This window comes from Uliginosibacterium sp. sgz301328 (assembly GCF_041807905.1).
Classification (GTDB): domain Bacteria; phylum Pseudomonadota; class Gammaproteobacteria; order Burkholderiales; family Rhodocyclaceae; genus JBGVSA01.
This window is the reverse complement of the sequence record NZ_JBGVSA010000003.1, coordinates 1-56,462: the sequence shown is the minus strand read 5'-3', so window position 1 is coordinate 56,462 and position 56,462 is coordinate 1. Positions and strand designations below refer to the sequence as shown.

Annotated in this window: 54 protein-coding genes and 1 tRNA gene; 26 read left to right on the top strand and 29 right to left on the bottom strand. The window is 63.6% G+C overall.

Going from position 1 to position 56,462, the window contains the following annotated elements:
• Positions 1-172: 172 nt before the first annotated feature.
• A complete protein-coding gene (locus tag ACDA63_RS03000; protein ID WP_373661689.1) occupies positions 173-1,213 on the top strand; it encodes a LacI family DNA-binding transcriptional regulator in 1,041 nt (346 codons plus the stop codon).
• Between the two features lie 163 nt (positions 1,214-1,376).
• On the opposite strand, the gene ACDA63_RS02995 is transcribed toward ACDA63_RS03000, so the two are convergent.
• From ACDA63_RS02995 to ACDA63_RS02985, 3 genes are all read right to left on the bottom strand, one after another.
• A complete protein-coding gene (locus ACDA63_RS02995; protein WP_373661688.1) occupies positions 1,377-3,146 on the bottom strand; it encodes an ABC transporter ATP-binding protein in 1,770 nt (589 codons plus the stop codon).
• Positions 3,147-3,320: 174 nt separating this feature from the next.
• A complete protein-coding gene (locus ACDA63_RS02990) occupies positions 3,321-4,433 on the bottom strand; it encodes an AI-2E family transporter (protein ID WP_373661687.1) in 1,113 nt (370 codons plus the stop codon).
• 129 nt (positions 4,434-4,562) lie between these two features.
• Positions 4,563-6,467 carry an ATP-binding cassette domain-containing protein gene (locus ACDA63_RS02985; protein ID WP_373661686.1) on the bottom strand — a complete coding sequence of 635 codons (1,905 nt, stop codon included), beginning with the start codon at positions 6,465-6,467 and terminating at the stop codon, positions 4,563-4,565.
• A gap of 136 nt (positions 6,468-6,603) precedes the next feature.
• Here ACDA63_RS02985 and ACDA63_RS02980 point away from each other — a divergent pair, with 136 nt between their 5' ends.
• The 4 genes from ACDA63_RS02980 to ACDA63_RS02965 all read left to right on the top strand — a co-directional run bounded on the left by ACDA63_RS02980 (position 6,604) and on the right by ACDA63_RS02965 (position 8,310).
• Positions 6,604-6,942 (top strand): hypothetical protein, encoded by a 339-nt coding sequence (locus tag ACDA63_RS02980; protein WP_373661685.1) that lies wholly within the window; start codon positions 6,604-6,606, stop codon positions 6,940-6,942.
• A gap of 165 nt (positions 6,943-7,107) precedes the next feature.
• Positions 7,108-7,440 carry a hypothetical protein gene (locus tag ACDA63_RS02975; RefSeq protein ID WP_373661684.1) on the top strand — a complete coding sequence of 111 codons (333 nt, stop codon included), beginning with the start codon at positions 7,108-7,110 and terminating at the stop codon, positions 7,438-7,440.
• Between the two features lie 80 nt (positions 7,441-7,520).
• Positions 7,521-7,865 (top strand): hypothetical protein, encoded by a 345-nt coding sequence (locus ACDA63_RS02970; RefSeq protein ID WP_373661683.1) that lies wholly within the window; start codon positions 7,521-7,523, stop codon positions 7,863-7,865.
• Between the two features lie 160 nt (positions 7,866-8,025).
• Entirely contained in the window at positions 8,026-8,310 is a 285-nt protein-coding gene (locus ACDA63_RS02965) for an HU family DNA-binding protein (protein WP_373661682.1), read from the top strand.
• A gap of 395 nt (positions 8,311-8,705) precedes the next feature.
• Here the strand turns inward: ACDA63_RS02965 and ACDA63_RS02960 are convergent, their stop codons facing one another.
• The 5 genes from ACDA63_RS02960 to ACDA63_RS02940 form a co-directional block, all read right to left on the bottom strand.
• Positions 8,706-9,767 carry an AbrB family transcriptional regulator gene (locus ACDA63_RS02960; RefSeq protein WP_373661681.1) on the bottom strand — a complete coding sequence of 354 codons (1,062 nt, stop codon included), beginning with the start codon at positions 9,765-9,767 and terminating at the stop codon, positions 8,706-8,708.
• 165 nt (positions 9,768-9,932) lie between these two features.
• Positions 9,933-10,976 (bottom strand): glycine betaine/L-proline ABC transporter substrate-binding protein ProX, encoded by a 1,044-nt coding sequence (gene proX / locus ACDA63_RS02955; RefSeq protein ID WP_373661680.1) that lies wholly within the window; start codon positions 10,974-10,976, stop codon positions 9,933-9,935.
• 32 nt (positions 10,977-11,008) lie between these two features.
• A complete protein-coding gene (gene proW, locus ACDA63_RS02950; RefSeq protein ID WP_373661679.1) occupies positions 11,009-12,184 on the bottom strand; it encodes a glycine betaine/L-proline ABC transporter permease ProW in 1,176 nt (391 codons plus the stop codon).
• A gap of 74 nt (positions 12,185-12,258) precedes the next feature.
• Positions 12,259-13,461: a glycine betaine/L-proline ABC transporter ATP-binding protein ProV gene (gene proV / locus ACDA63_RS02945; protein WP_373661678.1), complete on the bottom strand. Its 1,203-nt coding sequence runs from the start codon at positions 13,459-13,461 to the stop codon at positions 12,259-12,261.
• A gap of 482 nt (positions 13,462-13,943) precedes the next feature.
• Positions 13,944-15,341 carry an alginate lyase family protein gene (locus ACDA63_RS02940; protein WP_373661677.1) on the bottom strand — a complete coding sequence of 466 codons (1,398 nt, stop codon included), beginning with the start codon at positions 15,339-15,341 and terminating at the stop codon, positions 13,944-13,946.
• A 451-nt stretch (positions 15,342-15,792) separates the two neighbouring features.
• On the opposite strand from ACDA63_RS02940, the gene ACDA63_RS02935 reads away from it, so the two are divergent.
• Positions 15,793-16,776, top strand: coding sequence for a LysR family transcriptional regulator (locus tag ACDA63_RS02935; protein WP_373661676.1), 984 nt, complete (start codon positions 15,793-15,795; stop codon positions 16,774-16,776).
• Positions 16,777-16,786: 10 nt separating this feature from the next.
• Here ACDA63_RS02935 and ACDA63_RS02930 read toward each other — a convergent pair whose 3' ends face one another.
• From ACDA63_RS02930 to ACDA63_RS02900, 7 genes are all read right to left on the bottom strand, one after another.
• Complete coding sequence (locus tag ACDA63_RS02930) at positions 16,787-17,587, bottom strand: amino acid ABC transporter ATP-binding protein (protein ID WP_373661675.1); 801 nt, start codon at positions 17,585-17,587, stop codon at positions 16,787-16,789.
• Positions 17,571-18,224, bottom strand: a complete 654-nt coding sequence (locus ACDA63_RS02925; RefSeq protein ID WP_373661674.1) for an amino acid ABC transporter permease — start codon at positions 18,222-18,224, stop codon at positions 17,571-17,573. Before ACDA63_RS02925 ends, ACDA63_RS02930 begins: the two co-directional genes overlap by 17 nt.
• A 10-nt stretch (positions 18,225-18,234) precedes the next feature.
• Positions 18,235-18,897, bottom strand: a complete 663-nt coding sequence (locus ACDA63_RS02920; RefSeq protein WP_373661673.1) for an amino acid ABC transporter permease — start codon at positions 18,895-18,897, stop codon at positions 18,235-18,237.
• 79 nt (positions 18,898-18,976) lie between these two features.
• Positions 18,977-19,771 (bottom strand): transporter substrate-binding domain-containing protein, encoded by a 795-nt coding sequence (locus tag ACDA63_RS02915; RefSeq protein ID WP_373661671.1) that lies wholly within the window; start codon positions 19,769-19,771, stop codon positions 18,977-18,979.
• Positions 19,772-19,931: 160 nt separating this feature from the next.
• Entirely contained in the window at positions 19,932-21,197 is a 1,266-nt protein-coding gene (locus ACDA63_RS02910) for a hydantoinase/carbamoylase family amidase (protein ID WP_373661670.1), read from the bottom strand.
• Positions 21,194-21,871, bottom strand: coding sequence for an orotate phosphoribosyltransferase (locus ACDA63_RS02905; protein WP_373661668.1), 678 nt, complete (start codon positions 21,869-21,871; stop codon positions 21,194-21,196). Before ACDA63_RS02905 ends, ACDA63_RS02910 begins: the two co-directional genes overlap by 4 nt.
• A 29-nt stretch (positions 21,872-21,900) precedes the next feature.
• Positions 21,901-23,103, bottom strand: coding sequence for a M20 aminoacylase family protein (locus ACDA63_RS02900; protein WP_373661667.1), 1,203 nt, complete (start codon positions 23,101-23,103; stop codon positions 21,901-21,903).
• 469 nt (positions 23,104-23,572) lie between these two features.
• On the opposite strand from ACDA63_RS02900, the gene ACDA63_RS02895 reads away from it, so the two are divergent.
• Positions 23,573-23,797 (top strand): hypothetical protein, encoded by a 225-nt coding sequence (locus ACDA63_RS02895; RefSeq protein ID WP_373661665.1) that lies wholly within the window; start codon positions 23,573-23,575, stop codon positions 23,795-23,797.
• 16 nt (positions 23,798-23,813) lie between these two features.
• Here ACDA63_RS02895 and ACDA63_RS02890 read toward each other — a convergent pair whose 3' ends face one another.
• The 4 genes from ACDA63_RS02890 to ACDA63_RS02875 all read right to left on the bottom strand — a co-directional run bounded on the left by ACDA63_RS02890 (position 23,814) and on the right by ACDA63_RS02875 (position 27,719).
• A complete protein-coding gene (locus ACDA63_RS02890) occupies positions 23,814-24,899 on the bottom strand; it encodes an MBL fold metallo-hydrolase (protein ID WP_373661664.1) in 1,086 nt (361 codons plus the stop codon).
• A gap of 113 nt (positions 24,900-25,012) precedes the next feature.
• Positions 25,013-26,650: a Na+/H+ antiporter gene (locus tag ACDA63_RS02885; RefSeq protein ID WP_373661663.1), complete on the bottom strand. Its 1,638-nt coding sequence runs from the start codon at positions 26,648-26,650 to the stop codon at positions 25,013-25,015.
• Positions 26,651-26,769: 119 nt separating this feature from the next.
• Positions 26,770-26,844: transfer RNA gene (locus ACDA63_RS02880), tRNA-Arg, on the bottom strand.
• A gap of 431 nt (positions 26,845-27,275) precedes the next feature.
• The gene (locus tag ACDA63_RS02875; protein WP_373661662.1) at positions 27,276-27,719 is read right to left on the bottom strand and encodes a glycine zipper 2TM domain-containing protein; all 444 of its coding nucleotides are present in this window, start codon (positions 27,717-27,719) and stop codon (positions 27,276-27,278) included.
• A 719-nt stretch (positions 27,720-28,438) separates the two neighbouring features.
• On the opposite strand from ACDA63_RS02875, the gene surE reads away from it, so the two are divergent.
• From surE to rpoS, 4 genes are read left to right on the top strand one after another with little or no spacing between them, the layout of a single operon-like run.
• Positions 28,439-29,182, top strand: coding sequence for a 5'/3'-nucleotidase SurE (gene surE / locus ACDA63_RS02870; RefSeq protein ID WP_373661661.1), 744 nt, complete (start codon positions 28,439-28,441; stop codon positions 29,180-29,182).
• The gene (locus ACDA63_RS02865; protein WP_373661660.1) at positions 29,179-29,841 is read left to right on the top strand and encodes a protein-L-isoaspartate(D-aspartate) O-methyltransferase; all 663 of its coding nucleotides are present in this window, start codon (positions 29,179-29,181) and stop codon (positions 29,839-29,841) included. Before surE ends, ACDA63_RS02865 begins: the two co-directional genes overlap by 4 nt.
• Before the next feature lie 10 nt (positions 29,842-29,851).
• Positions 29,852-30,868, top strand: a complete 1,017-nt coding sequence (locus tag ACDA63_RS02860; protein WP_373661659.1) for a peptidoglycan DD-metalloendopeptidase family protein — start codon at positions 29,852-29,854, stop codon at positions 30,866-30,868.
• An 8-nt stretch (positions 30,869-30,876) separates the two neighbouring features.
• Complete coding sequence (gene rpoS, locus ACDA63_RS02855) at positions 30,877-31,812, top strand: RNA polymerase sigma factor RpoS (protein ID WP_373661658.1); 936 nt, start codon at positions 30,877-30,879, stop codon at positions 31,810-31,812.
• Positions 31,813-31,901: 89 nt separating this feature from the next.
• Here the strand turns inward: rpoS and ACDA63_RS02850 are convergent, their stop codons facing one another.
• Positions 31,902-32,912, bottom strand: a complete 1,011-nt coding sequence (locus ACDA63_RS02850) for an ExeA family protein (RefSeq protein WP_373661657.1) — start codon at positions 32,910-32,912, stop codon at positions 31,902-31,904.
• A gap of 287 nt (positions 32,913-33,199) precedes the next feature.
• Between ACDA63_RS02850 and ACDA63_RS02845 the strand changes: the two genes are divergently transcribed.
• Genes ACDA63_RS02845 through hisD form a run of 12 tightly spaced genes read left to right on the top strand, consistent with a single transcriptional unit; the run spans position 33,200 to position 42,216 of the window.
• The gene (locus tag ACDA63_RS02845; RefSeq protein WP_373661656.1) at positions 33,200-33,997 is read left to right on the top strand and encodes an ABC transporter ATP-binding protein; all 798 of its coding nucleotides are present in this window, start codon (positions 33,200-33,202) and stop codon (positions 33,995-33,997) included.
• Positions 33,990-34,781, top strand: coding sequence for a lipid asymmetry maintenance ABC transporter permease subunit MlaE (gene mlaE / locus ACDA63_RS02840; protein ID WP_373661655.1), 792 nt, complete (start codon positions 33,990-33,992; stop codon positions 34,779-34,781). Before ACDA63_RS02845 ends, mlaE begins: the two co-directional genes overlap by 8 nt.
• A gap of 4 nt (positions 34,782-34,785) precedes the next feature.
• Positions 34,786-35,253, top strand: coding sequence for an outer membrane lipid asymmetry maintenance protein MlaD (mlaD, locus tag ACDA63_RS02835; RefSeq protein ID WP_373661654.1), 468 nt, complete (start codon positions 34,786-34,788; stop codon positions 35,251-35,253).
• A gap of 24 nt (positions 35,254-35,277) precedes the next feature.
• A complete protein-coding gene (locus ACDA63_RS02830) occupies positions 35,278-36,081 on the top strand; it encodes a VacJ family lipoprotein (RefSeq protein ID WP_373661653.1) in 804 nt (267 codons plus the stop codon).
• A 25-nt stretch (positions 36,082-36,106) separates the two neighbouring features.
• Complete coding sequence (locus ACDA63_RS02825) at positions 36,107-36,736, top strand: phospholipid-binding protein MlaC (RefSeq protein ID WP_373661652.1); 630 nt, start codon at positions 36,107-36,109, stop codon at positions 36,734-36,736.
• Positions 36,737-36,742: 6 nt separating this feature from the next.
• A complete protein-coding gene (locus tag ACDA63_RS02820; RefSeq protein ID WP_373661651.1) occupies positions 36,743-37,060 on the top strand; it encodes a lipid asymmetry maintenance protein MlaB in 318 nt (105 codons plus the stop codon).
• Positions 37,050-37,967, top strand: a complete 918-nt coding sequence (locus ACDA63_RS02815; protein WP_373661650.1) for an ABC transporter ATP-binding protein — start codon at positions 37,050-37,052, stop codon at positions 37,965-37,967. Before ACDA63_RS02820 ends, ACDA63_RS02815 begins: the two co-directional genes overlap by 11 nt.
• 1 nt (position 37,968) lies before the next feature.
• Positions 37,969-38,724, top strand: coding sequence for an ABC transporter permease (locus ACDA63_RS02810; protein ID WP_373661649.1), 756 nt, complete (start codon positions 37,969-37,971; stop codon positions 38,722-38,724).
• Between the two features lie 27 nt (positions 38,725-38,751).
• Positions 38,752-39,003: a BolA family protein gene (locus tag ACDA63_RS02805; RefSeq protein ID WP_373661648.1), complete on the top strand. Its 252-nt coding sequence runs from the start codon at positions 38,752-38,754 to the stop codon at positions 39,001-39,003.
• 6 nt (positions 39,004-39,009) lie between these two features.
• Positions 39,010-40,266, top strand: coding sequence for a UDP-N-acetylglucosamine 1-carboxyvinyltransferase (gene murA, locus ACDA63_RS02800; RefSeq protein ID WP_373661647.1), 1,257 nt, complete (start codon positions 39,010-39,012; stop codon positions 40,264-40,266).
• Between the two features lie 19 nt (positions 40,267-40,285).
• On the top strand, positions 40,286-40,930 hold the full coding sequence (gene hisG, locus ACDA63_RS02795) for an ATP phosphoribosyltransferase (RefSeq protein ID WP_373661877.1): 645 nt from the start codon (positions 40,286-40,288) through the stop codon (positions 40,928-40,930).
• Entirely contained in the window at positions 40,927-42,216 is a 1,290-nt protein-coding gene (hisD, locus tag ACDA63_RS02790; RefSeq protein WP_373661646.1) for a histidinol dehydrogenase, read from the top strand. Before hisG ends, hisD begins: the two co-directional genes overlap by 4 nt.
• A gap of 72 nt (positions 42,217-42,288) precedes the next feature.
• Here hisD and ACDA63_RS02785 read toward each other — a convergent pair whose 3' ends face one another.
• The 6 genes from ACDA63_RS02785 to ACDA63_RS02760 form a co-directional block, all read right to left on the bottom strand.
• A complete protein-coding gene (locus ACDA63_RS02785) occupies positions 42,289-44,148 on the bottom strand; it encodes a CocE/NonD family hydrolase (protein ID WP_373661645.1) in 1,860 nt (619 codons plus the stop codon).
• A gap of 85 nt (positions 44,149-44,233) precedes the next feature.
• Complete coding sequence (locus ACDA63_RS02780) at positions 44,234-45,799, bottom strand: ABC transporter substrate-binding protein (RefSeq protein ID WP_373661643.1); 1,566 nt, start codon at positions 45,797-45,799, stop codon at positions 44,234-44,236.
• Between the two features lie 28 nt (positions 45,800-45,827).
• Positions 45,828-46,835, bottom strand: a complete 1,008-nt coding sequence (locus ACDA63_RS02775; protein ID WP_373661642.1) for an ABC transporter ATP-binding protein — start codon at positions 46,833-46,835, stop codon at positions 45,828-45,830.
• On the bottom strand, positions 46,832-47,803 hold the full coding sequence (locus tag ACDA63_RS02770; RefSeq protein ID WP_373661641.1) for an ABC transporter ATP-binding protein: 972 nt from the start codon (positions 47,801-47,803) through the stop codon (positions 46,832-46,834). The genes ACDA63_RS02775 and ACDA63_RS02770 overlap by 4 nt, the downstream gene beginning before the upstream one ends.
• 5 nt (positions 47,804-47,808) lie before the next feature.
• Positions 47,809-48,693: an ABC transporter permease gene (locus tag ACDA63_RS02765; RefSeq protein WP_373661639.1), complete on the bottom strand. Its 885-nt coding sequence runs from the start codon at positions 48,691-48,693 to the stop codon at positions 47,809-47,811.
• Positions 48,690-49,667, bottom strand: coding sequence for an ABC transporter permease (locus ACDA63_RS02760; protein ID WP_373661638.1), 978 nt, complete (start codon positions 49,665-49,667; stop codon positions 48,690-48,692). Before ACDA63_RS02760 ends, ACDA63_RS02765 begins: the two co-directional genes overlap by 4 nt.
• Before the next feature lie 146 nt (positions 49,668-49,813).
• Between ACDA63_RS02760 and ACDA63_RS02755 the strand changes: the two genes are divergently transcribed.
• The gene (locus tag ACDA63_RS02755; RefSeq protein WP_373661637.1) at positions 49,814-50,719 is read left to right on the top strand and encodes a LysR family transcriptional regulator; all 906 of its coding nucleotides are present in this window, start codon (positions 49,814-49,816) and stop codon (positions 50,717-50,719) included.
• Between the two features lie 52 nt (positions 50,720-50,771).
• Here ACDA63_RS02755 and leuA read toward each other — a convergent pair whose 3' ends face one another.
• A complete protein-coding gene (gene leuA, locus ACDA63_RS02750) occupies positions 50,772-52,448 on the bottom strand; it encodes a 2-isopropylmalate synthase (RefSeq protein WP_373661636.1) in 1,677 nt (558 codons plus the stop codon).
• A gap of 501 nt (positions 52,449-52,949) precedes the next feature.
• Here leuA and ACDA63_RS02745 point away from each other — a divergent pair.
• Positions 52,950-54,116, top strand: a complete 1,167-nt coding sequence (locus ACDA63_RS02745; protein WP_373661876.1) for a fatty acid desaturase — start codon at positions 52,950-52,952, stop codon at positions 54,114-54,116.
• Between the two features lie 66 nt (positions 54,117-54,182).
• Here the strand turns inward: ACDA63_RS02745 and sugE are convergent, their stop codons facing one another.
• Positions 54,183-54,503: a quaternary ammonium compound efflux SMR transporter SugE gene (sugE, locus tag ACDA63_RS02740; RefSeq protein ID WP_373661635.1), complete on the bottom strand. Its 321-nt coding sequence runs from the start codon at positions 54,501-54,503 to the stop codon at positions 54,183-54,185.
• Positions 54,504-54,621: 118 nt separating this feature from the next.
• Positions 54,622-55,368: a rhodoquinone biosynthesis methyltransferase RquA gene (gene rquA, locus ACDA63_RS02735; RefSeq protein ID WP_373661634.1), complete on the bottom strand. Its 747-nt coding sequence runs from the start codon at positions 55,366-55,368 to the stop codon at positions 54,622-54,624.
• A 194-nt stretch (positions 55,369-55,562) separates the two neighbouring features.
• Here rquA and ACDA63_RS02730 point away from each other — a divergent pair, with 194 nt between their 5' ends.
• Positions 55,563-56,339: a ferredoxin--NADP reductase gene (locus ACDA63_RS02730; RefSeq protein ID WP_373661633.1), complete on the top strand. Its 777-nt coding sequence runs from the start codon at positions 55,563-55,565 to the stop codon at positions 56,337-56,339.
• Positions 56,340-56,462 lie beyond the last annotated feature (123 nt).

Here is a 56,462-nt window from a genome sequence, read left to right as displayed (position 1 = left end):
CGACGGAAGATCGTAGAATGAATCCACGCGCCACGCTCTTCTAGCGCTTCGCTTCGGCTGTCCGAGCAAAAACCGCAGGCGGCTGCCAGAACAGACGTGGGCGTCATCGCGTTTCGCTAATGAAGCGCACCCAAACACCGCCCAATCGGCATGGGCAATCCTAAAGAAAACGATGACGAAAATTCAGGATGTCGCGCGCCGTGCGGCAGTATCTGTGACCAGCGTTTCCAATGCCATCAATGGCCGTACCGACCAGATGCGCAAGGAGACGCTGGAGCGCATTGAGGCCGCGATCGCGGAACTCGGCTTTCGACCCAGCCATGCGGCCCGCCAGCTCAAGACCGGACATACGGCGATGCTGGGCTTGCTTGTCCCCTCGATCGCCAACCCAAGCTTTGCCGCCCTGGCGCGGGCTGTCGACGTGGCGGCGCAGAAAAGCTATGGCTACCGCGTCTTCCTCGGCAACACCTACAGGCAGTTGGAAAACGAGAAGAGCTTCATCGACGATTTGCTCGCCCAAGGGGTGCGCGGCGTAATCGTGGTGTCGGCTCAGGTGGAGCAGGAGCACTTCAGGGAGGCGCTGCGCAAAGGCGTGGCAATGGTCAACTACGACGGCCGCAGCACCTTGCGCTCATCCCCGAGCGAACTGGCCATGGACAGTGTCTCCATGAACAATGTGGAGGCCGGCCGCCTGGCGGCACAACACCTTATCGACAGAGGTTGCCGCAACATCGCCTTCGTCACGGAATCCGCCCGTACCAATTCGCGTACCGACAAGATCGAAGGGTTCTTCTCGGCCGTGGCCGACGCAGAGGGCGTGACGAGCGCCATCATCGAAGACAGAGCGCTCGCCGAATACGGCGATTCCGAAATGGCGGAGTTGGGCCGTTCTTTGGCCGAACGCATCAGCAGCATGTCCCAAAGCCCTGATGGAATCGTTGCCGTCAACGACATGCTGGCCATTGGCATGCTTGCAGGTTTTCGCAGTTGCGGCGTACGCGTGCCGGAGGACATTTCCATTGTCGGCATCGACGACATACTGCTGTCCTCACTGGTTGCGCCAGCGATCTCGTCAGTCTCTCCGCCGCTACCGAAAATGGCACAACTGATGGTGGATCGGCTGATCTCGCGTATCGCCGATCCGTCCATTCCTGCGCGGGAGTTTCTGCTCCCGCCCAAGCTGATCGTGCGGGACTCCGTCATCGCCCGATAGCCAGCCGGTCTTGGATCGGTTTTGAGAGGTTCGTCCCGAGGGGCGCGGCAAGAGGCGAGGGGACACATGGGGCGCCCGGACGCCCTTTGTCATGGGCGAAATCGCGGGACATTCCTGCCCCGCGTTCGCACCGGCCGCACGGTGTTACCCATGTTCTCGCACGCTATGCCTGCTGAATGGCGTACATCCCCCCGAACCGTGTGCTCGCATCATGCGAAAGTCCGTGGAAGGAACCTTCCTCCACCAACTGCCCACGTTCAAACACGAGGATCTTGTCCGCTTCCTTCAGCGTACTGATCCGATGCGCGACGATGATCATCGTCTGATCCTCGCCGCGATGGCGCAGCAGACCATCCATCACGCGTTGCTCGGTCGCAGAATCGAGCGCCGAGGTTGCTTCATCCAGCAGCAGGATCGGCGCGTTGCGGCATACCGCGCGGGCGATGCCCACGCGCTGGCGCTCCCCGCCCGACAGCGAATAGCCGCGTTCGCCGACGACCGTGTCGAGCCCTTCTGGCAGGCGCGCGATGAGGTCTTGCAGGCAGGCGATGTGGCAGGCGCGCTCGACCACTTCGGCGGGCACGTCGCGCATCATCGTCAGGTTTTCGCGCAGGGTGAAGTTGAACAGTTCGGTCTCTTGCAGCACCACGGCCACGTGCGAGGTGAGTTCTTCGTGGCGGATGTCGGGGATCGATTCTTCGCCGATGCGGATGCTGCCCGATTCAAGGTGATACAGCCCCAGCAGCAGTTTGATGAGCGTCGATTTGCCGGAACCGGAGTGACCTGCCACGCCGATGATCTCGCCGCGCTGAATGGTCACGGTCAGCGGGCCGATCGCAGGCTTGTCGCCATAGCGGAATACGGCCTTGTCGATGCTGATGCGCTGCCAGTTCGCGGGGAACTTGCGTTCGCCCTTGCTCAGGCTGTGGTTGCCCCAGAAGATCGGCATCATGCGGCCGAGGTTGGACTTGCGTTCGATCATCGTCTGGATGCGGTCGGCAAAATCGGTGGAGGCGTCGCGCAGCTTGTCGAAGTAGGCCGCATACGTGACGAAGAAACCCGCCGCCAGGTGTCCCTTCATGACCATGAAGCCCACGATGATCAGGTAGCCCGCCCAGCACATGCTGTTGTGGATCTGGTAGCACATCCACTTGGTGTTCGACAGGCGCAGGCGTTCATACGACAGCTTGCGCGCCAGCTCTTCGCGTTGCGCGACGTTGCCCGTCATGCCATCGGCGGCCCCCATCGCTTTCACGGCCAGGATGTTGGCGGCGCTTTCCACGAAGCTGCCGCTGGCGTTTTCGATCGACCGGTTGATACGGTCGGACAGGCGCGAGATGCGGTAGTCGAAGTAGCGCTCGATGCCGAACAGCACGCCGAGGTAGTACAGAAAGAAAAAGCCGAACCACGGGCTCAGCAGCAAGCCCGCGACGAGCGAGCCGATGACGACCACGAGTGCGGTCGAGGCTTGCGTGATGATGTCGCTGGTCCATTCGCGGATCGCTTCGGAGCCGGTGATGATCCGCTGCGCCTTGTTGCCGGTGGATTCCTGTTGGTGCCACGACAGCGAAAAATCGAGCAGCCGCTCAAAGCCCTGCACCTTGGCGCGGTAGCGCGCGTTCAGGCTCATGCGGCCCAGCATGCGTTTGCTCGACAGCCGTACCAGCGCCACGATGGCGTTGGCCACCGCCAGCATGCCCACGAACCAGAAGAGCGGCGCGATGCTGGGCTTGTCGCCGACGTGGCCGATGTAATCGATCAGGAAGTTGGCGATCAGGCCGATGAAGTAGGGCGGCACCATGTTGAAGCACAGCACCAGGAGCAGCACGCCCCAGAAGAACAGGTACTTCTTGCGTTCTTCACCAAGGAAATACCAGATGGCGCGCGGCAGGTCGAGCGCACGGAATTCGTCTTCGCCTGAGACAGTCTTCATGTTCTTTCGCCGCGAGCGCGGTGACCGGAAGGGGATACGAGGGGGCAGACAGAACAATCGCCGGCCCTGTGCAGGCCAGCGATCGATAGGGCGTGATTATACGCTTACCCTCGAGTTCCCACGGTGCCCGCCCGGGCGGGATTCGTAACAGAGTTTTCGTCCGGGCGCGCGCGCTCAGGTCGGGTCTTCGGGCTCGCCAGAGGTGAGCGCCGCTTCGGACGGCGGCAGATCGCGCGCCGGCACGATCAATTCGCCGCGCATGCGCGTCCATTCCTGCAGCAGCCGGTAGACCACGGCCAGCAACGTCGGCCCGAGGAAGATGCCGATGAAGCCGAAAGCGATCACGCCGCCCATCACCCCCATCAGCACGAGCACGAACGGCATCGCCGAACCGCGGCTGATCAGCAGCGGTTTGAGGAAGTTGTCCACGCTGCCGACCAGCACCGCGCCCCAGACGACCATGAAGACCGTCCAACCCACGCCGTCGTTCACGTACAGCCAGATGGCGGCGGGAATCCAGATGATGGGCGGGCCGATAGGCACGACCGCTACGAAGAAAGTGATCAGCCCGAGCAGTGCGGAGCCCGGCACGCCGGCGATGGCCAGCCCGATGCCGGTCAGCAGGGCCTGGATCGCGGCCGTGCCCATGATTCCGTACACCACGCCCGAGATGGTGGTGCCGGCCAGTTCGGTCAGCCGCACGCCGGCTTCTCCGCCCAGCCGCCAGAACACTGCCCGCAGGCGGCCGGCAAGGTGTTCTCCATGCAGGAACATGAAGAACGCAATGAAGATGCTCAGCGCCATCTCAAGCATGCCGGTGCCCAGCACGCTGGCCACCCGCAGCAGGAAATGCCCGACCGGTGCACGAATGCCTTCGAGCTGGGCCATGAACCATGACCGGTCCTGCAGCGCGTGCAGCCAGGCCTCCTGCAGGCGCGCGCCAACGATCGGCACATTCACGAGCCAGCTCGGCGGCTGGTTCAGGTTGGAACGAAGCTGCGCCCACATGGCGCCGAGTTCTTCCCAGTTGCTGGTGAGGTTGGCGACGACGATCGTCAATGGCGCGAGCATCACCACCACGATCAACAGCGTGAGCAGCGTGGTGGCCAGGCCGCGGCGGCCACCCGTGCGGCTCTCGATCCACTGCAGCAGGGGCCAGCCGGCCTGCGTGAGGATGGCCGCCCAGATGATGGAAGTCAGGAATGGCAGCAGCACCATGATGCTGCCGGCCGCAAGGGCGACCAGCGCGATGGCGGCGATCCAGCGATCGGCTCTTTTGGCGAACATGATGGCCTCGTTCTTTGGTGGGGCGACGGCGCGCGACGGGCGCGCCCCGCGCATCCTCGCACAAACACGCGGGGATGACAGCGTGCTGCCCGGGAGACCGCCGCTCCGCAGCGGTGCCGCGTTGCCGGATCAGCCCTGCGATTTGGTTTCGAGCTGCTCCCAGCGTTCGAGCATTTCGAGCAACTGTTCTTCGATGGTGTCCAGCCGCGTCTTGAGGGCGGTGACCTCCTGCGGCGCATCGCGATAAAGCGCAGGGTCGGCCATGCGGGCCTGGATCGATGCCTGCTCGGCTTCGAGCGCCGCGATCTTGCCCGGCAGTTGATCCAGCTCGCGTTTTTCGTTGAACGACAGCTTGACCGTGCGCGCCGTTGTGCGGCGATCGGCCTCCGCCGAGCGTGCGGCGGTTTCCTTGGGGACTGCCTTGGCAGTCTGCGCGGCTTCGTCTTTCTTGACGCGCAGCCAGTCGGCATAACCGCCCGCATATTCGCCCCAGCGGCCGTCGCCTTCGGAAGCGATGGTCTGCGTCACGACGTTGTCGAGGAATGTCCGGTCGTGGCTGACGAGGAACACCGTTCCGTCATAATCCTGCAGCAGGTTTTCGAGCAATTCGAGTGTTTCGATGTCCAGGTCGTTGGTCGGCTCGTCGAGCACCAGGATGTTGGCCGGGCGCGCGAACAGACGCGCCAGCAGCAGTCGGTTGCGTTCGCCGCCCGACAGCGACTTCACCGGCGAGCGGGCGCGCTGCGGCGAGAACAGAAAGTCGCCCAGGTAGCCGATGACGTGCTTGCGCGTGCCGCCGATTTCCACGAAGTCCGATCCCGGGCTGATGACGTCGGTCAGCACCGCCTCGGGGTCGAGCACGCTGCGGAACTGGTCGAAGTACGCAACCTGCTGGCGCGTGCCGCGACGTACGTTGCCTTCGTCCGCTTCGAGTTCGCCCAGGATGAGCCGCAGCAGCGTGGTCTTGCCGGCGCCGTTGGGGCCGATCAGGCCGATGCGGTCGCCGCGCAGGATGCGCGACGAGAAATGCCGCACCACCCAGCGTTCGCCGAAACGTTTGCCGACGTCATGCAGCTCGGCAATCATCTGGCCGGAAGACTCGCCTCGTTCAAGCTGGAAACTCACGTTGCCGACGCGATCGCGGCGCGCGGCACGCTGGCGGCGCAGGTCTTCCAGCCGCTTGACGCGACCTTCGTTGCGCGTGCGGCGCGCTTCCACGCCCTTGCGGATCCAGACTTCTTCCTGTGCCAGGAATTTGTCGAACTCGGCGTTGCTCTTCGATTCCATCGCCAGCATGTCGGCCTTGCGCGACTGGTATTGCGAAAAGCTGCCGGGAAAGCTCGCCAGGTTGCCGCGGTCAAGTTCGCAGATGCGCGTGGCGACGTTGTCCATGAAGGCGCGGTCGTGGGTGATGACCACCACGCTGCCGCGGAACGCGCGGATGAGCTCTTCCAGCCAGCCGATGGCGTCAATGTCGAGGTGATTGGTAGGTTCATCGAGCAGCAGCAGATCGGGTTCGCCCGCCAGCGCACGCGCCAGCGCCACGCGCTTGATGCCGCCACCCGATAGCGATGCGACCTTCGCCGAGCCGTCGAGCTTGAGGCGGTCGAGGACCTGTTCGACCTTGTGATGCAGCGCCCAGCCGTTGTTGGCTTCGAGCTGATGCTGGAGCGATTCGAGCTGCGCCAGCGCGACCGAATCGCCCTGTGCCACGGATTGTGCCGCGCGGTGATAATCGGCGATCAGGCGCGCGGCTTCGCCAATGCCATCGGCGACGGTCGAGAACACGTCGCGGTCCAGGTCGAAGTCGGGTTCCTGCGCAACGTAGGCCGCTCGCAGGCCGGGTTGGCGCCACACCGTGCCGTCGTCGAGCTTCGCCACGCCGGCCAGCACCTTCAGCAGGCTCGACTTGCCTGCGCCGTTGCGCCCGATGAGCGCGACTTTCTCGCCCGGTTCGAGGACCAGTTCGGCGCGGTCGAGCAGAGCCACGTCGCCAAAGGCGAGCGAAGCGTTTTCGAGGGTCAGCAAAGGCATGGCAGATACGGCACGGGCGACTCAAAAGGGCCACAATTCTACCGCCTCGCGCCAGCAAGGTCCGCTCCGGCGCGCCATACTGCAATCGGCGACCGTCGCAATGGACGGCGCAGCCATCCGGTGAGGAGATTGAACCATGAAGAAACGTGATGCCATTGCCGTCCTGGCGGGCGTGTCGCTGGCCACCGCGGCGTTGCTGTTCTCGGGGGGGGCGCTAGCCAAGCGCGTGTCGGAAGCCGCACGCGATGAAATCAAGCCCGGCCAGACCATGGCCGAAGTCGTCGCACGATTCGGCGAACCCAACCGCTTGGTGCAATGGCGCACCGGCGTGCGCACCATGTTTTACGACACCGACACATCCCCCGGCTACACCGACGCCACGCTGCACGTCGATATCGGCCCGGACGACAAGGTGATCGGGACCGACGTGCAGCAGAGCGGGCCGGATTCGAACTGGAGCGACAACGGCAGATGAGCGGCGTGCAGATACATTTGCTGCGGTAACAGAAGTGTTATGCGCGCTCGCATGTCCACACAATTTCACTGAAACGCGGCGGGTTTCTTGCAGGTCTAGAAGGGCATCGGCGTTGCGTCCCCGCGTGGCGCCGACATCCCCCAGACCTTTCGCAGGAGATCCGCCATGAAAAAGACCCAAGCGATGCAACTGGCTGCCGGCGCTGCGCTGGCATTCTCGGCCCTCGTCGGTGCTTCGACCGCCTCGGCCGCGATGTCATCCGGATACGTCAGCACGGACGCCTTCAACAAGATCCAGCCCGGCGAAAGCCGCGATCAGGTCGTCGCACAGATCGGCCAACCCGAACGCACCGTGACCTGGCCGCTGACGCATACCCAGACGATGTACTACACGACCGACGACACGGGCGACTTTTCGAATGCCGTCGCGCATGTCGATCTGGATGCCAGCGGCAAGGTGATCGGCGCCGACATCTCGGCCGACGACGCCCAGGAATGACCTGGCGTTTCAGCGTGCCCACTTGAGGGCGGGCAAAAATATCGCATTTACCCGCCTGTTAGTATCGATGGATGTCGCCCTTGATCCGTTCGAAGCGTCTCATCCGGCTGCTGGCCCTGCCGCTGTTCATTGCATGCGCAACGGCAGTTGCCCAGCAGACTGAGTCCATCAAAGCGCCTCCCAGCACCGATGTGCCGCTCAATCATGAGTGGCGCAACGGCCCGGCCGGCATGCCGTCCGTCACCGATGATCGCTTGGTCACGGTCGCCTCTGCCCCGACTGTCAGTGGCAACGCCTACCCGTGCTCGCTGGGAAAGGCGACTGTTGCCGTGGTGGCGATGCTGGCCTGCGGCTTCAGCGGTCGCTGCGCGCAGACCGGTCCGATGGCGTGCGACGCTCCCGAGGCGTGGCGCAGATATCGCTAATAAGAAGTTGCTGACACGCCTGTGTCGGATGTTGGATATCGGTCACCCCTATCGCTTGCGGGGCCTTGCGCCAAGGCATTTTCGGGTAAGCTCTCGCGTTGAGCGTTTTGACTCATGCTTTTGGTGCGCTGCACCGCAATTCAAACGATAAGGGAAACTCATGAACAAGACCGACCTGCTGGCCGCGATTGCCGCCAAGACCAACCAATCCAAGGCCGCCACGGGTGAATTCCTGGACGCCGCCATTGCCGTGATCGAAGAGGCCGTTGCTTCCGGCGACGCCGTGACGCTGGTCGGCTTCGGCACCTTCAAGGCCGCCGAGCGCGCTGCTCGCGAAGGCAAGAACCCGAAGACCGGCGAAAAGATCAAGATCGCCGCTGCCGTCGTGCCGCGTTTCTCCGCTGGCGCCGGTTTCAAGGCCAAGGTTGCCGCTGGCAAGAAGTAATCTCGCTCTCTTGCAGCGAATCGAAAAACGGGCGCTTCGGCGCCCGTTTTCATTTCCCGCCCGCTATTCACCAATGCGCCAGCCGACCTGCACTCCGCCAGAAAATCCCCCGCCTGGCGTGCCATGACCTGTTTCGTTTCTGTTGTCTGTTGCATTCGCGCAACATTTTCTGCCGCTTTCGATGTCCCGTCATCCGTCCCTCAGCGCGGCTTTCGTCAATGACCGCCTGCCTGCATGGAGCGCCGGTCCGGGCGTCCCGACTCTCTGCTTCGTCTTGCACCGGGAGCGCATCCAAAGCTCGCCGCCGATCGGGCTTCACGAAGGTTGGTCGGCGTTCTGATTGCAAGCGGCATCCTGCGCCCGTGCCGTCGTCGGACCCCGAACGCGCGCGAATGTCAGATCCGTCCCTTGTCGGTCAGCCCGTAGGTCCACAGCGGGCTGGCAAGCATCAGCAACAGCAGGCGTATGACGTGATGCGTGCTCACGTACGAGGGATCGAGGTTCAGCGCGAAAGCCATGATGGTCATCACCTCGACGCCGCCCGGCGCGTAGGCCAGCCAGATTTCCGCGAAGGGCAGGTCGAGCACGATCCGGCACAGCGCTGCAAATACGGCTGCGATTGCGATGGCCACAAAGATGCTGCCCAGCGCAGGTCGAATGGTTGCCAACAGCAGTTCGATACGCGTGCCTGCGAAACGGCTGCCGATGGCGGCCCCCGTGCACACGAACGCCGCGGTGAGCAGCATCGGATCGAGCCGACCGTTCACCCAACCGGCCGCATGCAGCAGCGCGCTCACCAGCATTGCACCGACGAGCATCGCGCCCGGCACGCGTAGTCGCGCCAGCAATATCGAGCCTGCGGCTCCGCACATCAACATGATGGCCGCATCGATCAATGTCGCGGCCGGCATCACAACGGGTTTGAGTTTCTCTCCGCTGCCGAACATCAAGACCAACGGCACCAGCGAAACGAGCACGAATTGGCGCAACGTCTGCGACAACGCCACCGTCGGCAGATTGGCGGTGGTGCCGCTGGCCAGCGCGAGCACCGCCGAGAGTGCACCCGGCACGGCCGAGAGTTGCGCCGTCGCACGATCCCAGCCATGTCGACGGCGCAGGTATTGGGCACCGATGAACATGCTGGCGGCCACCGAGCACAGGAGGATGGCGATGCTCACAGGCCACAACAGGATGTCATGCAGGGTATCGGGCGTGATCGAACTGCCCATCGACGTTCCGAGCACGATGAAGGTCGCGTCACGCAATGCATGCGGCACGCGGGTGGGCAAGCCGCCAAGCGATACGGCCGCCACCGCCAGCATGGCGCCGCACAGCCAGCCAGCCGGCATGCCCAGGAGGTTGAGCAGCGCGCCACCGCCCGCGCCGGTGAAGAGAGTGAACAGCGTGATGGCGGGCTTGCCGGCGTGCCACGCGTCTTTGTTGTTGAGGAATCGCATCAGCGTGCCGCCACCTCGTCGGACATGGCAGCACGGGCGAGCCTCGATGATGGATCGCTGTCCATGTGTGGGCTGAGGGTGTTGGCGCACACACATCGTAGAGGCGCGCCGCGTTTTGTGCCACAGCGACGCAGGGGCCCACCCACTGGGCGGGCGACACTCCGACTAGTTGGCGGCCGCCTTCTGCGCCTCGGCAATCCAGCCGTCGAACAGCTTCTGGTGCGCCTTGATCCAGCCGTCGACGTGGCGTTCGATGTCGGCCTGCTTGTTCTCACCGCTACGCATGCGCAGGTTCTGTGCGTTCACATCTGCCACCGGCAACTGCATGACGGCGAAGAGACGCGCCGCTGCCGGGTTCTTGTCTGTAAACGTCTTGTTCGCGACGATGTGCTGCGTGTTGATGGGAAAGCCGAAATCACGTCCATCGGGCAGTCGCGTCGACACCTTGGCCTGTTCGCCGGGCAGCGAAGAAAACGGCACCTGCAGCCAAACGACGTCCTTGCCGGGTTGGAGTTCGGCGCTCACCCAGTACGGCGTCCACGTGTAGTAGAGCACCGGCTTGCCTTGTTTGAAGCGCGCGATGGTGTCAGCGATCAGCGCCGAATAGCTGCCCTGGTTGTGCGTGACGGTGGCGCGCAGGCCATAGGCGTCGAGCTGGTGTTCGATGGCCTGCTCGCAGCCCCAGCCAGGGTTGCAGCCGGTCAGGTCCGCCTTGCCGTCGCCGTTGGTGTCGAACAGCGCGGCAATCTTCGGGTCCTTCAGTTGCGCAATCGAGGTGATCTTGTAGCGCTCGGCCGTCTTGCGGTCGATGAGGTAGCCCTGCAACGACTGGCCGATGTACGTGCCTTCGCGGCTCAGCCTGGCGGGGCCGCCGGCGTTCTTGTAGAAATCATCGTGCAGTGGTTTCCAGCTGACCGCCATGAAGGTGGCATCGCCGTTGGCGAGCGCCAGATAGCCGGTGGCGTATTCGATTTCCTTGATCGGCTGCACGTCGTAACCCAAGCGTTGAAGCGCGCGCGAGACGAGCAGCGTCTGGAAGGTTTCCTCGGCGATCGAACTCTTGATCGGTTGCACGCGCACGCCCTTGCCGGGTAGCGATTGGGCATGGGCGGGCAGGGCGATCGCCAGCGCGAGGATGGTCGCGCCCGCACCTAGCACGGTGCGCAGGCGGCCGAAGAAAGACGACCAAATCGTATGGGTGACTGTCATGCAAGTCCTCCTGTTGAATGTTGAAACGTGATTCAGTGAGCGCGTGCCGGTGCGGTGGCCTCTTGCACGTCTGCCGCGCCGCGCAGGCGGACGAACGTGCCGGTGACGAGGCCGGCCGGGCCGCGCTGCCACCAATGACGACCGTTGCGGCGCGAGCGGCCCAGCGCCTGCGTGAGCCGGTCCAGCGTGATGGCCAGCAGGACGATGCCGACGCCGCCGATGGTGGCCAGCCCCATGTCGAGGCGACCGATCCCGCGCAGCACCATCTGCCCCAGACCGCCGACGGCGATCATCGACGCGATGACGACCATCGACAGCGACAGCATCAGCGCCTGGTTGATGCCGGCCATGATCGATGGCATGGCCAGCGGCAGTTGCACCTTGACGAGCATCTGCCACGGCGACGCGCCGTAGGCGCGCGAGGCTTCGATGAGGTCCGGGCGCACCTGGCGGATGCCCAGATCGGTGAGGCGGATCAGCGGCGGCAGGGCAAAGACGATGGTGACGATGACGCCGGGCACGTTGCCGATGCCGAACAGCATCACCACCGGCACGAGGTAGACGAAGGCGGGCGTGGTCTGCATGGCGTCGAGCAGCGGGCGCGCGATATTGCGCAGGCGGTCGCTGGCCGCGAGCGCGATGCCCAGCGGCAAGCCGAGCACGACGCAGAACACCAATGAAGTCAGCACCAGCGACAGCGTGGTCATGGCGTCCGACCAGATGCCGAGCATGCTGACCACTGCCAGCGATACGAGCGTGCCGAGGGCGGCCGCGCGGCCGGCGAATTGCCATGCCAGCAAGCCGACGAGCAGCATCATCCAGCCCGGCGGCATGCTTTGCAGGGTCGATTCGATGGACCCAAGCAAGCCGTCGATAGGCAGGCGCACGCTCTGGAAGAAGGGGCGGAAGTGCAGCACCAGCCAGTCAAGGCCGGAATTGATCCAATGCTCCACGGGGAGCGAGCCGTCCCACAGTTGTGACAGGTGCAGGCCATTGGCATGCGGTGTCGGGTCGGTGGGGGCCGCGCCGAGCCACGAAGTGTCGGAGGCCGCATCGGGGGCGTTGCTCCACGGGTCGGCCGAGGCGGATGCGTCGGGCGCGGTCTGCCAGGGATCGGCCGGGAGTGTTGCATCGGTGGGCGTGGACGGCGCGGCGTCGAACGCGCTGCCGAGCGTATCGGTGTCGATCGAGTTTGTCGTGTTATCCATGATGAAGTCTCAATGAGGCGCGCTCCGCGGCGAATGGCCGCGGAGACCGCGTTGGGGCGGGACGAGCAGGCCGCTTAGAGCGGGCCGCGGTCGAGAAAGCGCAGCAGCGTGGTTTTGCTGATGGCGCCGCAGTACGTGCCCTTGTCATCGACCACGGGCACGGCAAAGCGCGATTGCGCGACGTGCCCGAAAAGTTCGCTGACCGGGTGGACGGCGCGGATGGGCTCGACGTCCGACAAGAAGGCGTGGTGCAGCCCGAGCGGGCCATGGTGGCCGTCGAGCGCTTGCCGCAGCGAATCAGCCGAGACCATGCCGAGGTACTGTCGCGTGGGGCTGACGACGGCGGCGTGGTCGCGGTCTTCGTCTTCCATGATCTGCAGCGCGGCGCGCGAACCTTTGTGCGCCGATTCGGCGACCACCACGAGCTGCGTCTTGCGCGCAATGTCGGCCGCCTTGAAGACGGCGGCAGCATCGACGCCGCGCACGAAAGTGCTGACGTAGTCGTTGGCGGGATTGCGCAGGATGTCTTCGGGCGTGCCCACCTGAACGACTTCGCCGTCTTTCATGATGGCGATGCGGTCGCCGATGCGCATGGCTTCATCGAGATCATGCGAAATGAATACGATGGTGCGCCGGCGAACCTGCTGCAGGCGCAGCAGTTCGCTCTGCATTTCGGTGCGGATGATCGGGTCGAGCGCCGAAAAGGCCTCGTCCATCAGAAGGATCGACGGGTCCGACGCGAGTGCGCGTGCGAGCCCGACACGCTGCTGCATGCCGCCGGAAAGCTCATCGGGGTAGCTGTCGCCCCAGCCGTCCAGCCCGACCTGGGCAAGCGCAGCGTCGGCGGCTTCCAGGCGTTGTGCGCGGGGCACGCCGGCCAGTTCCAGCCCGAAGGCGGCGTTCTCGCGCACCGTGAGGTGCGGCATGAGCGCGAACGACTGGAACACCATGCTGATGTCCTTGCGCCGCAATTGGCGCAGGCGTCCGCGACCGTAGGCGTTGATGTCCTCGCCATTGATGAGGATGCGCCCGGCGGTCGGCTCGATCAGCCGGTTGATGAGGCGGACCAGGGTCGACTTGCCCGAACCGGACAAGCCCATGATGACGAAGATCTCGCCCGCGTTGATTGAAAAACTGGTGTCGAAGACACCGATGGATTGGCCTGTTTCGGCCATGACTTCTTGCTTGGATTTACCTTGGCTGGCTGCCTCCAGTGCGCGCTCGGGGTTGTCTCCGAACACTTTGAACACGTGGTCCAGCACGATCTGTTCAGTCATTGCGCCTTGCTCTCCTTGTGAAAGGTCGTCAAGCGCCGCCAATCAAGTGACGACACGGAACGAGCAGACCGAAGGCATGCCCGTAGCGAGTGCACCCCGGCATTCAGCGTGAATGCCGACGAACGATTTTTTTGATGCGCAAGCAGCCCTGTGGCAGGTGCTGCGACCACGAAGAAATGTTCCGTGGCGAGGCATCGTAGAAGCGCATTGGTAATGCGCCGGCTGACCGGACGACCTTCGCGAGAATGGCGAGCGTCGTGCCGACAAATGGTGACTGAGCGTCACGCAGATCTTCGTGCGGAGCGAAGAAAGGACTTGCATTTGTATCATATTATTTCGGCTCCTGCAAAACCGAGGCCGGAAGAGGGCACGCGAGCAGCGCTGCTCGGATGGCTATCGTCGCCCGTTTGGGAGTGAGAGAAGCAAGGCCGGGTGCAACAAAAAAGGGCGCCGTAGCGCCCTTTGTGTGTCTGCTTACCGGCTTATTGCAGCGGCCAGAGCAGGCGATCCAGCGATGTCTTGGTCTTGCTGTCGGTATCGACGTAATTGCGCAGGACGGTCGCGTAGGCGCCGGTCTTGTAGGCCCGTTCGGCCTGCAGCAGGATCGGCACCAGTTCATTGAGCGGATAGCTTGTTTCTTCCGTGCCCTTGAATTCCCAATTCGCCGGCGCAGTGGTCGCCGCCACGTTCGACAGGTAGTCGATGGCGCGCTTGATGCCGCGTGCGTCGATCTCAAGATTCCACAGGTCGATCTTGCAGCGATACTGCGGGAAGGCTGCGCACGAATCGTCGTTGGCGGCGGTCGGCATGTCGGCTGTGTTGACCTGTTCGGCGTAACGAGCGATCAGTTGCAGGGCGATCAGGTTGTAGGCGCTGTAGTGGAAGGGACGCGTGCGTTCCAGCTCCATGTACATCTTGCCGGTGGTGGCGATCTGCGCGGCAACGCGGCGCGTCTGTGCGTCGTAGATCACGCGGCGCGCGGAGTCGCGATCACCCACGAACAGGTAATACGCAGCCAATTGCGCGTCGTAGTACGAGCCGTGGTTGTTATGCCAGACGTTCTCTTCGTGGCCGGTCGTACTGTTGACCATCCAGTTGGCAAAGTCCGAATACCACTTGCGCAGCGCGGTCACCTCGCTGTTGGTGAGCTCGCCGCTCGGCGCAATCAGCGCAACGGAGTCGATCACACGCCACATGTCGGCCATGTCGATGAGGCCCGTGCCGCGCCCGTCCACCACGCCGATGATCGCCTGACCGAAGCGCAGGTTGGGGTTCATGCGCGTTTCCGGTTTGAGGAACCAAGTGCGGATGACTTCGGCCGCCTGCTTGGCGTACTTGGCGTCCCCGGTAAAGTAATACGCCAGGCCCAGGTTCTGGGCGGCATTGATCATCGTGCCCTTGCGATTGGCGTCGGTGTAATCGGGGTTCTTGGAGTCCGGATTGGTCTGGCCGTCCTTGCGGATATACGGCTTGCCGTCCGGTGTGGCGGGGTTCGGCCACCAGTACGGGCCACGGCTGATGTAGTCGTGCATGTCGCCGCTGGGCGGCGCGACCTTCTTGTTCATGACCGTTTCGGGCGTGGCGGTGAGCGCCTTGTCGGCGGCGGCCTTCAGCGTATCCCAGGCCGGCTTGAGTTCAGCGTCCGCAAAGTTGCTGCTCTGCAGGCGTTGCTTGGTGACGGCGAGATAGGCCGGATCGAGCGTGACCAGGGTCGGCTGGACGAACGATGCGTCCGACGACGAGGTGCTGCTACTGCTGCCGCCAGTTCCGCCTCCTGGCGCCGGGTCGGCGGCATTGCTGCTGCCACATGCGCTCAGCGCGACCGCCAGCGCCACCGTGGCGGCGCCGAGCGTCAGATGTTGTGCCCACTTCATGCTCATTTCTTTGGTCTCCTCTTGGTTGAAAACGACATCGGCATATCGCTGATACGAACAGAAATAGCGCGCCAGCAGTAATCGCTTACCAAGGCACGGCAACGCGAACATGCATACATGTCGACGGCATGGAAGAGCGCAATCCTCTGCCGGAGTAAAACGTTTAACAATACGGGTTCACTTGTATGTCAAATGCAACGGCTCATGACAAAGGCGTTTTGGAACCGGGCTCATCTTTGTCGCGCAAAGGCGCGGATGCGGACACTGGCGAAGCAAAAAAACCGACGCGACTGGCGTTGCTCGCCATCGGTCATTGGAAGTCAGTCGGTCGACGGGATGGCACTACGCGGATTGACTGCAGTGTTCGGTAATTGAGGAATCTGTTCTGCGCGCCATGGGCGTCGCGTTATGCTGCAGGTGCACGCACAACCGGCTGCGTGCGTCGCGAGCCGCAATCATGGACCCACATTCCGAACTCAAGCCTTACCAGTTGCAGTACCTGATTGCGGTCGCCGAACAAGGCAGCCTGCGGCAGGCGGCACAGACATTGGGTGTGTCGGCGTCGGCCGTCAGCAAGGGCATCAAGGAACTGGAAGACGTGGCCGGCGTCGCCCTTTTCGAACGACAGGCTCGCGGCTATCTGCTGTCGCCCGCCGGGCGCCTGCTACTGGCGCGGGCGCGCACCATCACGGCCGAAATGAGTGCCGCGCTGCGCGAACTCAACGGCTTGCAGGCCGACGTCATCACCGAGATGTCGATCGGCATTACGCCGTGGATCATCCACACGATCCTGCCCGCAGTGCTGCAGCGGTTTTCGGAGGTGCGCCCGGACGTGCGCCTGCGCATCCATGAAGTGCTGGGCACCGATTACCGCAGTCTGCGCGATGGAGGGATCGACGTGGCCATCGGGCTGTCGCCCGGGGACGAAGCGGCGAGCGAATTCGTCGTCCGCCCGCTGTTCTCCTATGAACAGGCCGTGGCCTGCCGCACGGGACACCCGTGCGCCAACGCGCGCACGTTGGAGAGCCTTTCGGGGCAGGGCTGGATACTGAGCCACAACCTGGAGCAGTACGGCTCGCCGTTCCGCGAATTCTTTGCCGCCAATTACAGCGAACTCAAACCGGGCGAGCGGCCAGCCACGCTGCATTTCACGCGCGCTGCGATGGCGGCCATGTACATCGTCGAGAACACCGACCTGTTGTCGATCCTGCCGTGGCCACTGGTGGAGGCGATGCGCAGCCGCTACCGCATTGCGGTGGTGCCGCTGCGCGACAAGATCATGGAGCGGCACACCAGCTTCATCACCCGCCGCAATACCGCATGCAATGGCGCCATCGGGCAGTTCGTCGACGTGCTGATGGCCGTGGTGCAGGAGGCGACCGAGCGGCGCGACGATGCGTGGTTGCGCATCTCGCGCGCGGTCGATCTGATTCGTCGCTGAAGCGCGCCCCTCAGTCCTGCAGAGACGAGAGGAACTGCCGCAACTCGGCCGTCTGCGGATTGCCGAACAACGCGTCCGGCGAGCCCATCTCGTGGACGCGCCCCTGATGCATGAAGATCACGCGGTCGGCCACCTTGCGCGCGAAATTCATCTCGTGCGTCACCATCAGCAGCGTCATGCCTTCGTTGGCGAGTGACTCGACTACGCGCAGGACTTCGCCGACAAGCTCGGGGTCGAGCGCGCTGGTGATCTCATCGCACAACAGCACCGCCGGGTCCATCGCCAGCGAACGCGCGATGGCCACGCGCTGTTGCTGCCCGCCGGAGAGCTGGTCGGGCATGGCGTCGAATTTCTCTGCCAGCCCCACACGCTCCAGCAACTGACGGGCGCGCGATTCGTTGTCCTTGGTGTTCTTCCGCTTTACCAGATGCGGAGCGAGCATCACGTTGCGGCCGACCGACAGGTGCGGAAAGAGATTGAAGCTCTGGAAGATCATGCCGACGCGCTGGCGCAGTTCGCGCATGGCCATTGCGCTCTCGTAGAGCAAGGGCTTGCCGTCGACGGTGAGCGAGCCTTCCTGGAACACTTCCAGCCCATTGATGCAGCGGAGCAGCGTGCTCTTGCCGGAGCCGCTCTTGCCGATGATGGCGATGACCTCGCCGCGCTTGACGTCGAGGTCGATGCCCTTGAGCACTTCATGCGTGCCGTAGGACTTGCGCAAGGCCGAGATGCGCACGATCGGCGCACCCACCTGCGTGTGCGGCGTGGCCAGCAGGCTGTCGTTGGCGGCGGGTTCAGCGATGGCCGACATTGAGTTTCCTTTCGAGGGAACGGGCGTAGAGAGAAACCGGGAAGCACAGCCCGAAGTAGAGCAATGCCACGCAGCCGTACACGAGCAAGGGCGCATACGTGACGTTGGCAATCATGCCGCCGGCCTTGGTCAGTTCGACGAAGCCGACCACCGAGGCCAGCGCCGTGCCTTTGATGAGTTGCACCAGAAAGCCGACCGTGGGCGGCACGGCGATGCGCACCGCCTGTGGCAGGATCACGTGCGTGAGCTGCTGGCCGAACGACAGCGCGAGGCTGCGTGAAGCCTCCCACTGTCCGCGCGGAATGGCTTCGACGCATCCGCGCCAGATGTCGGCCAGATAGGCCGACGCGTACAAGGTCAGGGCCAGGCCCGCCGACACCCACGCCGAGGTGTTGAAGCCCATCAGCGCCAGTCCGAAGTACAGCAGGAACAACTGCATCAGCAATGGCGTGCCCTGAAACAGTTGCACGTATCCCGCGATCAAGCGGTTGGGGGTTGGCCGTCCCATCAGGCGCACCACCAGCAGGGCGGCGCCGACAACACCGCCGCCGATGAACGCCACCAGCGACAGTGCGACTGTCCATCGCGCGGCCAGTAGCAGGTTGCGCACGATGTCCCACAGCGTAAATTCGATCATGGCGTCCTCGTCAGCGACCGAACAGGAAGCGCGCCCCGGCCCAGTTGAGCAGGCGACGCAGTGCGATGGCGAGCGCCAGATACATCAGCGTACCGATGATGTAGGCCTCGAACGCGCGGAAGTTGCGGCTTTGGATCAGGTTCGTGGCAAAGCTCAGTTCTTCGGTCGATATCTGGCCGCACACGGCCGAGCCCAGCATCACGATGGTGATCTGGCTCACCAGCGCGGGCCATACCTTCTTGAACGCCGGCGGCAGCACGATGTGGATGAAGGTCTGCGTGCGCGTCAGCGCCAGACTGAGCCCCGCTTCGATCTGGCCGCGCGGCGTGGCCTGAATGCCGGCGCGGATGATCTCGGTGGCATAGGCGCCGAGGTTGACCACCAGCGTCAGCATCGACGCGGTGAGCGGCGTCAGCTTTACCCCTGCGGCGGGCAGGCCGAAGAAGATGAAGAACAACTGCACGATGAAGGGCGTATTGCGGATGAGTTCGACATAGGTGCCGACCACCCAGCGCAACGCCAGCGGTCCATGCATGCGTGTCCACGCGCACAACACCGCGACGAGCATGCCCACGACGGTCGCCACCGCGGTGAGGCCGACGGTGAGTGCCGCGCCTCTGAGCAGCATGGGCCACTGCACGAGGATGGGAAGAAACTGAAGTTCGATATGCATGGAATATCAACCATGGCCGACGCGCGCCGGCATCAGTCGAACACGGGGAGCGAATGCGCTCCCCGCGCGCGGGGGTGAATCAGAGCGGCAGGTCGCCCGTGTCGCGCTTGAGCCACTTCTGCGACAGCTTGCTGAGTGAGCCGTCGGCCTTGGCGGCGAGGATGATCTCGTTGACCTTGGCGCGCAGCGCGTCCTCTCCCTTGGCGATACCGATGAAGCACGGGCTGTCACGCAGCAGCAGCTTGAATTCGGCACCCAGTTGCGGCTGCTTCTGAGACAGCACGCCGATGTTCGAGACGCTGGTGGCGATGACCTGGGTCTGGCCCGAGGCAAATGCAGCCGTGGTGGCGGCCTGGTCTTCGAAGCGCTTGACGATGACGGTGGGCGGTGCGAGCTGGGCGAGCATTTCGTCTTCCATCGCGCCGCGCGTGACCGCCACGGTCTTGCCCGACAGATCGGCGAAGCTCTTGATGTTCACGTCCTTGGTGGCGAACACGCCTTGGTAGAAGGGCGCATAGGCATGGCTGAAATCGATGACCTTGGCGCGCTCTTCGTTGCGGCCCAGCGTGGAGATGACCAGGTCGACCTTCTTCGTCTGCAGGTACGGAATGCGGTTGGCGCTGACCACGGGAACCAGTTCAACCTTGGCGCCGAGCTTGGTGGCGATGAGGGTCGCCATGTCGATGTCCAGGCCCTGCGGCTTCATGTCGAGACCGGCAAAACCGTAGGGTGGGTAATCGGTGGGGATGCCGATCTTGATGGTCTTGGACTTGGTGATGTTGTCCAGTGCGCTCTGGGCATGAGCCGGGGCCCAGGCCAGCGAGAGGACGGCCAGCCCGAGGGCGGCGAGAAAACTGCGCTTGGTGGTAGTCATCGACGGAGATCCTTCCGGTGTTGAACGAAACGAAAAAGTCCATGACGCTCCCCACTGTCGTGCAGTGGGAGGCGCGGCAGAGACGGGCACCCCGGGTTGGGGCGATGCTGCAAACTGTTGAGCACGTGAGCACTTTCCATACCAATGCTGGCCAGCGATTTCATGCGTTTGAGGTCGCGCAAAGCGCGCGATGCAAGAGGTCCACGCCATCGATCAGATCGACGCAATCCATCGCCTCGTGTGCGTTGTGAGAACCGTTGGCGTTGCGCACGAAGACCATTGCAGAAGGGATGCCGGCGTTGGCGAACACGGCCGCGTCGTGACCCGCGCCGCTCGGTATGCGTTCGACTGGTGCGCCGCGCGCGACGGCGGCCGCTTCGATGCGCGCAATCCAGGCCTCGTCCATGCGCGCGGGCGCCGATCGAATGCTCTCGTCGAACTCAAAGCGCACGCCACGCGCCTTTTCGACGGCGCGGCACTCGTCGAGCATCAGCGCGTGGAAGCGTTCGAGCGTGTCGGCGTCCTGGCTGCGGACTTCGAAGCTGAACTCCAGTTCGCCGGGAATCACCGAAACGGCGTGCGACTGCACCTGTGTAGTGCAGATGCCCGTAGTCATCACCAGATCCATGCCCATCTGCAGCAGTACGCGCCAGTGTTCATCCATGCGTGCGAGCAGGTCGGCCGTGGCAAGCACGGCGTCGTGGCGCAGCCAGCGCGGCACGGCGCCGGAGTGGCCGGTCTCGCCCACGCAACGGACGCGGGTGTAGCGCAGGTTTCCGCGGATGCCGGTGACGACTGCCGAAGGCCAGCCTCGCGCCACCATTACCGGGCCTTGTTCGATGTGGACTTCGAGCCAGGCCGCAATGTCGCCGGGCGCGACCAAGGCTTCGCCACGTGCGACGGCGTCAACATCTACGCCGCTGCGCGCCATCGCTTCGCCGAGCGTGCCGTGCCCACTGCGATGCCGGAGCGCGAGCGCGCTGGCGGGCAACTTGCCGAGCAGCGCAAGCGAACCGGTATAGGCCTTGCCGTACCACGCGCTCTCTTCAGCGCGCAGCGCCAGCACGCGCACAGGTGGCGCTGCCTGCGGCGCGTGGCGCAGGCGATCGAGCACCAGCATGCCGGCCACGACACCGGCCAGACCGTCGTAGTTGCCACCGAGCGGCACGGAGTCCAGGTGCGAGCCGATGACGACGGGCGCTTCGGTGCGCGCATCGTTCGGCAGGCGTATCCACACATTCTGGAAGCGGTCGCGCTCGGTCGTGAATCCGAGTGCGGCGGCGTGCGTTTCGATGGCCTGTGCCGCGCGTTCTTCACCTTCGCCGTAGCTCTCGCGCGTGATGCCTTCGCCTTCGCGCGTGAGGGCGGCGATATCGTCGATGATGGCTTGGGCCAGCGCTTCCTGTGATTTCAGTGGCGCCTTCATGCGCTCACCCCGCCGTGTTCCACCGACCAGCGCACGGGGTCGGCGCGGAAGGCTTCGAGTGTGCGGACTTCGCTCCCATTGAGTGCGCCGGAGGCGAGCAGTGCATCGTGCAGGTGCGCCCAGGTGCACAGCGCATGCATGGAGAGCGCGTGCTCGGTGAGCAATTCGCGGCTCTTGGGATAGATGGCGTAGTCAACGAGAACGAGGCAGTCGGCGATACGGGCGCCCGTGCCGCGCAACGATTCGGCCGCGGCAACCTTGGAGCGTGCGTCGGTGGTGACGTCGTCGACGTAGAGCAGTGCGGCGTCGTTCGGCAGGCGGCCTTCAAGACGCGCCGAGTTGCCCCAGCCCATCGGCCGCTTGCGCAGGTAGAGCAGCGGCAACGCGGTGCGCTCTGCGAGCCACGCCGCCGTGGCGATGCCAGAGCTTTCCGCACCGATGATGGCGTTGATGCCGCTTGCGGCAATGAGCGGTGCCAGGGCGTCGGCGGCGAGGTCCATGATCTCGCGACGAAGGCCGACGTCGGACATCAGCAATCGGGTGTCGATGTAGACCGGACTGGCCCAGCCGGAGGTGTAGATGAACGGTTGTGCGGTGGTGATGCGGATCGCATCGAGTGCGACGAGCACTTCGGCCACGCGTGCCGAACAGGTAGGGGGTAGAAAGGACTGCATGGGCGTTTCCATTGGCGGTCTTGTCAGGGTCATAGGGCGGTTGCGTGCGAATGCGGCGCGAGGAAGCGTTCTGTCAGGCGCACCCAGTAGCTCGCCGCAATGGGCAGGATGTCGTCGTTGAAGTCGTAATGCGGGCTATGCAATGAGCATCCTCCTTCGCCGCCTTCGCCATTGCCGATGATCACGTAGCAGCCGGGGCAGGCTTCGAGCATGAAAGAGAAGTCTTCGCTGCCGGTGAGCGGACGCATGTCTGCGATCAGCGCGTCGTCGCCGAAGCTCTCGCGGATCGTGTCGTGCGCAAAACGCGTCATCGCCGGGTCGTTCTTCAGCGCGGGGTAGCGCCATTGGTATTCGACGTGCGCCGTGGCACCGAACACCTGCGCCTGTTGATGGACGAGATCGGTGATGCGTTCGCGCAGCACGGCGCGCACGTCTGGCGAGTAGGCGCGCACAGACAGATCGATGTGCGCGGTTTCGGCGATGACGTTCGAGATGGTCCCGGCCTTCAGATAACCGGCGGTGACGACCGCCATTTCGCGCGGGTCGACGTTGCGCGCGACGATCGTCTGGAGCGCTACGACGATATGCGCGGCCACGACTGCTGCGTCCGTACAGCGATGCGGCATCGAGCCATGACCGCCACGCCCCTGCACGGTAATGCGCACCGTGTCGGACGACGACATGAAGGTGCCGGGGAGCAGGCCGAACTTGCCTGCCGGAAAGCCTGGCCAGTTGTGGAAGGCGAACACGGCGTCGCAGGGGAATTTGTCGAACAAGCCTTCCTGCACCATCCTGCGTGCGCCGCCGAGTCCCTCTTCGGCCGGCTGGAAGATGAGGTTCAGCGTGCCGTCGAAGTGGCTCTTCGTCGCAAGGTGGCGCGCTGCGGCAAGCAGCGCGGCGGTGTGTCCGTCGTGGCCGCAGGCGTGCATCTTTCCCGGACGGGTGCTGGCGTAGGGCAGGCCGGTTTCTTCGTGGATGGGCAGGGCATCCATGTCGGCGCGCAGACCGAGCCGGCGTGCACCGTTGCCGTGGGTCATGCGCCCAATGACACCCGTCCCCCCAAGTCCGCGATGCACCTCATACCCGAATGACTCCAGTTGTGCCGCGACCCAGGCGGACGTGTCGGTCTCTTCAAAAGCCAGTTCGGGATGGGCGTGCAGATGGTGGCGCATGGCGATGTTCTCATCGCGCAGTGCGAGGATGTCGGGGACCAGATGTGACTGCGTTGGCATGCGAGGCAGATTCCTGTGCGGATGACGGCGTTGACGCCGACGTCGCTCGACAGGGGAATTGCGAATCGCGTTCCAGCCCATGCATCCACGAGCCATTCCACGTGCCACGGGCTTGGCGCTCAGTACGTTGTCCGCCTATAAGCGCTTGTTTGTAATAAAGAAGAACGTTCTCTCAAACGCAGGTGAGCATTGGTTGACATGATGACTTTTGGTCAATCGAGCCAAGGGCGGCGCTGTTGTGGGGCCGCTGATCACCCGTTTGGGGCGGGCCGTGCGCCGGTGGGCATGCCGCAAACTAACGTTTGCTCACCGAGCAGTCGGTGGGTTGCACGAAATGCGCGGCGAGTAGTGACAAAAGACACGCGCGATAGGTTGTGCGCCAGTTGCGGCGCACCGCGCGTCGTGCGCATGATCGATGCACGAGAAGACAAATACCAATGCGCCCGTTGGAAGATGAGGCGCCGCACACATGAATGCTGATTCCGGTAGAGATGCCCAGTCCGGGGCGAACGCGCACTTCGCCAGCGCGCCGCGCGAGCGCGACGACAGTCTGTCCGCAGGCGCTCCGTCGCCTTGCGAAGCGCTCCGCGCGCGCATGCAGGCTCGTCTGCTGAAGCTGGCGCTAACGCCGATCCTGCTGATCGCCGTGGTGCTGGTCATCGCGGCCCTCGCGTGGATCTGGCCGCGCCCCTGACCCGCGCGGCGGACGATCAATCCGACGTGGGGCAGCGGGCGTAAGCAGGGGTCTTGGCCGCGGGCGCAGCTTGAGTCCGTACGGCACGCCACCAGCGTTCGCCGGTATGCGGTGCGAGTAGGTCGATACGTTCCCCCATCCGTGGCGTGGCGACCTCAACCGAATGTTCAGCGGCGATCTGCAGCACGCGTTCGAAGGGCTCGTACCAGGCGTGCATCGCCAGATCGAAGGTGCCGTTGTGGATCGGCAGCAACCAGCCTCCGCGCAGATCGATATGTGCCTGCACGGTTTCTTCGGGCTGCATGTGCACGTACGGCCAGTTGACGTTGTAGGCGCCGGTTTCCATCAGCGTGACGTCGAAGGGGCCGAAGACTTCGCCGATCCGGGCGAAGCCGTCGAAATAGCCGCTGTCCCCGCTGAAGAAGATGCGCATGCCGCCATCGTCGATCACCCATGACGCCCACAGCGTGCGGTTGCCGTCGCTCAGGCTGCGTCCGGAGAAGTGCTGCGCAGGCGTGGCGGTGAGCCGCAAGCCATTGATCTCGATTCCCTCCCACCAGTCGAACTGGTGCACCTTGTCGCGCGGCACGCCCCAATCGATGAGTCGGTCGCCCACGCCGAGCGGCGACAGAAAGATATCCGCACGATCCGCCAGCGCCTTGATGGCCGCGTAGTCGAGGTGATCGTAATGGTCGTGCGAAAGGATCACGCCCCTCAAACGCGGAAGCTCGTCGAGCGCGATGGGCGGTGCGTGAAAGCGCTTGGGCCCGAAGAACGGAATGGGTGAGGCGCGTTCAGCGAACACCGGATCGGTGATCCACCAGCCGCCGCGCAACTTCGTCAACAGTGTCGAGTGGCCGAGGCGATACAGACTGCGATCGGGCGCGGCGTCCAGTTCGGCTCTCGTGAGCGCATGCACAGGAATCGGTGCCGACGGAACCGTGAAGTCGGGCTTGTTGAAGAAGAAATCCCACATCACCTTGCCGCCCGGTTTGGGCGCGTTCGCCGGGCGGGGCGTGGTGTTGTGGAAGCGTCCGGCGGCCCATTGGGGCGAGTCGGGGTGCTCGCCGAGAGCGGCGCGCCGAAACAGGGGAAGGGGCATGGTTATCGATCCAGCTCGTTGATCGGTGGTGCCGCAGGCGCGCCGGGGGGGCGCACCTTTGCTTAGTGTGGGCGATCGTCCGTGAGTTCAAGATGCGCCACAACTGGATGCCGTCAGAGGCGCGCTTCCTGCATGTCCAGGCGTCGCACAGCGGCCATGCAGACGTCGTCCGAAATGATGCTCGCCCGCGCCAGCCGGAAGAGCTCCTCGCGTGAGGCCCGGATGGCGGCCAGGCGCATGACGGCTTCGATCCGGGCCTGTTCGCGCAGCAGCGCCGCGTCCACCTCTCCTTCGGTCGCGCCTTCGGCCTGCAGTGCGAGGCCGGCGATCAGACGATCGGCGACCGATGTGTACAACTGGGGATCGGCGTGGGGGTTGCTGCCAACGAGTTCGTGCAGGCTCTGTTCGATGGCCTTGGCCGCGGCACGGCGCGAGGCCTGGCTCGCCAGGTCTTCCTCGGCGTGGTTTTCGTTTTCGACCGGCACGCCCAGATCGCGCAGCAGGCGAGGCAGGCCAATGCTCGCCATCACCAGCGAGAGGATGATCACGCTGGCCGCGAGAAAGATCGCCAGATCGCGTGCCGGCAGGGGCAGGTCGTCGGCGGTCATCAGGGGCAGCGTCAGCACGCCGGCCAGTGTGATTGCGCCCCGTACGCCGGCGAGCGATACCGCCAGCGTGAGCCGGAGGGACGGCTCCGGCGCCGTCCTTCCGCGCCGCAGCGCAATGCGCCGGCCGACCCACAGCGAACCCCACACCCATGCGAATCGCAGTGCCGCCAGTGCGATGTTGATGGCCAGCGCGTAGGCCAGCAGAAGCCATGGGTTATGATGGCCGGTGGATTCCACCACCGCCACGGCGCCGCGGAATATCTGCGGCAATTGCTCGCCCAGCAGCACGAACATGATCCCGTTGAGTGCAAATTGCAGCGTGTTCCAGACAGCGACGCGCTGTACCCGCGTGGTGGCCAGCGCTCGGCCGGAAAGCTCGACGTAGCTCATCGTCACGCCAGCCGAAACGGCGGCGAGAATGCCCGAGGCGTGGATGTGTTCGGCCAGCCCGTAGGCACCGAACGGAATCAGCAGGTTGAGCAAGATCTGCGGGCCCGGCTCTTCGCCGTAGCGGTGCATGAAAAGGTCCTTGCCTTTTGCCACCGCCCAGGTGAAGACCGCACCGACGGCCAGTCCGGCGACCGCTACCCAGACGAACGACAACGCGGCCGATCCGAGTGAAAACGTCCCTGTGACGGCAGCGGCCACCGCGAAACGGAACGCCACCAGACCGCTGGCATCGTTCAGCAACGACTCGCCTTCGAGCACGTGCATGATGCGCTTGGGGATCGGCACGCGCGAAGTGATGGCCGACACGGCAACCGGATCGGTCGGCGAAATGATGGCGGCCAGCGCAAATGCCATGGGTAGCGGCATGGACGGGATCATCCAGTGGATGAAATAGCCCAGGCCCAATACCGTGAAGAACACCAGCCCGAAGGCCAGTTCGATGATCGACAGCTTGTCGCGCAGCAGGCCTTCCTTGGGGATGCGCCAGCCATCCAGGAAAAGCAGCGGTGGCAGGAAGAGCAGGAAGAACACCCCCGGCTGCAAGGACACGCCGTGATTGAATACCCCCGCGATCACCGCTCCCAACCCGATCTGTACGAGCGGAACGGGCAGTGGCCACGGCAGCATGCGAACGACCATGCTGCTGGCAACGACCGCCAGCAGCATGGCCAGCGCGATCTCTATGGCTTCCATGGGAAGCATCCAGATGGTGTCGGGAGGCAGACCATACCAAGCCGCGCGCAGCTCCGAAAGCCCGGCGGCTACGTCTGTGTGTGGGGAAATGGATGTCGGCCGCGATGGACCAGAGTGGCTGGTCCCTCCGACAGGAATCGAACCTGTATTTGCCGCTTAGGAGGCGGCCGTTCTATCCATTGAACTACGGCGGGAGGCCAAGCAACGGGCGGCGCAGCGTGATAACTCGCCGCAGCGTCCGAAACCGATGGAGGTACGAGCGCCCCGAGTCCGTCGCGAGGGCGCCAAGCCTATCACAAAAACGCACTCGACCAAGGCGGCAGCCGAGGCTTGGGCGCGAGCAACCGGGGCTGACATTGATGCGGGCGGGGGTGTTGCAGGATCGCTCACGCGCCGACTACGCGCGCCCGCGCACTTGCGTGGGGCGATTGCCGGCACGTGGTGCGTAAGCCGTCGACATGCGGTGAGATGAGGTCGCCCGGCACGGCGTTGCCGCGCCGGGCCTGGTCCATGGGCCGCCGTTCCTGCCGCGTCAGGACAATGTCAGGCGGGCCAGGCGACGGTCGCGGACCGTGCGTGCCGCGCAGGCATGGCAGATCCGCGCCCGGATGCCTCAATGGCGGACTTATTGAGGTATGACGCGTGCCGACTCGCCGTTGCCTTGTACGAAGACGTTCTGCCCTACGCGCAGGCCCAGATCGGTCGGTTGGGTGACCTCGACGAGGACGCCGCTACCCAGCCGCACGAATATCTGCTGGCCCGAAATCGGGGTCTCGAAACGGCGTTGAGCTTCGGCGCCAGCCATGGTGCCGCCGATCGCGCCGGCAACCATGGCGACGTCACGCCCGGTGCCGCTGCCGATCAGACTGCCGAGGCCGACGCCGGCGATGCCGCCGACCACGGCGCCCACACCCATGTGCTGCGAACTCTGAATCTGCGTCGGCGTGATCTGCTCGATCACGCCCTTGCGGATCATCAGTTGATCCGGTTGAGGTCCCGGCGCCGCGCATGCGGTCACCACGAGCGCCACCAGCGGGGCGGCAAAACGAGAACGGAAGCTGATCGCCATTTGCATCTCCCTTGCACGACGTTGAGAGGAATGCGATTCCCGGCCCCATGCCGGGAGACCGCCCACGGACGCTGAGTCGTAATGGAGTCTAGTAGGTGAAAACGCACAAATCATGAAATGGGCGCGATTGGGCAGTCGTAGAAATGCGGGGTGCCGGCGGGGCCGTTGTCGCGCGCGTGGCCCTGTCTAGCGAGGCGAGGAGGCCGGGAAGAACATGCCACGACGGTTGTGGTGTTCCCGGGTATGGACATTCGCGGGATTCGATCCTTGCATCGGAAGGCGTCGCGGCGACGACGAAGCACGACAACGGCATGGCATGCGACGGGGGCGTGTGTGGCAGTGCTGGCGTATCGAAACGGCCAGACCCGACCCCGGCCGTCGCGTTGTTGTCGCAGGGCAGCAAAAGAGGCTTGACCGGCTCTGTCCGCGAAACGAGTCTGCCCGCAAGAGACCGCTGCAGCATTTGGCGCTGTTCTCTTCATGACCGTCGCGGCCATTCGGGAAGGGCGAGTCTTCCGTGGTCTGGCGCCGGCCGCCCAGCGCCGACTGACGTTGCCCGCAAAGCGGTGGGCGTCCTTGGTGGGCGGGCGCCGATCAGATAAAATCCCGCTTTGCGCGAATCGCCAGCGAAATCAGTATGTCACTGATTTCACATAAGGATCTTCGGCTTCAATCCGCTACCTTATGCCGTTTGCGCCCGCAACCCCGATCTACCCAAGATGCGCATTCTCCTGAGTAACGACGACGGATATTTTGCCCCCGGCATCGAAGCGCTGGCGCTCGAATTGTCGAAGGTGGCCGACATTACCGTCGTAGCGCCCGAGCGCGACCGCAGCGGTGCAAGCAATTCGCTGACGCTCGATCGCCCGCTGCAATTGCGACAGGCGCCCAACGGCTTTTATTACGTGAACGGCACGCCTACCGACTGCGTCCACCTGGCGGTGACGGGCATGCTCGATCACCAGCCGGACATGGTGGTGTCGGGCGTGAACCATGGCGCCAACATGGGTGATGACACGATCTACTCAGGCACTGTGGCGGCCGCGACCGAAGGGCATCTGCTTGGCGTGCCGTCGATTGCCGTATCGCTGGTGGGACGCAACGCTTCCCGCTTCGAAACGGCTGCCGTGGTGGCCCGCCAATTGGTGGAGCGCTTCATGGCGCAGCCGCTGGACGAGCCGTGGCTGCTGAACGTCAATGTCCCCGATGTGCCCTTGCAGGAGGTCAAAGGCTTCCAGACCACCCGCCTGGGGCGCCGTCATCGCGCTGAACCGGTCGTGCGGGACCGGAATCCTCGCGGGGAGACCATTTTCTGGGTCGGTGCGGCCGGGCCCGCGCAGGACGCCGGCGATGGTACCGATTTCCATGCCGTGGCCGATGGCTACGTATCGGTGACGCCGCTACAGATCGACCTCACACAGGTGGCTCGCATCGGCCACGTTACCCGCTGGCTGTCACGATGATGACCAAATTGCAAGGTTCGGGCATGACCTCGGCCCGCACACGGACCCGGATGATCGAGCGCTTGCGCGAGCAGGGTATCCGCGACGAGCAAGTGCTTTCCGCGATGCATCAGGTGCCGCGCCACGCGTTCGTCGAAGAGGCGCTGGCCTCGCGCGCCTATGAAGACACCGCGTTGCCGCTGGGCTTCCAGCAAACCATATCGCAACCTTTCGTCGTCGCCCGCATGATCGAACTGCTCGCTGCCGGCGGGCGAGCGCTGGGCAAGACGCTGGAGGTCGGCGCCGGCTGTGGCTATCAGGCCGCCGTGCTGTCCTACATGGCGTCCGACGTCTATGCGGTCGAACGCATCGCCAAGCTGCTCGCCAAGGCGCGAGAGAACCTTCGGCCGCTGCGTCTGCCCAATGTTCGACTCAAGCATGCCGATGGCAGCGTCGGCTTGCCCGAAGTGGCGCCTTTCGATTCGATCATCCTTGCGGCGGCGTCTGCTTCGGTGCCGCATGCGCTGTTGCAGCAACTGGCGCCGGGTGGGCGCCTGGTGATGCCGCTGGGCAACGCGGACCAGGTGATCCTGCTGGTCGAAAAGAATGCCAACGGTACGGTGCGTGAAACGCGTCTGGATGCGGTACGGTTCGTACCGCTCCTGCCTGGAACGGAATGAACGGAAAAGCATGAATCTCGACAGCCTGAATATCGTGCGCGGCGCATCGCGCTTGTGGGTGCCGATTGTCTTGGCGGGCCTTCTGGCCGCCTGCGCCAGCTCGGCGCCGAAGGCTCCGGTCGAAACTCGCGGCCCTGGGGGAGTCGCCGCAGCGAGTACCGCTGTCACGCCGCCCGTGGTGCCGCCGACGGCTCGCCCCGGTTACCACATCGTCAAGCGCGGCGAGACGCTCTACAGCATCGCGCGCGAATACGGACAGACGTTCGCCGACGTGGCGGCCTGGAATAATCTGTCGAATGCGGCTGTCATCGAGGTTGGCCAGGAATTGCGCATCACGCCGCCCGACAGCAGCAACGTCAATGTCGTGAAAGCGCCGAGCATCGAGGTGCGTCCCATCGAGGGGATGTCCTCGACGCCGGCACCCGCCGGATCGCCTTCCGTCGCGACGCCGGACGCCTCGACCAAGTCGACGCCGCGCGGTGGTCGAGTGGCATATTCGCAGCAGGCGTGGAACGATGTTCAGACGGGGACGCCGCCGTTGCCCGCTCCATCGGTGGCGCCGGCCGTACCGGCTGTCGCCGCGCCTGCATCGGTGGCGGGCGCTCCTTCGGCAGCGGCCACCAAGGCGGATGAGCCGCCCGCGACGGCCTCGGGCGACGACGGGATTGAATGGATGTGGCCCGCGACGGGCAAGGTCGTCGCCACCTTCAACGACACGACCAACAAGGGTGTCGATATTGCGGGCTCGGCGGGACAGCCGATCATGGCCGCAGGGGCAGGTACGGTGCTTTATGTCGGTTCGAGCTTGCGCGGTTACGGAAACCTCGTCATCATCAGGCACAACAACGCCTTTCTGAGTGCGTACGCGCACAACAAGGAAATTCTCGTAAAAGAAGGGCAGACGGTTCAGAAGGGCCAGAAGATCGCGTCGATGGGTGACAGCGATGCCGATCGGGTAATGTTGCATTTCGAGATCCGCCGGCAGGGCAAACCTGTCGATCCTACGAAGTACTTACCCCAACGCTGAGGGCTTGTATGTTCGATCCGGCTTTCCTCGATGATGCGGAAGACAAAGAACCGGATCTGCCCCCGGAACTGGAAGCGTTCGCGGAAACGCGGCCAGCCGTCCCCGAAAACGAATTCCTCAATGACGTTACGCAGATCTACCTGAACGAGATCGGCGTCAATCCACTGCTCACCGCCGAAGAAGAAGCCGCCCTTGCACGTCGTGTGCGCAAGGGCGATTTCGAGGCCCGCCAGAAGATGATCGAGCGCAACCTGCGCCTGGTCGTCAACATCGCCAAGCATTACCTCAACCGTGGCATTCCGCTGCTCGACCTGGTCGAAGAGGGCAACCTTGGCCTGATGCATGCGCTGGAAAAGTTCGATCCCGAACGGGGTTTCCGTTTTTCGACCTACGCCACATGGTGGATCCGGCAGAACATCGAACGCGCGATCATGAATCAGTCGCGCACGATCCGGCTACCGGTGCATGTGGTGAAAGAACTGAATCAGGTTCTGCGTGCGCAGCGCCAACTGGAGGCACGCAGCGGCGCGACCACCAATATCGAATCGATTGCCGAGCGCCTGCAGCGTCCGGTGGATGAGGTCCGCGCGATCCTCGCGCTGAACGAGCACACCGCTTCGCTCGATGCGCCGCTGGACATCGATCCGAATCTTTCAATCGGCGAGTCGCTTGCCGACGACCAGGCAGAAAGCCCGGAAACATCCATTCATACCAATGAGGTCGAAACCCTTATCCGGGAATGGATCTCGCAATTGACTGACAAGCAGCGCCTCGTTATCCAGTACCGTTATGGCCTGGACGATGTCGAGGTCCAGACACTCGAAGACCTGGCCGCCCAGTTGGGTCTCACCCGCGAGCGCGTGCGCCAGATTCAACTCGAAGCGCTGGCGCAACTGCGGCGCATCCTCAAGCGACGCGGAGTCTCACGGGACGTGCTGCTGTAAGCGTTGCCCCGCGATGACGCACTGATTACGCCAGGCCGGACGCGCGGCGACGCGCCCTCCGGCTGCCCCGCCTTTCACCTCTATCCCTCTCACACCTTGGGCGAAGCTGTCTCAGCAGCGGGTCCGCTTTCGGATTCGCGTGAGGGCACCGGGCTGGTGGGGAGCTTTTCTGAGCCCGGCGCGGCGGACGGCGTCGGCGCGCCCGCAGGCGTTCGCGCGTGGTTCCACCACAAGGTTGCAGCCATGCAGGCGGCCAGCGCCGCAGAAGCGGCCAGGCGCCACGGGCGTGTGCTGTCACGTTTTGCGTAGCCGGCATCTTCGATGGCTCGGGCGACATGACGCGACGTGACAGTCCGCGTGTTGTCGGCGAATGCTGCCATCAGGCTCTTGTCGGCGAGGATGTTGACGCGCCGGGTCAGGCCGCGCGATGCGCGTGCAAGCCGTCGAAGGGGCGCGCCCGTAAACAGGTCGGGGCCGCGATACCCGGCGGTGTGCAATCGCGAGCGCAGGTAGTCGGCAGTGTCGCGGAGATCCAGTGGGGCCAACCGGAAACTATGCGTGATGCGCTCGGCCAGCGACCGCATGTCGCGCCGGGTCAGCAGGGCGTCCAGTTCGGGTTGGCCGAACAGCACAATCTGCAGCAGCTTGTGCGTGGACGATTCGAGGTTCGAGAGCAGGCGCACCAGTTCGAGCGAGGCAGGAGGCATGGCGTGCGCCTCGTCCACGATCAGCACCACGCGGGATTGCGCTGCGTAAAGTGCGATGAGCTTCTGCTCGATCAGGCGAAGCGGGGCAGGCGTGTCGTGTGCGCCTTCGCCCAGTTCGAGCAGGATCACCTGCTGCAATTCGTCCGGTGCCAGGCTCGGGTTGGCCAGATAGATGGTCTTGACCTGTTCAGGCAGCCGCTCGATCAGCATTCGGCACAGCATGGTCTTGCCGACGCCTACCTCGCCGGTGACGCGGACGATGCCTTCTTCATGCGTCACGGCGAAGACCAGCGCATCCAGTATTGCCTCTCGCTGCGCACCGCCGAAGAAATATCCGGTATGCGGCGTGATGCGGAACGGGGGTTCGTTCAGCCCGAAATGGTCGAGATACATAGATAGCGCAGTCGCAGTCGTTGCCGTTCCGTATCGGTCGAATGGGGTGCCGGCCGTAGGTATTCCGGCCGCATTCCCGTCCCGGAGCATAGCGCGATCGGGCGAGTGCGGCGCGTTCGGACAGCTTGTTCAGAAAATTCGACTTTAGTGTTCCGCCAAAAGCGGCTGTCCGCGCATGTTTGCCTCATGAAGTCGGTCTATGAGGCATGCTAAAATCCGCAATTGTCCAAGAAAACCATACTCATTTGACGATCGAATCCTGCCCTGTGCAAAGTCCGGATGCACCCTTGGTGCGTCTGCGCGATGTGCAGTTTTCGTATGGACCTCGCCAGGTGCTGCGCGGTGTCGACCTCGACATTCCCCGCGGCAAGGTCGTGGCCATCATGGGGGGCTCCGGCAGCGGCAAGACGACCTTGCTGCGCATGATCGGCGGCCAACTGCGGCCCCGGAGCGGCGAGGTGCGCGTGTGCGACAGCCTGGTGCCCGAGCTCGGGCGCAGGGATCTGTACGCGCTGCGCCGTCGCATGGGCATGCTGTTCCAGTTTGGCGCGTTGTTCACCGATGCTTCGGTGTATGACAACGTGGCCTTCCCGATGCGGGAACATACCGATCTGCCCGAGTCCATCATCCACGACCTGGTGATGATGAAGCTCCATGCCGTTGGCCTGCGTGGCGCGGCCCGCCTCAAGGTACCGGAACTCTCCGGCGGTATGGCACGGCGCGTGGCGCTGGCGCGCACCGTGGCGCTCGACCCCCAGTTGATCATGTACGACGAACCCTTCACCGGGCTCGATCCGATCTCGCTTGGTGTCATCGGCCAACTGATCCGCCGGCTCAACGACGCACTCGGTGCGAGCTCGATCGTCGTGACGCACGACATCCAGGAATCGCTGCAGATCGTCGATTACATTTATTTCCTGTCCGAAGGACGGGTGGTCGCCCAAGGTACGCCGGACGAGATCCGCGCTTCGACCGATCCGTGGGTTCACCAGTTCGTGTGGGCCGAGGCGGACGGCCCGGTGCCGTTCCAGTACCCGGTATCCAAGCCGTATGCCGAATCGCTGTTGGGGGATGCGCATGTTTGAACTGGTGGGCGCGGGCTTTCGCGCCATCGGCAGCCGGGTGGTCAACGGCATCTGGCGCATCGGCTTCTGCGCGCGCTTTTTCGGCACGCTGCTGATCCTGTCGGGGACGTCGTTCCGGCGCCCGCGCCTGACGATTCGCGAGATCTACTTCTCGGGCGCGCTGTCGCTGATCATCATCCTCGTATCGGGCCTCTTCGTCGGCATGGTGCTTGGGCTGCAAGGCTACGACACGCTCCAGCGTTTCGGTGCCGCCGACGCGCTGGGTCCGTTTGTTGCGCTGTCGCTGCTGCGCGAGCTGGGGCCGGTGGTGGCCGGGCTGCTGTTCGCCAGCCGTGCAGGTTCGGCGATCACCGCCGAAATCGGTCTGATGAAAGCCACCGAACAGCTATCGGCCATGGAAATGATGGCGGTGAACCCGATCGCCCGCGTGGTGGCGCCACGCTTCTGGGGCGGGGTGATCTCGATGCCGCTGCTGGCCGCGCTATTCTCGGCCATGGGCATCCTGGGCGGCTACATCGTCGGGGTGATCGCCATCGGCGGCGACAGTGGCACGTTCTGGTCGCAGATGCAGGCTTCGGTGGATTTCCACCACGACGTGATCAACGGCGTCATCAAGAGCTTCGTCTTTGGCGTGGCGGTGTCGCTGATTTCGGTATTCGAAGGTTTTGACGCCCAGCCGACGGCTGCCGGCGTTTCGCGCGCTACGACGCGCACCGTGGTCATTTCATCGCTGGCCGTGCTGGCGCTGGATTTTGTCCTGACCTCTCTCATGCTCAGAGGCTGAAATAATGAATCGTTCCATCATCGACCTGTGGGTCGGTATTTTCGTGACGCTGGGTCTGCTCGCGCTGCTGTTCCTGTCGCTGCGGGTCGGCAATATCAATGGCTCCCAGTTGTATCAACCGTACGAACTGAAAGCCGACTTCGACAACATCGGCGGGCTCAAGGTGCGCGCCCCGGTACGCAGCGCCGGCGTCGTGGTGGGTCGCGTGGAGTCTATCGCGCTGGACAAGAGCACGTTCCAGGCCGTGGTGACGATGAAGATCGATGGTCGCTATGTATTCCCGCGCGACACCTTTGCCACCATCAATACATCGGGCCTGCTCGGCGAGCAGTACGTGGGCTTTGACCCGGGCGGCGATCCCCAGGATCTGAAGGCCGGCGACGTGATCAAGAAAACGCAATCGGCGGTGGTGCTCGAAAAGCTCATCAGCCAGTTCATGTTCAGCAAGGCCGAAGAAGGCTCATCCAAGTAAAAAATGACGGTGAAGGCTCGCCCGATGCAACGACTCACGACGTTTCTGGCCGCCGGTCTGCTGGTGGCCCTGACCGGTTGTGCCACGACCGGAAGCAACCCGAGGGACCCGTTCGAGCCCTTCAACCGGGACATGTACAACTTCAACTCGTCGCTGGACAGAACGTTCATCAAACCGGTGGCCGAGGCTTACGTGGATGTGACGCCGCGTCCGGCGCGGGTGAATGTCTCGAACTTCTTCGGTAACCTCGCCGACATCTGGATCGGCGTGAATAACCTCCTGCAGGGCAAGCCGGGCGATGCGGCAAGTGACCTCGGGCGCGTGGTGGTCAATTCCACGGTCGGCATTCTTGGCTTCTTCGATATCGCTTCGGAAATCGGCCTGGACAAGCACGACGAAGACTTCGGCCAGACGCTCGGCGTCTGGGGCGTGGGCGATGGCCCGTTTCTGGTGCTGCCGCTGTTCGGCCCGCGAACCACGCGCGACGCGTTCGGTCTCATTCCTGACACGTATGCCGCGCTGCCGGGCTACATCGACGACATTCCGACCCGCAACATCGTACGCGGCGTAGGTTTCGTGAGCCTCCGCGCCGATTTGCTCGGAACCGAGACCACCTTGTCCGAAGCCGCGCTGGATGAATACTCCTTTGTCCGCGATTTCTACCTGCGCCGCCGGGCCAACCTGATCCGTGACGGCAGGCGGGTGCGCGACGACGACGCCATGACTACGCCTCCGGTGCTGCTGGCTGCGAGCACGGGCTACCTGACCACGCGCCGCCTCGCGCTGGTCGAACTGGACCGCCAGTTCGCCACGCCGGCCGCCGAGTGACCATTTTCAGAAAAGGAATAAACGCATGTTTCGATTTCTCCGCTACGCCGCCCTGGCCCTCGCTGTCGTCGCCGCGCCTGCCTTCGCGCAGGAAGCGCCGGACGCCCTGATCAAGCGGGTCACCGGTGAAGTCATCGATATCATCAAGAACGACAAGGCCATCCAGTCCGGCGACACGCGTCGCGCAGTCGAATTGATCGAGCAGAAAGTGCTGCCGAATTTCGATTTTCAGCGCATGACCGCGCTGGCAGCAGGCCGTGAATGGCGCAACGCAACGCCGGACCAGAAAACCCAGTTGGCCCGCGAGTTCCAGACCCTCCTGGTGCGCAGCTATTCGAACGCGCTCACGCAATACAAGAACCAGACCATCGACTTCAAGCCGCTGCGCATGCAGGCGTCCGACACCGAAGTCACCGTGCGCACTGAAGTCCGCCAGCCGGGCGCCAAGCCGATCGGCATCGACTACGATCTCGAAAAGATCGACGGCGGCTGGAAGGTCTTCGACGTGATCGTCGCCGAAGTGAGCCTGGTCACCAACTACCGTGATACTTTCGCGCAGGAGATCAAGGCGGGCGGCATCGACGGCCTGATCAAGTCGCTGCGCACCAAGAACGAACAACTGGCCGCCAAGCAGGGCGACGCCGGCAAGAAATAAGGCACGATGATCCTTGAACGCGACGGTGTCCTCGTCATCGAAGGCGCCATGACTACCGATACCGCCAACCTGCTGTTGCAGCACGGTGAGCCCCTGGTGACGGCGGCGGATCGTACGCTCGATCTGTCCGCCGTCGGCGAGGTGGACTCTTCGGCACTGGCGCTGGTGTTGGCCTACATGCGCGCCGCGCGCAAGGCGGGCCGGCGTTTCAGCGTCATCAACGCCCCGCAGACCTTCCTCAGCCTCGCTGCGCTCTACGACGTGAGCGAGGTGTTGCTGCTGCCTTCAGCCACCGTCGAGGCCGGTGCCTCTCATGCTGTCTGAAGTATCCGGCCCGGCGATCCGGGTCGAAGGCGCGGTCAAGCGCTACGGTGACCTGACCGCGCTGGCCGGCGTCGGCCTTGAAATCCACCAGGGCGAGTTCTTCGGACTGCTCGGCCCCAACGGCGCGGGCAAGACGACGCTCATCTCCTCGCTTGCTGGCTTGAATCGCCTCACTCAAGGGCGTATTTCGGTGCTCGGGAGCGATGTGGTCGACGACTACCGCGAAGCGCGCCGCAAGCTCGGTATCGTCCCGCAGGAGTTGGTCTTCGACCCGTTCTTCACGGTGCGCGAAATGCTGCGTATCCAGTCCGGCTACTTCGGGCTGCGCCGCAACGACGACTGGATCGACGAACTGCTCGCCAGCCTCGATCTCACCACCAAGGCCGATGCCAATATGCGCGCGCTCTCCGGGGGCATGAAGCGTCGGGTATTGGTGGCACAGGCGCTGGTGCACCGTCCGCCGGTCATCGTGCTGGACGAGCCCACCGCCGGCGTCGACGTCGAACTGCGCCAGGGCTTGTGGCATTTCATCCGCAAGCTCAACGCCGATGGTCACACCATCGTGTTGACCACGCACTATCTTGAAGAGGCCGAAACCCTCTGCAACCGCATCGCCATGCTCAAGGCAGGGCGAATCATTGCGCTCGATACCACCGCCAACATTCTTGCCCGCGTGAGCACACGCACACTGCGCGTCCAGGTCAGCGCTGGCGGTACGCTGCCGCAGGAACTGGCAACGCGCCTCATGCGGCAGGACGGCAACCTGATGACTTTTGGTTTCGACAACTACGAGCAGATCGAGCCGATGCTGCGCAGCCTGCGCGAAGCCGGCTACGTGCTGGCGGACATCGAAGTCGCCAAGCCCGATCTCGAACAAGCCTTTGTCGATATGCTGCGCAGGGGCTGACATGAACGCTTTTCCGACCCTGCTCTATAAAGAGATGCTGCGTTTCTGGAAGGTCGCCTTCCAGACCGTGGCCGCACCCGTGCTGACGGCCGTGCTGTATCTGCTGATCTTCTCGCACGCCTTGTCCGGCCGCGTGCAGGTGTACGAAGGGGTCAGCTACACGAGCTTCTTGATCCCCGGGCTGGTGATGATGTCGGTGCTGCAGAATGCATTCGCCAACAGTTCGTCGTCGCTCATCCAGAGCAAGATCACCGGCAACATCGTCTTCGTGCTACTGCCGCCGATCTCGTACCGTGAGTTCTACTTTGCCTACGTGATCGCATCGGTGGTGCGCGGCACCGTGGTCGGCGTCGGCGTCTGGCTGGCGTCGTTGCCCTTTGCCCTGACCCCTATCGCGTATCCGCTGTGGGTCATCGGTTTCGTGCTGCTCGGCGGCGCGATTCTCGGCACGCTGGGTATCATCGCCGGCATCTGGGCGGACAAGTTCGACCAGCTTGCAGCGTTCCAGAACTTCCTGATCATGCCGCTGACCATGCTCTCAGGCGTGTTCTATTCCATTCATTCGCTGCCGGAATTCTGGCAGCGGGTCTCGCATCTGAACCCGTTTTTCTTCATGATTGACGGTTTCCGCTACGGCTTCTTCGGGACTTCGGACGTCTCGCCCTGGTTGAGCCTCGCCATCGTTGGCGCGGCGACGGTGGCGTTGGCCTGTCTGTGCCTGATGATGCTGCGGCGCGGCTACAAACTCAGAGGGTAGGGCGCAGCGCGCCCGTCGCATCCACACATGTTCCAGGCAACAGAAATCAAACGTCTCATCGAGCAGGGGCTGTCCTGCGAATTCGTCGCGATCGAAGGCGACGACGGCGTTCACTTTACCGGCATCGTCGTCAGCGCGAGCTTCGACGGCAAGCCACGCGTGCGTCAGCATCAGGCCGTGTACGCCACGCTGGGGCCCCTGATGGGCAATGAAATCCACGCCCTGCAACTCAACACTTTTACGCCCGCTCAATGGGCGCAGTTCCAGCAAGGGAACTAACACATCATGGACAAGCTTCACATCACCGGCGGCAATCGTCTGCAAGGCGAAATCGCCATTTCCGGCGCCAAGAACGCGGCGCTACCGATCCTGTGTGCGGCGCTGCTCACGCGCGACCCGGTCACCATCACCAACGTGCCCGACCTGAAGGACACCCGCACGCTGCTCGAACTCCTCGGCACCATGGGCGTCAAGACCAAGGTCGAAGGCGACACCGTGCATCTGGACGCGAGCGAAATCACGGCGCCTTACGCGTCGTACGAGCTCGTCAAGACCATGCGCGCCTCGGTGCTGGTGCTCGGCCCACTGACTGCCCGCTGTGGCGAAGCCAAGGTCAGCCTGCCCGGCGGCTGCGGCATCGGTGCGCGCCCGGTCGATCAGCACATCAAGGGACTGCAGGCGATGGGTGCGGAAGTGCGCGTCGAACACGGCTACATGCTGGCGACCGCCAAGCGCCTGAAGGGCGCTCGCATCGTGACCGACATGGTCACCGTCACCGGCACCGAAAACCTGCTGATGGCCGCGTGCCTGGCGGACGGCGAAACCGTCATCGAAAACGCAGCGCGCGAGCCCGAAGTCGTCGATCTGGCCAATTGCCTGATCGCCATGGGCGCACAGATCTCCGGCGCCGGTACCGACATCATCCGCGTGCGCGGCGTTGAACGCCTGCACGGTGCCACGCATTCGGTCATGCCCGACCGCATCGAGACCGGCACCTACCTGTGCGCCGCAGCCGTCACCGGCGGCAATGTGCGTCTGACGCATACCTCCTCGGCGTACCTGGATGCCGTCATCGACAAGCTCATGGACGCCGGCTGCGAAATCGGCATCGAGCGCGACGCCATCCGCCTGCAGGCGCCGGCGCGCCTCAACTCGGTAAGCATCCGCACCGCACCGTACCCGGCATTCCCGACCGACATGCAGGCGCAGTTCATGGCCATCAATTCCGTGGCCAACGGTACGGCGACGATTCGCGAGACGATTTTTGAGAACCGCTACATGCACGCGGTCGAACTGCAACGCCTGGGGGCGGACATCAGCATCGACGGCAACATGGCCGTGGTGCGCGGCGTGGAGCGCCTGCAGTGCGCAACCGTCATGGCGACCGACCTGCGCGCTTCTGCGAGCCTGGTCATCGCGGCGCTGGTGGCGGAAGGCGAGAGCACCATCGACCGCATCTATCACCTCGACCGCGGCTACGAAAAACTCGAAGCCAAGCTCGCCGCGCTGGGCGCGCAGGTGCGCCGCGGCCGCGGCAACTGATATCGAACGGATGAGCGAAGTGTCTGGAATCACGCTGGCCCTGTCCAAAGGGCGCATCTTCGAAGAAACCCTGCCGCTGCTGGCCGCCGCCGGCATCGTGCCGACCGACAATCCTGAGTCGTCGCGCAAGCTCATCATCGGGACCAATCGCCCCGATGTGCGCCTGGTCATCGTGCGCGCGACCGACACGCCGACCTACGTGCAGCATGGGGCGGCCGATCTCGGGATCGCTGGCAAGGACGTGTTGCTCGAACATGGCAGTGAAGGCCTCTACCAGCCGCTCGATCTGAATATCGCCAAGTGCCGCATGAGCGTGGCCGTGCGCGCCGGCTTCGACTACCAGGACGCAGTGCGCCGCGGCGCGCGCATCCGCGTGGCAACCAAGTACACCACCGTGGCGCGCGATCACTTCGCCGCCAAAGGCGTGCACGTCGACCTCATCAAGCTGTATGGTTCGATGGAGCTGGCACCGCTCGTTGGGCTGGCCGATGCCATCGTCGACCTTGTGTCCACGGGCGGCACGCTGCGCGCCAATAATCTGCACGAAGTCGAAGAGATCATGCCGATCAGCTCGCGTCTGATCGTCAACCAGGCATCGCTCAAGCTCAAGCGTGAGCTGCTGCAGCCGGTCATCGAAGCCTTCGCAGGAGCGATCAAGCCATGATCCGCCGCATGAACAGTGCAGACGCTTCGTTTGCCGCTGACCTCTCCGCTTTGCTGGCGTTCGAAGACGCGACCGATGCGCGCATCGGCAACGCCGTCGGCGAGATCATCGCCGGCGTGCGTGCGCGTGGCGATGCTGCCGTCGTCGAATACACCAACCGCTTCGATCAGCTCGATGCCGCCGGCATCGACGCGCTGACACTGCCGAAGGTGCAACTGCAGCAGGCACTTGATGGTCTGCCTGCGCAGCAGCGCGCCGCACTCGAATTGGCCGTGGCACGCGTGCGCGAGTATCACGAGAAGCAACTGCTCGAATCCTGGTCGTTCACCGACAGCCTGGGCAATCGGTTGGGGCAGAAGGTCACGCCGCTGGATCGCGTCGGCCTGTACGTACCTGGCGGAAAGGCAAGTTACCCGAGTTCTGTGATCATGAACGCCGTGCCGGCCAAGGTGGCAGGCGTCGGTGAGTTGATCATGGTGACGCCCACGCCGCGCGGCGAACGCAATCCGCTCGTGCTGGCCGCCGCCGCGCTCACCGGCGTCGATCGCGTGCTCACCATCGGCGGTGCGCAAGCCGTGGCGGCGCTTGCGTATGGCACGCAGAGCGTGCCACAGGTAGACAAGATCGTCGGCCCGGGCAACGCCTACGTGGCGGAAGCCAAGCGGCGCGTGTTCGGTACCGTCGGCATCGACATGGTGGCGGGCCCATCCGAAGTGCTGGTCATCTCCGACGGCTCGGGCAACCCGGATTGGGTGGCGATGGACCTGTTCGCTCAAGCCGAGCACGACGAACTCGCGCAGTCGATCCTGCTGTGCACCGATGCCACCTTTATCGAGGCGGTTGCGGCTTCGATCGCGCGTCTGCTGCCGACCATGGAGCGCCGCGAGACCATCGCGACTTCGTTGGCCAATCGGGGTGCGTTGATTCTCGTACGCGATCTGAACGAAGCCTGCGAAATCTCCAATCGCATTGCGCCGGAGCACCTGGAACTGTCGATGGAAGACGCGGAAAAGTGGGGCGACCACATCCGCCACGCTGGCGCGATCTTTGTCGGCCATAACTCGGTCGAAGCGCTGGGCGACTACTGCGCCGGCCCCAATCACGTGCTGCCGACCATGCGTAGCGCGCGGTTCTCGTCGCCGCTGGGTGTGTACGACTTCCAGAAACGTAGCAGCATCATCCACATGTCCGAAGCCGGCGCCAAAGCGCTGGCGCCCGTGGCCGCCACATTGGCTTACGGTGAAGGTTTGCAGGCGCACGCACGGTCAGCGGAGTATCGCGGCTGAATTCGCGCGCAGCGAAACAAAAAGGGAGCCCCGAAAGGCTCCCTTTTTTATTGGCTGTCCGTCTGGCTGCGCTCAGCGCACGAACACTTCCAGCCCTGAAGGCGTGAGCCCGCCAAAGTGCACGCTGTTGGTGGCGATGCGCCACGACTGCTCTTCGACCGGGTTGCCGCCGGTATTCGGATTCACGTCGAAGTGCGGAAACTTGCTGCTCGAAATCTCCAGCCGGATCCGATGGCCCGTATCGAACAGATTGCTTGTGGGCATCAGCTCGATGCGTATCGGGTAGCGCACACCGGGCTCCATCATTTCGGCGTGGTCCCAACCGTTGCGATAGCGCACCCGCAGGATGCCATCGCATACGTTCATCGCAAAGCCGCGCGGCCAGTCTGCGCTTGCAGGGTGCACGTCGACCAGCTTGGCGGTGAAGTCGGTGTCCGGGCAATCAGAGCTCACCCACAGCGTAACCGCCACTGGTCCGGAGATTTCCATCGACGAATCCAGCGGCTCGGTTTCGAACACGAGCACGTCCGGGCGCGATGCCGTGGGCAAGTAGGGCGGGCGGCTGCCGAAGAATTGTGGCGCCTCGCGCTGATCGTACGCACCGCCTTCCATGACTGGTGCGCCGGATGTGATCGCGCCGCCAATGGAAGGTACGGGGTGACGGGGATCGAAGGTATAAGTGCGCTCGCCCGCATCCATCGGCGCGTCGAGCAGAAGTCTTCCGCCTTCGGCGAGATACAGGCGGACGGGTGTGGCCTGCGTCGGCGGCCAGGTTTCGGTCGCACACCATTGGCCGCCGTGCGAGATGCGCGCATTGATGTCGCGCCGACCATCGCCGCCCCCCATGCGGAAGTAGCGCACGGTGGGGGTGTCGTCCGGCCACGCGGCCGCATCGTCCTGGAGCCAACGGCGGAACCACGCCAGGCGCAACGCCAGATAATCGTCGGCGAGCTGGCCGTCGAGCGTGGCGGTCGGGCCGAAATCCACGTCGCCGGCAAAGGTGTCGCTGCGGGCGCCGTGCGTCCACGGCCCCATCACCATGTAGTGCGGGCCGCGATGATGCTGGCGCAAGCCGTTGAAGTTGGCCGGAATGGTGCTCGCGTACGGGTCATACCAGCCGCACATCAAGAAGGTCGGAATATCTGCCGCATCGTGATAGCGCCCCTCCGCGCATAGGCCGATCTGCGCCCATTCGGCGTCGAAATCCATGGCGCGCCACTGATCGAAGAAATACGCCTCGTAGTCCGGATGCGCGCGCAAGGGGGAATGCCCGGGCTTCCATGGCATGCGCCCGAACCAGTCGCGGATGTCTTCGGCTTCGAGCGCGGCCCGCATGAGCGGATCGCGTTGCGCCTCGGGGCTTTGCAGCGCATGCCGGTATGCCCACGTCGCCTGCTTGAGTTCGAAGGCACCACCCTGGCGAATACCTGCCCGATGGGCGTTCCAGAATCCACCCGAATCCATGAACAGGCATGCAAGCCCCGGCGGGTTGAGGCAGGCCAGCGCCATCTGCGTATGCGCTGCGTACGACAGGCCCATCATGCCGACGCGGCCGTTGCACCACGCTTGCTGGCGCACCCACGCCAGCGTGTCGGCGCCGTCGTCGGCTTCGCGGATGTACTTGACGAACTCGCCCTCCGAACCGTGCCGGCCACGGCAATCCTGAAACACCACGGCGAAGCCCCGGCGCACGAAGTACGCCGCGACTGTCGCGCGATCGATCGGCTGTGGATGCGAGCGCGAGCGCTCCGATACCTGCGTGCCGCGCTTGCCGTACGGTGTGCGTTCGAGGATCACCGGCCACGGGCCGGGCAGGGCGCCGGCCTCATCGGCGGGCAGGTAGACGTCGGTGGCAAGATGCACCCCGTCGCGCATGCGGACGCGGGCATCCGGCAGACGGGCGACGCCGGTCTGCAAGAGTTCGATGTTCATGTTGTACGGCTCCGCTCGGCCCGGGGGGCGGGCAAGGTCCGGGCGGCGCTCGCCGCCCGGGTCGGATAGCGATATGTCGGGTGATTTATTCGGTGATGTCGACCACCATCGTGCGTTCGTCGCGACGCGGCTTGAAGTTGATGTTCTTCTTGGCCACCCAGGTGAGCTGCTCGAAGTACAAGGGGATCATGCCGACATCATCCATGGCGGTACGCGTGGCTTGCTCGAGCCCCGCCTGATGCTTGGCCGGATCGGCTTCCTTGTCGGCAGCTTCGATCTGCTTGTCGAACGTCGGGTTGCTGTAACGGCTGCGGTTGAAGAGACCCTGGCCGCTTTCCTTGTCATAGGTGTGCAGCGTCTGGTTCAGGCCGCGCAGCGCGCTGCCCGAAGTCGAGCCGAAACCAAACAGGAACATCGAGAATTCCTGCGCCGAGGCGCGCTTGAGGAACACGCTGTTGGGCATGACTTCGACCTGAGCCTGCAAGCCGCCGCGCGCCAGCAACTGACCAACCGCTTGCGCCACTTGTGAATCGTTCTGGAAGCGGTCGTTAGGCGCTTGCAAGGTCACGCGGAAACCATTCGGGTAGCCCGCGGCGGTCAGCAGCTTTTTGGCTTCGACCGGGTCATACGGCACGCCCGCGTAACCCTTGGCGTAGCCGATCAGGCCCTCGGGGACGAACTGGCCGGTGGGCTCGGCAACACCGCGCATGACGCGGTCGACCAGGGCTTTCTTGTTCACCAGCATGGCCACGGCACGGCGCACGCGAACGTCCTTGAACGGATTGGCGATGGGGTTGCCGTTGTTGTCGGTGACAAAGGGCGATTTGTCGCGCGTGCTGTCGACGCTCAGGTAGATGAGCCGCGCGGACGACTTGCGCCAGACCTTGAAGCTCTTGTTGCTCTCGATACCCGCGAGGTCCGAGGTCGGCACGCCTTCGACGAGGTCGGCGTCACCCGACAGGAGTGCTGCGATGCGCGAGGCACCATTGCCGATGAAGCGTAGCGTCACCTGTTTGAAGTGTGGCTTCTGCTTGCCCCAGTAGTACGGGTTGGCTTCCATCTTCACGTACTCGCCGCGTCGCCATTCGACGAACTTGTACGGGCCGGTGCCGATCATCGCCTTGCCGGTGTTGAAGGCATCGCTGTCGGTGTCGGGCTTGACCTCGCGCGAGGTGATGTACAGCTCGCCGATGTCATTGATGAAGCGCGGGTCGCGTGTCTTGAGCTTCACGCGCAGGGTGTACGGGTCGGGCGCGGTGATCGATTCGATGTTGGCCACCGAGCTGTCGAACGAAGCGGGGCTGCCTTTTATTTTGGGAATGCGGTTGACCGTGGCGATCACGTCCTGCGCGTCGAAGTTCGCACCGTTGGAGAACTTCACGCCGTGGCGCAGCTTGATCTCCCACGTCGTAGGGTCAACTTCGCGCCAGCTCTCCGCCAGCGCGGGGACTTGGCGCATGTCTGCGTCGAAGGCCACCAGCCTGTCGAAGAACTGTGCGGCCATCGCCTGGTTGGGCGAGTTGCGCGCGAAGTCCGGATCCATCGTGGTCTGTTCGGTCGACAGCGCCACGCGCAGGTCTGCCGCTTGTACGAGCCCGGCGCCCAGGCTCAGGCAGACGGCCATCGCGGCGGCTCTCAGTGTTTTGTTCATCTCGGTCTTCCTCCGTGGGGCGCGGGTCTCAACGCGCAAGGCTTAGATCATTCAGATGACAGGCCGCCGTGTGGCGCGGCATGACTTCGCGCAGCAGCGGAACGTCGACACGACAACGCGGCATCACGTGGGGGCAGCGCGGGTTGAAGTGGCAGCCGGCCGGTGGATTGAGCGGCGAGGGGATCTCACCCTGCACGGGCTGGTAGTCGCGCTTGCCGTCTTCGATCCTGGGAACGGCGCTCAGCAGCGCCTGTGTGTACGGGTGGCGCGACTGGCTGAAGATATCCTCGGTGCTGGCCTGCTCGACCACGCGGCCGAGGTACATGATCACCACCTCGTCGCAGATGTGCTCGACTACGCCGAGGTCGTGGCTGATGAACAGATACGTGAGCTGCTCGCGCTCCTTCAGGTCCATGAGCAGGTTCAGGATCTGCGCCTGGATGGAAACATCCAGCGCCGCCACCGACTCATCGCAAATGAGCATGCGCGGCTTGACCGCCAGCGCGCGAGCGATACCGATGCGCTGGCGTTGCCCGCCGGAAAACTGGTGCGGATAGCGTTGGGCGGCCGACATGTCGAGGCCGACCATCGAGAGCAATTCCGCCAGCCGGCTTTCGCGTTCGCGTGCAGGCGTGATGCCGTGGACCAGCGGCGCTTCCATGATGATGTCGGCCACGCGCTTGCGCGGGTTGAGCGAAGCGAACGGATTCTGGAAGACCATCTGGATTTCCAGCGCCATGCGGCGGCGCGAAGTCGCATCCAGCGTGGCAAGGTTCTGTCCGCGGTACAGCACTTCACCCTGCGTGGCGGGGATCAGTTGCGCGACGATGCGCGCCAGCGTCGACTTGCCGCAGCCAGATTCACCCACGATACCGATGACCTTACCGGCCTGCACCGTGAGGCTGACATCATTGACGGCGTGCACGCCCGCACTGGGGTGCTTGCGCGACACGAGATTCACTGCGCGCTCGATGAGGTCCGGCCGCTGTGTGAAAACCTTGCTGACGTGGCGCAGTTCGAGGATCGGTTCGCTCATTGCGCGTTCTCCGGATGCCAGCAGACGAAATCATGTCCGGCGACGAATGCCATGCTGGCGGGATATGTCGTGCACTGCTCGGTGGCGCGCGGGCAGCGCGTGCGGAACGGACAGCCCGAGGGCAGCGCCAGCATGTTTGGCGTGTTGCCGGGGATCTGGTAGAGCCGTTCGCCGCGTGGCACTTGCGAGGGGATCGAGCGGATCAGCCCGGCGGTGTAGGGGTGATGCGGCGCATGCAGCACCGCTTGCGCCGGACCCGATTCAACGATGTGGCCCGCGTACATGGTCAGGATGCGGTCGGCGATCGATGCCACCGCACCGAGGTCGTGGCTGATCCAGATGAGCGCTGTGCCTTCCTCGCGGCACAGGGTCTGGAACTCGTGAATGATCTGGCCCTGGATGGTCACGTCCAGTGCCGTGGTCGGCTCGTCGCAGATAATGAGATCGGGCCGGTTGATGAACGCCACCGCAATCGCTACGCGCTGGCGCATGCCGCCCGAAAACTGGTGCGGATAGCTGCGGATGCGCGTCTCGGCCGACGAGATGCCCACGCGTTCGAGTACATCGATTGCACGTGCGAGCGCGGCCTTGCGGCTGACTTTCTCGTGCGCCTGGATGGTCTCGATCATTTGCGTGTCGATACGTAGCACCGGGTTCAGCGTCATCGATGGGTCCTGGAACACCATCGCGATTTCCTTGCCGCGGATGCGCTGCATGTCGCGCTCGGGCAGGCCGACGAGCGACTTGCCCTTGTAGCGGATGTCGCCCGCGACGATGCGCCCCGGTTCATCGATCAGTCCGAGGATCGAAAAGCCCAGCATCGATTTGCCCGAGCCCGATTCGCCGACAAGCCCGATGACTTCGCCGGCCCGCACATCGAGGCTGACACCATCGACTGCCGGCACGACGCCGGCTCGCGTGAAGAAGTGCGTCTTCAGCCCGCGGATTTCTAGAAGGTTCTCGCTCATGACCGCTATTTTTCCAGACGCGGGTTGAGAATCTCCAGCAGTCGATCACCGACGATGTTGATGGAGAAGAGCATGATGAGCAGGACTAGCCCCGGATAGAAAGCGATCCAGTAGCTGCCCGACATGATGAACTGCGATCCATTGGCGATCAGCAGTCCGAGCGAAGGCTTGGTCACCGGCACGCCCAAGCCGAGAAACGACAGGGTCGCTTCGGTGCCGATGGCGTGCGCCGTTTGCATGGTGGAGATCACGATGAGCGGCGGCAGGCAGTTGGGCAGCAAATGCCCGAGCACGATGCGGCGGCTCGGCAAGCCCAGGCAATGAGCGGCTTCGATGTATTCCTGGCTGATCTCCACCAGCGCTGCGCCACGCACCGCACGCGTGTAATAGGCCCACTGCACGACGACGAGCGCCAGGATCACCTTGTCCACGCCCTGGCCGACCATGGCGAGCAGAAGCAGCGCGACGAGGATGGTCGGAAAGCCCAGCATGATGTCCACCGCGCGCATGATGACCGCATCCACGCGGCCGCCGCAGTACGCGGCGATCAGGCCGAGCAGCGTGCCGATCGACACGGCGATGCCCCCCGCCAGCACGCCGACGAACAGACTCGTGCGCAGCCCGTACAGGATGGCCGACACCATGTCGCGGCCTTGACCGTCGGTGCCGAGCAGATAGGTGAGGGTGCCGTCGAGGTTGTGGCTGCCCGGCGCCATCTGTGCATCCATGATGTCCACAGTGGCGAGGTTGTAGGGGTCGGTCGGGGCGATCCAGGGCGCGGCAAGTGCCGAGACAACGACGACCACGCACACGAACAGCGCGATGGCCGGCAACGGACGACTCAGCAGACCGCGCAGGATCTTGGCGAAACCTTTGTGTGCGGTGCTCATGCGCGCTTGCCCCCGAGGCGGATACGCGGATCGAACACCGAATAGAGGATGTCGACCACCAGGTTGATGACGATGAACATGAACACCACCAGCGTGAGATAGCCCACCACGACCGGCCGGTCGAGCTGCGCGATGCTGTCCAGCGTAAGCTTGCCCATGCCGGGCCACGCGAAGATCTGTTCGGTGACGACGCCGTAAGCGATGAGCGAGCCGAATTCCATGCCGATGACCGTGATGAGCGGGATCATCGTGTTCTTGAGCGCATGGATCACCACGATGCGCCATGCGGCGAGCCCCTTCGCACGCGCGTACTTGATGTAGTCCTTGAGCATCACCTCGCGGATGCCGCTGCGCGCCAGGCGCATCACGACGGCAATCTTGAACAGCGACAGATTGAGCGCCGGCAGGATCAGGTGACGGATGCCATCCCATGTGGCAAGGCTGGTCTGGATACCGAGTATCTGGCCCGTCTCGCCACGTCCGTTCGGTGGCAGGACACCCAGCCAGACGGAAAAGACCATCATCAGGATCAAGGCCTGCCAGAAATTCGGCACCGAGAAACCCAGGATGGAGCTCGTCACCAGCGTGCGGTCCAGCCACGTGCCGGGGAAAAGTCCGGCGAGGATGCCCAGGGGCAGTCCGATGAGCAGGGCGAACACCAGCGCGACGAAAGCCAGTTCAAGCGACGCCGGCATGCGTTCGAGCACGAGTTCGAGCGTTGGACGATGGTAGATGAACGAGGTGCCCAGATCGCCATGCACGGCGTTCTTGAGGAACACCACGTATTGCTGCCACACAGGCAGGTCGAGCCCCAGTGCGTGGCGGGCGGCTTCGATCTGGGCGGGGGTGGATTCCGGATGGACCAGCAACTCCATCGGATCGCCCACGGCGTAGATACCGAAAAAGACGATCAGCGATACGAGCAGAAGTACGAACAGGCTCTGCAGCAATCGCCGTCCTGCATAGACCAGCATCGGTCGGATTCCTCTCTGTGGGCATGCCGCCGCGCATGGTGGACAGCGGCTGTTGTGGAGCAGAACGTTAGCCTCTGCCGATTCGTGCTGTAAACGGCATGGTCGATTTATATTCGCCTATCGAAATATGCGATAGGGTATCGGTCATGAAGATCGGTCAGATGAAGGCGTTCCACGCCATCCACACCCTTGGCAGCACCGTTGCCGCTGCGCGCCAGCTCGGATTGTCGCAATCGGCAGTGAGCAGCCTGCTGACGCAATTCGAAGAATCGTTGGGGTTCCGCCTGTACGAGCGCGAGAAAGGTCGTTTGTTGATGCGGCCAGAAGCCGACATCGTCTTCGAGCAGGTGCAGCGCGTGCTGGTGGAAGCGGACCGGCTTTCGCTGCTCGCCGACGGCGTGCGTCATCAACGCGACGGGGTATTGCGCCTGGCGATTCCCGGCAGCCTCGCCGAGACCACCATGGTGTGGGTGCTGCGGCAATTGCGCGAAGATGCGCCCGACGCCAAGGTCAGCCTGTACATCAAGCCCTACGAGAACATCCAGGACATGGTCGCCGAAGGCAAGGTCGACATCGGTGTGGTCAAGTTGCCGATTGCGCATCGCACTTTGCGTGCGGTGCCGCTGATCACTTCGCCGACGGTGATCGTCATGCCGCCCGACCATCCTTTGGCCGCACTCAAGACCGTGTCGCCGCGCGATTTGACAGGAGAACGATTGATTATCCTCGGCGGTGCGACGACGTTCTGGGAAGAAGTGGAGCGGCACATGTCGCATCGTGGCGTGGCCGCCGACATCGCCTACGAAGTGCACGACACCCGCGCGGCATGTCGCCTGGTGGAAGCCGGGCTGGGCGTGGCGTTTGCCAACGATCTGATGGCTGCGCAGTATCGGCATCTGGGCATTACCTGGCGACCGTTCGTGCCGGATATCCCCCATCACTTCTGCCTCATTCACCACGAGAAAATCGCACACTCGCGATTGTTCGATCGCATGTGCGCGCTGTTGTCCAACGGCGTGGCCCGCGCCGTGAGAGATCCCGACGCTGCATGAAAAACGGGGCGCGAGCGCCCCGTCCAACCACCGGCGAATTGCGTGTGACAACTCAGGCGGTTTCGGCCTCCGCCACGCTCGTGCGCACCTTGCAGCGATTGACCGCCGACACGAGTGCGCGCAGCGAGGCTTCCATGATGCTGGCCGATTCACCGGCGCCGAAGATCGAACCGGCCATGCCGGGGCTCGATACTTCGACGAAGGCCACGGCGCGCGCCCTGGAGCCCTGCGAGAGCGAACGTTCCTCGAAGCTGTCGATCGACATCTCCACGCCGAGCGCGTTGATGGCAGCTTCGAGCGGACCGTTGCCTTCGCCGCGCATGACGCGCGGCTGCCCATCGATCATCACCTCCAGTTCAATGGCATGGTGATCACGTGATTCGTTCAGCTTGTGGCCGAGCAAAGTCACGGGCACATCGGCTTCGAAGTAGGTTTGTCCGAAGATGTGCCAGATGTCCTGGGCGCTCTGTTCGCGTCCCGTCTCGTCCATGACCTTTTGGACCTCGGACGAGAATTCCACCTGCATGCGGCGAGGCATGACCAGCCCGAAGGCCGATTCGAGCAGGTAAGCAATGCCGCCCTTGCCCGACTGGCTGTTGACGCGAATGACAGAATCGTAAGTACGGCCGACGTCGGCCGGATCGAGCGGCATGTAGGGCACTTCCCAGATACCGTTCGGGTCTTGCACGGCGAAGCCCTTCTTGATCGCGTCCTGGTGCGAACCGGAGAACGCGGTGAAGACGAGGTCGCCGACGTAGGGGTGGCGCGGGTGGATCGGCAATTGCGTGCATTCTTCCGCCGTGCGTGCCACGTGGTTGATGCGCGAAAAATCCAGTTGCGGATCGACGCCCTGCGTATAGAGGTTGAGTGCGAGCGTCACGATGTCGACGTTGCCGGTGCGTTCGCCATTGCCGAACAGGCAGCCTTCCACCCGGTCCGCGCCCGCCATCATGGCGAGTTCAGCGGCGGCCACGGCCGTGCCGCGGTCATTGTGCGGGTGGACACTGACGATGATCGAATCGCGGCGCGAGAGATTGCGGCACATCCACTCGATCTGGTCGGCGTAGACATTGGGCGTGGCGGCTTCGACGGTGGCCGGCAGATTGAGGATCACCGGGTTCTGCGGCGTCGGTTGCCACACATCGAACACGCGCTCGGAAATCTCGAGGGCAAAGTCGAGCTCGGTGGTGGAGAAAGTCTCGGGGCTGTACTGGAAGACCCATTCGGTCTCCGGCTGTTCGGCGGCGAGCTGGCGGACGAGTTCGGCTGATTCCACAGCAATCTTGGTCACGCCTGCGCGATCGGTGTTGAACACGATCTTGCGGAAGCCGGGCGAGGTCGCGCCGTACAGATGCATGATCACGCGTCGCGCGCCGCGCACGGCTTCAAAGGTGCGGCGGATCAGGTGCTCGCGCCCTTGCGTGAGGACTTCGATGGTGACGTCGTCGGGGATACGGTTTTCAGTGATGAGCTTGCGGACGAAGTCGAAGTCGGTCTGCGAGGCGGAGGGGAAGGCGACTTCGATTTCCTTGAAGCCGATTTCGCAGAGCATCTCGAACATGCGCAGCTTGCGTGCGCCGTCCATTGGTTCAAACAGGGCCTGGTTGCCATCGCGCAGATCGGTGCTCATCCAGATCGGGGCGCGGGTGATGGTCTTTGAAGGCCAGGTGCGGTTCGTGAGGTGGATCGGGGCGAAGGCCTGGTACTTGCTGGCGGGGTTCTTCAACATGGTCGTCGGTTCCTGTTTGCGTGTTCGATGAAGGCGTTACGGTCGGCGCGGACATCGGACAGCTGCAAAACGGCAGCCGGAATCATGGCCCGATGCCCGGGGCGCAGTCGCAGTCGAAGTAGCAAATTGGATGGACGCATGTCGGTTCTTCCTCGAAATTGCGCGCAAAAGGATGCGCAAAGGAGCCGTTCGCCTTGGGGCGACGGGTATTACAGCCGGAACGAAGGGGGAGGTTTTATCTGCGCGCGGGGCGCAGCAGCAGACCCCGCAGCAGGGCGCCGAGGGTCAGGGAGGACAGCAGAGCGAAGGTGAGCACGAGGTGCGTCATCGCAGACATAAGTCGCAGGCTAACTTCAAACAAAATGGCCTGTCAACGCCCGCATGGTTCCGGCTATCGAAAATTGACGTAGGTCGCATAGTCTTAAGTCTTCTATTTGCGTAATATCAAGCACAATTTGATTGCTGCGCGCTAACGCATAAGGATTTTCGATGTTCTACGGTTTGTTTGATGGTCTGGTGGATTTGCCTTGGTGGGGCTACGTGCTCGTCACCCTCGGCCTGACTCACATCACCATCGCGTCGGTCACCATCTTCCTGCATCGCCACCAGGCGCATCGCGCGCTCGATCTGCATGCCATTCCCAGCCATTTCTTCCGTTTCTGGCTGTGGATGACCACCGGCATGGTCACCAAGGAGTGGGCGGCCATCCACCGCAAGCACCACGCCAAGTGCGAAACCGAAGAAGACCCGCACAGCCCGCAGACGCGCGGCCTGCGCAAGGTGCTGTGGCAAGGCGCCGAGCTTTATCGCGCCGAAGCCAAGAACGAAGAGACGTTGCGCAAGTTCGGCCATGGCACTCCTGATGACTGGCTGGAGCGCAACGTGTATCGCCATTCGGTGATCGGCGTTTCGCTCATGCTGATCGTCGACTTCATCCTGTTCGGTGCCATCGGCATCACCATGTGGGCCGTGCAGATGGTGTGGATTCCGTTCTGGGCGGCAGGTGTCATCAATGGCCTGGGGCACTTCTGGGGCTATCGCAATTTCGACTGTGCGGACGCTTCGACCAACCTCGTGCCCTGGGGCATCCTTGTCGGCGGCGAGGAATTGCACAACAACCATCACACCTTCGCCACGTCGGCCAAATTGTCGGCCAAGTGGTATGAGTTCGACATCGGCTGGATGTATATCCGCTTGCTCGAAATGGCCGGACTGGCGACGGTCAAGAAGACGATTCCCGTGCCGCGCTTCGGCGAGGCCCGCGCGACGATCGATCTGGAAATGCTCCAGAACATCATCACTCACCGCTACGACGTGATGACGCGCTACCTTCGCTCGCTCAAGGATGTATACGGCGAAGAGCTGTCGCGCCTCAAGGCCGCGCACGGCGATCGTTTCGATATCAAGAAACTGCGTGCGTGGCTGCAGGACGATTCCGAATCGCTGTCGGCGAGCGCTCGCCAGCAAGTCGCCGATGCGCTGGCGCATAGCCCGCGCCTGGCCATGCTGTACCAGATGCGTGAAGAGTTGGCGGCGCTCTGGGCACGCTCCACGGCTTCGCGCGAACAATTACTCAAGCAGTTGCAGGACTGGTGCCATCGGGCCGAACAAAGTGGCGTGAAGCAATTGCATGAACTTTCCATGCGCTTGCGCAGCTACGCTGCCTGATTCAGTCGAACACCCACACGAAGCCCGCATGACGCGGGCTTTTTGTTTGCGGCACCGGCGTCGGTGTCAGTGCGGTGTCAGCGTCTTGAGGCCGGCGATGCCAATGACGATCAGAGCGATGCAGCCGATGCGCGCCAGCGAGGCAGGCTCGCCCAGATACAGCATGCCGAAGATAACGGTGCCAACGGTGCCGACCGCGGTCCAGACTGCGTAGGCGGTTCCCAGCGGCAGGGTGCGCACGGCGAGTCCCAGCAGGATCACGCTGCCGATCATGGCAGCAACGGTGATGACGGTCGGCAAGGGGCGGGTAAAGCCGTTGGTGTACTTGAGCCCCACGGCCCAGACGATTTCCAGCAGGCCGGCAAAGAAGAGAATCAACCAGTTCACGATGATGCATCCTTCATGAGCGGGCCGTCCCGAATGATGGGCAGAGGCGGGGTCGTCCCCGCGTGCAATGAAAAACGCCGCGCAGTGCGCGGCGTGTGGGAATGATACCAAAGGCTTGTCAGGCGGTCTTCTTGTGGCGGACCGAGACGATCTGGTAGACGCCGCCGAAGATGGTGCGCTTCTCCCAGGTGAAGCGCTCAGGTTCGCTCGAAAAATGACTGATCTCGTGATTCCACAGCGCTTCCGCAAACGGCTCCAGCAGTCGATTGACCACTTTCAGGATGTAGCGGATCGGTTGCCAGCGCGACGGGCCGTGGTAGTCGACGAAAAGCGCCTCGGCGCCTTCCGGCAGCTGGTTCAGCATGTTGTCGACAATGGCGCGTTTCCAGTTGTCCGGCACTTCGTGCAGGAGGAAGAAGCTGCAGATCAGGTCTTGAGGCTCGCTCGCCCGGAAGCTGCCGGCGTCGCTGCGTACCACCTGTGCCCAAGGCAGATCCTTCAGTTTGCCTGTGCCGTGGCTCACCTGGATCGGTGTCACATCGGTGAGCTGGAAATGGCCATGCGGGCCACATTTTTCGGCTGCCAGACGCACCAGATCGCCGTACACATGGGCGACCTGCCACACGCGCATGCCGGGCTTGATGCGTTCGAGGTAAGCGCGCATCAAGCGTCGGTCATTGAGGAACAACAGCACACGCACGACGATGTTGCGGTCGAGCATGCGGACCAGTTTTGGATTCACGTAGGCCCAGTCATAGACCTCGTGCATGTAGGAAGGAATCGGGCCAACACGTTGTTCGCCCTGAGAAGAGGAGCTGACGGCCTCGGCGCTGTTGGTGGTCGCTGCGAGTGTGTTTTCCGTCATTTTGTGCCCCTTGTGGCTGATCAATAGTCTTAGTTTATCGGAGCTTAATGAGGTTCCCTTGAGCTAAACCAAAAATAAAGGCCGCTCATAGCCGGGTTAAATCCTGATTACCAATTGTTATATATAAATCCATGCGTTATTACCACCCGATCAGTAAAATTGCTGCATCGCGAACATCTGGTTAAACGCAAGTCATGGCAACTTTTGGCACCGAACGCGTCCTTAGCGTTCATCACTGGAACGACACGCTGTTCAGCTTCAAGACCACCCGCGACGCGGGCCTGCGCTTCCGCAACGGCCACTTCGTGATGATCGGCCTTGAAGTCGAGGGCAAGCCGCTGGTGCGCGCCTACAGCATCGCCAGCGCCAACTATGAAGAGCACCTCGAATTCTTCAGCATCAAGGTGCCCAATGGCCCGCTGACTTCGCGCCTGCAACACCTCAAAGAAGGCGACTCGATCCTCATCAGCAAGAAGCCCACGGGCACGCTGGTGCTGGACGACCTCAAGCCGGGCAAGAACCTGTTCCTGTTCGGCACGGGCACAGGGCTCGCGCCGTTCATGAGCCTCATCAAGGACCCGGAAGCCTACGAGCGCTTCGACAAGGTCATCCTGTTCCATGGCGTGCGTTATGTGTCCGAACTGGCCTACCACGACTACATCACCAAGGAACTGCGCGAAGACGAAATCCTCGGCGAGATGATCGGCGACAAGCTGCTCTACTACCCGTCGGTGACGCGTGAGCCGTTCCGCAACCAGGGCCGTCTGACCGATTTGATCGAGTCCGGCAAGCTGTGCGCCGATCTCGGCCTGCCGCCCCTCAATCCGGAGACGGACCGCGCCATGATCTGTGGCAGCCCGTCGATGAACAAGGACACCGCCGATCTGCTCGAAGCGCGTGGCTTCGTCATTTCCCCGGGAGTTGGCGAACCGGGCGATTACGTGATCGAACGCGCTTTCGTCGAACGCTGAGCGTATCCGGTCATCATAGAAACCCCGCTGCGGCGGGGTTTTTTCATTTGGTGCGCGATGCTCGCCGATGGTGCATGACGGAGCGATCGGCAAGGCCGATCCCACTGCGAGCGTGTGATGGGT

Coding starts and splice junctions, on each gene's coding strand:
- ACDA63_RS02910 (WP_373661670.1), bottom strand. CDS start 21,197: ATGAAGGCGCCACTGAAATCACAGGAAGCGCTGGCCCAAGCCATCATC.
- ACDA63_RS02730 (WP_373661633.1), top strand. CDS start 55,563: ATGGCAACTTTTGGCACCGAACGCGTCCTTAGCGTTCATCACTGGAAC.
- hisD (WP_373661646.1), top strand. CDS start 40,927: ATGATCCGCCGCATGAACAGTGCAGACGCTTCGTTTGCCGCTGACCTC.
- rquA (WP_373661634.1), bottom strand. CDS start 55,368: ATGACGGAAAACACACTCGCAGCGACCACCAACAGCGCCGAGGCCGTC.
- ACDA63_RS02890 (WP_373661664.1), bottom strand. CDS start 24,899: ATGCCCCTTCCCCTGTTTCGGCGCGCCGCTCTCGGCGAGCACCCCGAC.
- ACDA63_RS02805 (WP_373661648.1), top strand. CDS start 38,752: ATGTTCCAGGCAACAGAAATCAAACGTCTCATCGAGCAGGGGCTGTCC.
- ACDA63_RS02830 (WP_373661653.1), top strand. CDS start 35,278: ATGCAACGACTCACGACGTTTCTGGCCGCCGGTCTGCTGGTGGCCCTG.
- ACDA63_RS02780 (WP_373661643.1), bottom strand. CDS start 45,799: ATGAACAAAACACTGAGAGCCGCCGCGATGGCCGTCTGCCTGAGCCTG.
- ACDA63_RS02995 (WP_373661688.1), bottom strand. CDS start 3,146: ATGAAGACTGTCTCAGGCGAAGACGAATTCCGTGCGCTCGACCTGCCG.
- ACDA63_RS02895 (WP_373661665.1), top strand. CDS start 23,573: ATGAATGCTGATTCCGGTAGAGATGCCCAGTCCGGGGCGAACGCGCAC.
- ACDA63_RS02990 (WP_373661687.1), bottom strand. CDS start 4,433: ATGTTCGCCAAAAGAGCCGATCGCTGGATCGCCGCCATCGCGCTGGTC.
- ACDA63_RS02825 (WP_373661652.1), top strand. CDS start 36,107: ATGTTTCGATTTCTCCGCTACGCCGCCCTGGCCCTCGCTGTCGTCGCC.
- ACDA63_RS02770 (WP_373661641.1), bottom strand. CDS start 47,803: ATGAGCGAGAACCTTCTAGAAATCCGCGGGCTGAAGACGCACTTCTTC.
- ACDA63_RS02930 (WP_373661675.1), bottom strand. CDS start 17,587: ATGTCGGCCATCGCTGAACCCGCCGCCAACGACAGCCTGCTGGCCACG.
- ACDA63_RS02965 (WP_373661682.1), top strand. CDS start 8,026: ATGAACAAGACCGACCTGCTGGCCGCGATTGCCGCCAAGACCAACCAA.
- ACDA63_RS02905 (WP_373661668.1), bottom strand. CDS start 21,871: ATGCAGTCCTTTCTACCCCCTACCTGTTCGGCACGCGTGGCCGAAGTG.
- ACDA63_RS02975 (WP_373661684.1), top strand. CDS start 7,108: ATGAAAAAGACCCAAGCGATGCAACTGGCTGCCGGCGCTGCGCTGGCA.
- ACDA63_RS02810 (WP_373661649.1), top strand. CDS start 37,969: ATGAACGCTTTTCCGACCCTGCTCTATAAAGAGATGCTGCGTTTCTGG.
- surE (WP_373661661.1), top strand. CDS start 28,439: ATGCGCATTCTCCTGAGTAACGACGACGGATATTTTGCCCCCGGCATC.
- ACDA63_RS02865 (WP_373661660.1), top strand. CDS start 29,179: ATGATGACCAAATTGCAAGGTTCGGGCATGACCTCGGCCCGCACACGG.
- ACDA63_RS02850 (WP_373661657.1), bottom strand. CDS start 32,912: ATGTATCTCGACCATTTCGGGCTGAACGAACCCCCGTTCCGCATCACG.
- ACDA63_RS02765 (WP_373661639.1), bottom strand. CDS start 48,693: ATGAGCACCGCACACAAAGGTTTCGCCAAGATCCTGCGCGGTCTGCTG.
- ACDA63_RS02935 (WP_373661676.1), top strand. CDS start 15,793: ATGGACCCACATTCCGAACTCAAGCCTTACCAGTTGCAGTACCTGATT.
- mlaD (WP_373661654.1), top strand. CDS start 34,786: ATGAATCGTTCCATCATCGACCTGTGGGTCGGTATTTTCGTGACGCTG.
- ACDA63_RS02920 (WP_373661673.1), bottom strand. CDS start 18,897: ATGCATATCGAACTTCAGTTTCTTCCCATCCTCGTGCAGTGGCCCATG.
- ACDA63_RS02755 (WP_373661637.1), top strand. CDS start 49,814: ATGAAGATCGGTCAGATGAAGGCGTTCCACGCCATCCACACCCTTGGC.
- ACDA63_RS03000 (WP_373661689.1), top strand. CDS start 173: ATGACGAAAATTCAGGATGTCGCGCGCCGTGCGGCAGTATCTGTGACC.
- rpoS (WP_373661658.1), top strand. CDS start 30,877: ATGTTCGATCCGGCTTTCCTCGATGATGCGGAAGACAAAGAACCGGAT.
- ACDA63_RS02875 (WP_373661662.1), bottom strand. CDS start 27,719: ATGGCGATCAGCTTCCGTTCTCGTTTTGCCGCCCCGCTGGTGGCGCTC.
- mlaE (WP_373661655.1), top strand. CDS start 33,990: ATGTTTGAACTGGTGGGCGCGGGCTTTCGCGCCATCGGCAGCCGGGTG.
- ACDA63_RS02785 (WP_373661645.1), bottom strand. CDS start 44,148: ATGAACATCGAACTCTTGCAGACCGGCGTCGCCCGTCTGCCGGATGCC.
- ACDA63_RS02860 (WP_373661659.1), top strand. CDS start 29,852: ATGAATCTCGACAGCCTGAATATCGTGCGCGGCGCATCGCGCTTGTGG.
- ACDA63_RS02900 (WP_373661667.1), bottom strand. CDS start 23,103: ATGCCAACGCAGTCACATCTGGTCCCCGACATCCTCGCACTGCGCGAT.
- ACDA63_RS02915 (WP_373661671.1), bottom strand. CDS start 19,771: ATGACTACCACCAAGCGCAGTTTTCTCGCCGCCCTCGGGCTGGCCGTC.
- proW (WP_373661679.1), bottom strand. CDS start 12,184: ATGGATAACACGACAAACTCGATCGACACCGATACGCTCGGCAGCGCG.
- ACDA63_RS02940 (WP_373661677.1), bottom strand. CDS start 15,341: ATGAGCATGAAGTGGGCACAACATCTGACGCTCGGCGCCGCCACGGTG.
- ACDA63_RS02960 (WP_373661681.1), bottom strand. CDS start 9,767: ATGCGATTCCTCAACAACAAAGACGCGTGGCACGCCGGCAAGCCCGCC.
- ACDA63_RS02980 (WP_373661685.1), top strand. CDS start 6,604: ATGAAGAAACGTGATGCCATTGCCGTCCTGGCGGGCGTGTCGCTGGCC.
- ACDA63_RS02775 (WP_373661642.1), bottom strand. CDS start 46,835: ATGAGCGAACCGATCCTCGAACTGCGCCACGTCAGCAAGGTTTTCACA.
- ACDA63_RS02925 (WP_373661674.1), bottom strand. CDS start 18,224: ATGATCGAATTTACGCTGTGGGACATCGTGCGCAACCTGCTACTGGCC.
- ACDA63_RS02815 (WP_373661650.1), top strand. CDS start 37,050: ATGCTGTCTGAAGTATCCGGCCCGGCGATCCGGGTCGAAGGCGCGGTC.
- ACDA63_RS02885 (WP_373661663.1), bottom strand. CDS start 26,650: ATGGAAGCCATAGAGATCGCGCTGGCCATGCTGCTGGCGGTCGTTGCC.
- ACDA63_RS02820 (WP_373661651.1), top strand. CDS start 36,743: ATGATCCTTGAACGCGACGGTGTCCTCGTCATCGAAGGCGCCATGACT.
- proX (WP_373661680.1), bottom strand. CDS start 10,976: ATGACAGTCACCCATACGATTTGGTCGTCTTTCTTCGGCCGCCTGCGC.
- proV (WP_373661678.1), bottom strand. CDS start 13,461: ATGACTGAACAGATCGTGCTGGACCACGTGTTCAAAGTGTTCGGAGAC.
- murA (WP_373661647.1), top strand. CDS start 39,010: ATGGACAAGCTTCACATCACCGGCGGCAATCGTCTGCAAGGCGAAATC.
- ACDA63_RS02985 (WP_373661686.1), bottom strand. CDS start 6,467: ATGCCTTTGCTGACCCTCGAAAACGCTTCGCTCGCCTTTGGCGACGTG.
- leuA (WP_373661636.1), bottom strand. CDS start 52,448: ATGTTGAAGAACCCCGCCAGCAAGTACCAGGCCTTCGCCCCGATCCAC.
- ACDA63_RS02760 (WP_373661638.1), bottom strand. CDS start 49,667: ATGCTGGTCTATGCAGGACGGCGATTGCTGCAGAGCCTGTTCGTACTT.